Below are 57,671 nucleotides of genomic sequence, written 5' to 3' on the forward strand. Positions count from 1 at the left end.
GGTGTGCGCGCGCGCGAAGCGCAGCGCCTCGGGGCTGCGGTACTCGGCGGTGCACGGCGGCAGTGTGCCATGCGTGAGCGGGGGCTCTTCCGCCAGCCAGCCGATTCCGAAGTCCACCAGCACCGGCACCCCGTCCGAGGTGCGCAGCAGGATGTTCTCCAGCTTGAGGTCGCGGTGCAGCACGCCCCGGGCGTGGAGGTGCGCCAGCGCCCGCGCCAGCTCCAGCAGCACGCGCGCCACGCAGCGCGCGCACGGGTTGTCCTCCAGGGCCCACTGCTCCAGCGTCCGGCCCTCCACGAAGTCCATGACGAAGTAGAGCGGGCCGTGCACCGGGTGGGGCCACCTGCCGCATGCGTGGAAGCCCACCACGTTGGGGTGCTGGATGCGCCGCAGGATGCTGATTTCCCGCTGCCCCCGGGCCTCCAGGCTCCGGCCGCGTAGCAGCTTGAGGGCGAAGGGCAGCCCGGCGCGCCGCACCTTGAAGACGAGGCCGTGGCCCCCGGCGCCCAGCGAGGCCTCCACCTCGTACTCCCCCACCTTGTCTCCACGGGCGAGGGGCTGGAAGGAGACTGTCTTCATGAGTCGGGCTGGCTTCATGACCTCCAAGGTCTAGCACGGCTTTCGTCTCCGCTGGCCCCCAGCGGCCCGCGGCGCGTGTTTCACGACGCGGGCGCCTGAAGGGGGTGGTCCTCGTTGTCCATCTCGAAGTCCGTCCTACCCATGAGGAAAGCCCTGTCTGTTCCTACCTGGTGACTTGACCGCCCCTGTCCTGTTCCCCTGAAGTCCAGGGCATGTCCACTCATCTCGGGGTGCACGGCGACCGGCTCGGCGCGCTCGTTCTGACCATGGCCGTGGCCGTGCTGCTCGGCGGGTGCGCCACGGCCCCTCCGCGCGCGAGTTTGACGAGCGGCTTCGGGCTCCACTCGCGGCCCACCGCGCTGCGTGGCGATTCCGAACCGCGGCAACTCGTTGCCACCGCCGCGCCTGGAGCGCCGGAGGGCTCCGCGGGGGGCTTCCCCGAGCAGACGGAGGAACTCTTCCAGACGGAGGACTTCTTCCAGGGGGTGCAGGAGGCCAGTGGCCTCGGGGAAGAGGGGCGTCACCCGGCGGGCGCGGCGCTCTACGTGGAGCAGGCGCGCCAGCTGCTGGGCCGGTTGGCCAAGACGCCGGTGACACAGCGGAGCTTCGCCCCACGCCGGGCGCTGGGCTGGCTGCTGCGCGAGGTGCTCGAGGGGGGCGAGCGCGTGGAGTACGCCGACTTGAAGTGGCGCGCCGAGCGCTTCGTGTGGCTGGTGATGGTGCGTCCGGACGGCTACCTGGTGGCCGCGCTCGATGGCACGCCTCTTCAGCGCCGGGGCCCTCTGCGACTGGTGGAAGGAGAGTGGACGGTAGGCCGCCTCGTGGTGGGAGGCTTCTATTTTTCACACGGTGGAGTCTTCTACCCGGTGAACGAAGCCCTGCGGCGCGAGGACAGCGAGCCCCTGGCGGAACGGGGCCTGGGGAGGGACCCGCTCAACGCCGCGCTCGACGGAGCCCAGGAGGCCCTGGGGGAGATGACGCTGGCGTTGGCGCACTCGGTCCTCAACCCCATCCGCACGCTGGAGGACCTGGGGCAGTTGCCCACGACGGTGGCGTACCTGATAGCCACCTCGCCCGAGTACTTCGCGCGCTACGGGGCCATGTCGAGGGAGGACCAGATACGGGAGGCGGCGCGCCTGTCCACGCACCTGCTCATGCTGCTGGGAGGCGCACGGGCCACGGTGGGCCGCATGGGCGGACTGGGAGCGGACCTGCCAGGGCTGTCGCTCACGGCCAGGGGCGAGCTGGTGCTGGGCGAAGCCGTGGTGGCGGGCTCGGCGGGCACGGTGGGCGTGGACCTGAGCGCCCTCTCCATCCTCCACATGGCGGGAAAGGGCCGGGGCGGCAACACCGGCGGCGCGAGCGGCAAGGCGGGCAAGGCGTCCCAGAAGGCTCCGGCGCGGAGCCCCGGCAGGTGGACGTACAAGAAGCCCACCAACGAGTCCAAGCGCTCCCAGGACTACCAGGAGCAGGTGACGGGGCGGCCCGCGTGGTGGGTGTACATGATTGGGAAACTGGAGTTCGACGGCATCAAGCTGGGGGAACTGCTGGAGGCCAAGGGCCCCGGCTACTGCTCCTTCTTCGAGGCGGACGGCACGCCCAAGGCCTGGTTCGAGGCGTCTGGCGGGTTCACGCAGCTCATGGACCAAGCGGAGAATCAGTCGAGGATGGCCCAGAGGTTGGGAATGCCGGTGAGCTGGCACGTCGCCGACGCCAAGGTGGCGGAGTTCCTTCGCAAGCTCTTCAAGGACAACAACTGGAAGAACATCACGGTCCACCACACGCGGCCCGTGCAGTAGAAAGGAGCACGCATGCAAGAGGCCGATGAGGACTACTACGTGGGAGCGTACTGGGGCCCGCGCCAGGAGACGGCGCTGGAGTGTGCGCGGCGCGCGGAGCTCTTCTTCCACATGCTGGCGCGGTGTGACCCGACGTTCACCCAATGGTACGGGGCGGGCCGTGGCTTCCCCCGCGAGCTGCCGGGCTGGCCCGTCCGCCCGGAGCTGAAGGAGTGGGAGTCCCTCTTCCTCAAGGGCCGGAATCGCACCGACGTCGGCAGGGAGGTCATCGAGGATCTGGGCTTCCGCCAGTATGTGTGGAATGCCAAGAAGGAGGCCACGAAACTCCACCTCTCCTGTGGCAAATACTCGCCGTGGGGAGGCCCCAATCTGTGTCTGCTCTACCCCCCCAGGCAGGGCGCGGTCCGGGAGCGGCTGCTGCGTGCGCCCGCGCTGGCCGAGGTGCTCACGTGCATGGCCACGGCGTGGGACCCCGACTACGCCATCGTCGGCTCAACCGAGATGGTCCGCCTCGTCGAAAAGAGCCAGTGGGAGCGGCAGGTGGGCTGGCTGACATACCTGTCGCGCCGCCTCGGGAAGCTGCCGCCGCTGCCCGCGCCCGTGCGCATCGAGCCGGTGGGGACGCTGGGCTGGCTCCTGGTGCTCTCGCCCGAGCCCATGACGGCCAGCAACCCCGAGCACGTGGCCTTCACCGCCCGCGTGCGCGAGCTGCTCGACCGGGCCGGTCTCATCCAGCTCCCTCGGCCCGAGCCCGCCAGCGAGTGACTCGCGCCAGAAACCGCTGGCTCCTCCCTGCTCAGGTGTAGAGGTCTACACCTGAAGTCCGTTGAGAGCCCGAGGCCCTCTCAGTCGCGTGAGTTACCCTGGCGGCCCCCGGCGAGCACCGACAGGACGACGGGCTGCTCCGGACGGTTGGCCGTGGCCTGGGTTCCCACCGCCGGCGCGGGAGGGGGAGTGGCGGCGGGGCTCGCACCCCGAGGCGCCGGACCCGGGCTGCCCGGGCCGGGGATGCTCTGGTCGATGTCGTCCAGGTCATCCGTGAGCCGGGCCAGGGTGGCCTCGGCCTCCTGCGCCTGCGCCTCCGCCTGCACCAGCGTCAGCTTCCGCAGGTGCATGTCCTCCTTGATCTTGATGAGCGCCTGCTCGCCGATGTCCAGGAAGGCCCTCACCACGTCGCGATCGAACTGCGTCCCGGCGCAGCGGGTGATCTCCGCGATGGCGTTGGCGAAGGTGGTGCCCTTGCGGTAGGGCCGGTCGCTCGTCATCGCGTCCAGCGTGTCCGCCACGGCGAAGATGCGCGCGCCGATGTGGATCTCCTGGCCCCTCAGGTTGCGCGGGTAGCCCTGCCCATCCCAGCGCTCCTGGTGCGACAGCACGATCTGCGCCGGCGTGGCCAGGAAGGGGATGTTCTGGATCATCTGGAAGCCGATGTCCGGATGCTTGCGCATCTCCTGCCACTCCTCGGGCGTGAGCTTGCCCGGCTTGAGCAGCACGGCGTCCGGAACGCCAATCTTGCCGATGTCGTGCAGCAGCGCGCCCCGGCCGATCTCCTCCAGCTCCTGGCCCTTGATGCCCATGCGCTCGGCGACGGCGCTCGTGTAGCGCACCACGCGCTGCGAGTGGTCCGACGTCTCGTGCTCGCGCGCGTCCAGCGCCGCCACCAGCGCCAGCAGCGTGGACTGGTAGGTGTGGGCGATGTCGCGCAGCGCATTGCGCAGCTCGGTGGTCCGGTCCCGGACCTTGCGCTCCAGCTTCTTCTGGTAGCGCTTGCGCGCCAGCTCGATGCGGCGCTTGGCGAGCGCCCGCTCGATGGCGCGGATGAGATCCGTGAGCTTGGGCGGCTTGAGGAGGTAGTCGACAGCGCCCCGGCGCAGGCAGTCCACGGCGGACTCGGTGTCGCCGTAGCCGGTGAGCATGATGACGGAGGTGTCCGGATAGCGCTCACGCAGCTGCTCGAGCAGCCACAGGCCATCCTTTCCCGGCATCTTCATGTCGCTGATGACCAGCGGCGTCTCTTCCTGACTGGCGATGTCCAGGGCCATTTCGGCGCCACTGGCCACCACGCAGTTGTATCCCTCCTCCCTGAGGAGGACGGAGATGACGTCGCGCACGGAATCGTCGTCGTCGACGATCAGGATCCGGGGAGGTACGGGAGGAATGGCTTCCACGGGGGGGATTCTAGGAGGATCGGGCCGCGGAAGGCCAACCCGACGAGGTTTTTCGACTTTTCCGGCCGCTCGGCCGGGTTGTCGGGGGGGTGGAATGTCTCCCCGGCGGCTCAGCGGCGGGGGAAGCGCTCGAAACGGAACGGTGTGAGGTCCACGGAGGGGGTCTCCCCGAGGACGGCCTGGGCCATGAGCCGGGCGGTGAGGGGGGCCAGGAGGATGCCATTGCGGAAGTGGCCCGTGGCCAGGAAGAGGCCGGGCAGGGGTCCGGCCCCCAGGATGGGGAGGTGGTCGTCGGTGTAGGGCCTCAGTCCCGCCCACGTCTCCTGTACCGGGGCCGAGCCCAGCGCCGGGCACAGCTCCATGGCCAGGGCGAGGATCCGGTGCAGCCCCTCGGCCGTGACGTTCTTCTCGAACCCCGCGAATTCGAGGGTGCTGCCGGCGAGGACCCGGCCATCCGCTCGGGGGATGAGGTAGCCCTTGTCGGAGAAGACCACGTGGGAGAAGAGCGGCAGCCGGGTCTGCAACTGCACCATCGCCACAGCCCATCACCCCTCCACCCACGATGATCACGTCGGCGTCACGCATCGCGCCCGCTTGTGCTCGCTCGGGGAGGGGTTTGCAAGCGGGGTTTTCCAGCTTTGTGAGAAGGCCGGGTTGACGAGACGGGGGTGTCTCGGTTACTGAGTGGTCCCGTGCGTTTCGCGTCCAACCCCCATCATCATGCGCATCATCATCGGCCCCCCGACGGGACCGCTCGCCGTGCGCATGCTTGGGTTGACGCGTAAGACGCCCCCCGATGCACCCGCCGCAGTGAACGGAAGCCCGTCCCACCCCGGACGGGCTTTTTTCGTTTCCGCGCTCGTCCGCCCAACCCCCAGGTACCCACGATGCTGAAGATTGCCCTGCCCAACAAAGGCCGCCTGTCCGAAGAGGTTCGCGAGCTGTTCAACGATGCCGGCCTGGAAGTGAAGGTCCGGGGAGAGAGAGCCCTCACCGCGTCGCTCGGCGGCGAGTTCGAGGCCATCTTCGTCCGCGCCCAGGACATCCCCGAGTTCGTCGCCGATGGTGCCGCCGACGCCGGTGTCACCGGGTGGGACCTGGTGTGTGAGTCCGGCCGCGACCTGGACATGCTGATGGACCTGGAGTTCGGCAAATGCCGGCTGGTGGTGGCCGCCCGCGAGGAGAGCGGCATCCAGAAGCTCGAGGACATCCAGGACGGGGTGCGGGTGGCGTCTTCCTTCACGCGGCTGACGGCCGAGTTCTTCACGAAGCGCGGGCAGAAGGTGACGGTGGTGCCGGTGTCGGGCGCCACGGAGATCGCCCCGCACCTGGGCATCGCGGACATCATCGTGGACCTGACGTCCACGGGCTCGACGCTGAAGATGAACGGCCTGCTCGAGGTGGGGACCGTGGTGCAGTCGAGCGCGCGGCTGATCGCCCGGAAGAACCACGCACCCGAGGCGGCGGCGAAGCTGGAGGAGCTGCGGCAGGCGCTGAGCTCGGTGCTGGCGGCCCGGGGCAAGCGCTACCTGATGGCCAACGTGCCGCGCCGCGTGCTGCCCACCGTGCGCGAGGTGCTCCCGGGCCTCAACGGCCCCACCGTGGTGGACGTGCAGGGCGGTGACTTCGTGGCCGTGCACGCCGTGGTGCCCGCCAAGAGCATCTACCGCACCATCGCCGCCCTGAAGAACCTCGGCTGCGAGGGCATCCTCGTCACCCGCATCGAGAGGCTGATGCCGTGAACCCCTCCCTGCTCAAATACCGGGGACGGCTCTCCACGCTGTCCCCCGAGGCGCGCCGCCGCCTGTTGGACCGCACGGGCACGTCGGATGCCCGCGTCGCCCAGCGCACCGCGGACATCATCGCCCGCGTGCGCCGGGATGGAGACAAGGCGCTCCGCGACATGGCGCGCGAGTTCGACCGCGCGGAGTTGCAGTCCCTGGAGGTGCCCCGCTCGGAGTGCGAGGCGGCGCTGGCCTCGCTGGAGCCGAAGCTGAAGGACGCGCTGGCCCGCGCGGCGCGCAACATCGCCAAGGCGCACGCGGCGCAGAAGCCCCAGGCCACCGAGGTGGAGACGGAGCCGGGCATCATCGTGGGCCGCCGGCCGGATCCGCTCGGGCGCGTGGGCGTGTACGCGCCGGGTGGCCGCGCCGTGTACCCGAGCAGCGTGCTCATGGGCGTGGTGCCCGCGAAGGTGGCCGGGGTGGGCGAGGTCATCGTCTGCTCGCCGCCGGGCCCGGATGGGAAGCCCTCGGCGGGTGTGCTGGCGGCGGCGGCCCTGGCTGGCGCGGATCGTGTCTTCGCCCTCGGTGGGGCGGGTGCGGTGGCGGCCCTGGCCTACGGCACCGAGAGCGTGCCCCGGGTGGACCGCATTGTCGGCCCCGGCAATGCCTACGTGGCCGCGGCCAAGCTGCAGGTGGTGGATGCGGTGGCCATCGACGCGCCGGCCGGCCCGAGTGAGATCCTCGTGGTGGCGGACAGCTCGGCGGACCCCGAGGCGGTGGCGCGCGAGATGCTGGCCCAGGCCGAGCATGATCCGGATGCCTGCTGCGTCACGGTGACGGTGGGCGATGTGCTGGCCAAGGCGGTGGCCACGGCGGTGGAGCGGGCGGCGGCCCGGGCGAAGCGCCAGGAGATCGTCACCAGGGCCCTGAGCGAGCGCGGCGCGGTGCTGAGCGTGGACTCGCTGGAGGAGGCCTGGCCCTTCGTGGCCGAGTTCGCTCCCGAGCACCTGCTCATCGCCACCACGTCGCCCATGGCGGACCTGCCCAAGGCGCGCAACGCGGGCACGGTGTTCGTGGGCCAGTACGCCTCGGTGGCCTACGGCGATTACATGACGGGCGCCAACCACGTGCTGCCCACCGCCGGCCTGGCCCGGGCGTATTCGGGGCTGAGCGTGCTCGACTTCTACCGGTGGACCACGTACCAGCGTGTCACGCGCGACGCGGCGGCCCGGCTCGCCGATGACGTGGGCTTGCTGGCCGACAGCGAGGGCCTCTTCGCCCACGCCGATGCCGCTCGCGGCTGGAGGAAGTCATGAGCCTGCCCTCGCGCGCCTCCTACCGCGACATCCCGCTGTACTCTCCCTCCAAGGTGAAGTGCGGCGTGGACCTGAGCGACAACACCAACCTCTTCGGCATGCCCCCGGCCGCCGAGCGCATCCTGCGGGAGACGGCCACCGCCCAGGTGAGCCGCTACCCCGTGGGCTACGCGCCGGACCTCAAGCAGGCCGTGGCCCGCTACACCGGCGTGGACGCCTCGCGCGTCACCACCGGGTGCGGCTCGGACGACGTCATCGACAGCACCCTGCGCGCCTTCCTGGAGCCCGGTGACGTCATCGCCTTCCCGGACCCCACCTTCGTGATGATGTCCTACTTCGCGAAGGTGAACGGCCTGCGCTACGCGGCCGTGCCGCTGAAGGCGGACTTCGACATCGACGTGGACGGGCTGCTCGCCACGGGGGCGAAGCTCATCTATGTGTGCTCGCCCAACAACCCCACGGGCACGGTGGCCTCGCGCGCCGCGCTGGAGCGGTTGATGGACGCCGCGCCCGGCATCGTCCTGCTCGACGAGGCCTACGCCGAGTTCGCCCGGGAGAGCCACCTGGACCTGGCCTCGCGGCCCAACGTGCTGGTGACGCGCACGCTGTCCAAGGCCTTCGGGCTGGCGGGCCTGCGGGTGGGCTACGCGGTGGGCAACCCCACGCTGATCGCCGAGGTGGAGAAGGCCCGGGGTCCCTACAAGGTGACGGGCCTGTCCGAGCGCATCGCCGCCGCGGCGCTGTCCGAGGACGTGCCGTGGATGAAGGCCCGGGCCGAGGAGGCGCTGGCCATCCGCGCCCGGCTGGTGGACGAGCTCGGGAAGCTGGGACTGAAGACGCTGCCGTCCGAGGCCAACTTCGTGATGGTGCCGCTGCCCGGCGCCCCCGCGGTGGCCGAGCGGATGCGGCAGCGGGACGTGAACGTTCGTGCATTCCAGGGACTGAAGGGCATCGGGGACGCGCTGCGCATCGGCTGCGCCCCGTGGAATCAGATCGAGGCGGCGCTCGGAGCGCTGCGGGAGACGTTGCGGTGAGAGTGACACTATTCGACTACGGAGCGGGCAACCTGCACTCGCTGGCCAAGGCGCTCGCCACGGCGCCGGACGTGGAGGTGCGGGTGCAGGAGGATCCGATCCGGGCGCTCGACACGGACCTGTTGGTGCTGCCGGGCGTGGGTGCCTTCGGTGCGGCGGCGGCGCGGCTGGAGCCGGGGCGCGACCAGATGCGGCAGGCCCTGGAGGACGGCCTGCCGTGCCTGGGCATCTGTCTGGGCATGCAGCTCATGTTCGACACCAGCGACGAGGGCGGGGGCTGGGGCCTGGGCTTCTTCCGCGGCCAGGTGACGAAGCTGCGCTCGCGGCGCGTGCCCCACATCGGGTGGAACTCGGTGGAGGAGGACACCGCCCTGAAGAGCGCGAAGCTGGGCAGTGTCTACTACGCGCACAGCTTCGTCTGCCGCGCCGATGAGCCCCGGGTGGTGGTGGGCTGGACGACGCACGAGGAGGACCGTTTCCCCGCGGCGGTGCGGCGCGGCAACGTGCTCGGCGTGCAGTTCCACCCGGAGAAGAGCTCGGCGGCCGGCGTGCGCTTCGTGCAGGCCTTCCTCGAGGAGGTGCGCAAGTGATCGCCATTCCTGCCATCGACCTGCGCGAGGGCGCCTGCGTGCAACTGGTGGGCGGCTCCTACGCCGACGAGCGGGTGCGGGTGAAGGATCCCCTGGACGCGCTGAAGCGCTGGCGCTCGTTCGGCTTCAAGACCTTCCACGTGGTGGACCTGGACGCCGCGCTCGGCAAGGGCTCCAACGAGGGCCCCATCGGGATGCTGCTGACCCACGAGCCCGGCCTCACCTTCTCGGTGGGCGGCGGGGTGCGGAGCATGGCCAAGGCGGAGGCGGTGCTCGCGCTGGGTGCCTCCTACGTGGTGGTGGGCACCAAGGCCATCGAGGATCCGGCGTGGCTGCGCGAGGTGGCCGAGCGCTTCCCGGGCCGGGTGGTGGTGGCCGCGGACGTGAAGGGCCGCGAGGTGGTGACGCGCGGCTGGACGTCGGGCAGCGCCCTGGACATCTCCGACGTGCTTCAGACGCTGGAGCCCCTGTCGCTCGGGGGCCTGCTGGTGACGGCGGTGCACAAGGAGGGGCAGATGGAGGGCGTGGACCTGCCGCTCATGGAGGAGGTGGCCCGGGCGAGCCGGCATCCGCTGTTCGCCTCGGGAGGCGTGACGACGGTGGCGGATCTGCGGGCGCTGGGGCGCGTGGGGGCCTTCGGGGCCGTCATCGGCATGGCGCTGTACACGGGCAAGCTGGACGCCACCGAGGTGGCACGGGGGTTCGCATGACCACCATCGTTCGCGAGACGAAGGAGACGAAGGTCACCGTGGAGATCGCCCTGGGCAAGGGCGTGGCCAGGGTGGACACCGGGCTGCCCTTCTTCGATCACATGCTGTCCACCTTCGCGCGCTACGCGGGCCTGGACCTGACGCTGCACGCGCGGGGAGACCTGCGGCACCACCTCATGGAGGACGTGGCCATCACCCTGGGCACGGCGGTGAACAAGGTGATTCCCGCCACGGCGGCCCGCTACGGCGAGCGCACCATCCCCATGGACGACGCGCTGGTGCAGGCCTGCATCGACGTGGCCGGGCGCTTCTATTACCGGGGGCCGCTGCGCAACAAGCTGTACGAGCACGTCATGCGCTCGTTCTGCGAGCACGCCAGGGTGACGCTGCACCTGCGGATTCTTCGCGGCAAGGACAGCCACCATGTGACGGAGGCGGCCTTCAAGGCGCTCGGCATGGCGCTGCGGGATGCGATGGTGGACTCGGGAGTGGTGTTCAGCACGAAGGGCGCGGTCGCCCTGGAGGTGAAGTGAGATGCTCACGCGGCGGCTGATCGTCTGTCTGGATGTGAAGGGTGGGCGCGTGGTGAAGGGCGTCCAGTTCGAGGGCCTGCGCGACGTGGGCGACCCCGTGGAGCTGGCCATGCGCTACGAGGAGGCGGGCGCCGACGAGGTGACGTTCCTCGACATCTCCGCGAGCAACGAGGAGCGCGGCACGCTGTGGGACCTGGTGCACCGCACGGCGGAGCGGCTGTTCATCCCGCTCACGGTGGGCGGCGGCGTGCGCACGGTGGATGACGTGGGCCGGGCGCTGCGGGCGGGCGCGGACAAGGTGAGCCTCAACTCGGCGGCGGTGGCCCGTCCCGAGGTGCTCACCGAGTGCGCCGAGCGCTTCGGGGCCCAGTGCGTGGTGGCGAGCATCGACGCCAAGCGGGACGGCGGCCGGTGGCGCGTGTACACCCACGGCGGCAAGAAGGCCACGGAGCTGGACGCGGTGACGTGGGCGCGCGAGTGCGTGAAGCGGGGGGCAGGTGAAATCCTGCTCACGAGCATTGACCGGGACGGGGCCCGTTCGGGGTATGACCTGGAGCTGACGCGGACGATCGCCGAGCAGGTGGACGTTCCGGTCATCGCCTCGGGTGGTGCGGGCAACGCGGAGCATGTCCGGGCCGCGTTGCAGGAGGGGAAGGCGGAGGCGGCGCTGGTGGCGGGAATCCTCCACGACGGCGTCACCACGGTCGGGGCGATCAAGGAGCTGCTCCAGAAGAGCGGCCTCGGGATCAGGAGCCTCTGAATGGATGCGCAGACGTTGATGCAGGCGGCGGAGGAAGTGGCTCGCAAGTCGGGCGACGTGGCCCTGGGCTTCTTCCGCCAGGGCGTCACGGTGGACACCAAGGGCGACGGCACGCCGGTGACGGTGGCGGACCGGACCGCCGAGAAGACGGCCCGCGAGTGGATTGAAGCCCGCTTCCCCGAGGACGGCATCCTCGGGGAGGAGTTCGGCGAGACGCGCGCCGGGGCGAAGCGCCGGTGGATCCTGGATCCCATCGACGGGACGAAGACGTTCATCCGGGGCGTGCCGCTGTGGGGCACGCTGGTGGCGGTGGCGGAGGGCGAGAAGATCCTCGCGGGCGCGGCGTACTTCCCGCCGGTGGGGGAGATGCTGGTGGCGGCGCCGGGGCAGGGGTGCTGGTGGAACGGGAAGCGGACGCGGGTGTCGGAGCAGGCGGACCTGTCCAAGGCGGTGGTGCTGTCCACGGACGAGCGCTTCCTGGTGCACCCGGACAGAGGGGCGAAGTGGCGGGCGCTGACGGCGAAGGCGGCCGTGGCCCGGACGTGGGGTGACTGCTACGGCTACCTGCTGCTGGCCACGGGGCGGGCGGAGGTGATGGTGGACGAGCTGCTGTCGCCCTGGGACGCGGCGGCCTTGCAGCCCATCGTCGAGGAGGCGGGCGGAGTGTTCACGGACTGGACGGGGACGCGGACCTCGTTCGGCGGCAATGGAATCGCGACGAACGCGGCGCTCGCGGAGCAGGTGCGCGAGCTGCTGGGTGCGAAGAGGGCATGATGCTGGACTTGTCGAAGCTGGATTTCACCAAGGGCAACGGGCTGGTGACGGTGGTGACGCAGGACGCGCACTCGGGCGACCTGCTGATGGTGGCGCACGCGGACCGCGAGGCGTTGGAGAAGACGCTGGAGACGGGCGAGATGTACTACCGCTCGCGCACGCGGGGCCTGTGGCACAAGGGCGGCACGAGCGGCAACGTGCAGCGCGTGGTGTCCCTGACGGCGGACTGCGATGGGGACGCGGTGCTGGCGCGCGTGACGAAGGCGGGCCCGGCGTGCCACACCGGGGCGGAGACCTGCTTCGACATCGGTCCGGTGGACGCGCTCGTCGAGCTGGATCGCACCATCGCCCAGCGGGCGGCGAAAGCGCCGGAGCCGGGGGAGAAGCCGAGCTACACGCGGCGGCTCCTGGACGACCGCAACCTGCGCATGAAGAAGATCGGCGAGGAGGGCGCGGAGCTGGTGACGGCGTGCGCGGACGGGGACAAGGAGCGCGCGATGGAGGAGGCGGCGGACGTGCTCTACCACGTGCTGGTGGCGGTGCGGCCGCTGGGCATCACGCTGGATGACGTGAAGGCGGTGCTCGCGCGCCGGGCGGGAAGAACTCCCTCTCCCGCCGGGAGAGGGACGGGGTGAGGGTGCCCGTCACCGTACCGAACCCCACTTGGGAACAAGAGTTTGATGAGACGCCGGTGGATACTCGGAGCCTCGCTCTCCGTGCTGCTGTTGGGCCTCGTGTTGGTGCTGTGGCTCGTCCTCCGGGGTGAACCCGGGTCCCCCGCGCGAGGAGCCGAGGCCCCCGCGCGTGCGTCCGGTCCGAGCTCCGCATCGCTGCTCCAGGCTCTGTTCCAGGACACTCCCCCAACCCCGGAGGACCCACGCCTGCACATCCGTGGCCGCGTGCTGGGGGCCCGAGGTCCCGTGGCGGGGGCGGTGGTGCTCGCGTCGGCGCCGGTGCACGGGGAGTCCCTCTCGACACTGCCGTGCAAGGGGAGGGGCTTTCGTTCCGGAGCGACGGTGCTCGACTGCGCTTTTGTTTCCTCGAGCGCGGAGCTGGCGGAGTGGGTGGCACAGCGCCAGGGCGAGGTGCCCGTGCTCGGCCGGGCCACGACGGGGGCGGATGGCTCCTTCACGCTGGAGAAGCTGGAAGCGGGCCGGTACACGCTCTGGGTGGAGAGCGCCGAGGGCACGGGCCTGCGGCACGGCGTGGCCGCGGGGGAGGAGGGGGTGGAGCTGCGGCTCGGCGCGGGCGTGCGGCTGTCGGGCGAGGTCGTCGATGACGGCTCCGATCCCGTTCCGGGCGCGCTCGTCACCGCCATCTTCAACGCGGAGAGCCGCTTCTTCGAGACGCTCACGGATGCGAGCGGCCGGTACCAGCTCGGACCGTTCCCTCCTGGCGAGTACGCATTCGTCGTCTCCAAGGAGGGCCTGAGGAGCAAGACCGACAGGCTGTCGCTCCACTCGACGAAGACGGACAAGACCTTCTTCCTGGAGCGCCCGAGGCGGATCTCCGGCCTCGTCCTGCGCGCGGGGGCTCCGGTGGCGGGGGCGAAGGTGCTGGCCACGGCTCACTCGCTCGCCTTCGGGGACGAGACCGTCACCTTCACGGACGCGCGGGGACGCTTCTTCCTCGAGGGACTGAGGCCCGGGCTCCAGAAGCTCTTCGCCACGCACGCCGGGGAGGGTGCCAGCGCGGAGGTGCCCATCTTCGAGGAGACGCTCGAGCGCACGGACATCACGCTCGAGCTGGCGCCAGCCGCCGAGGTGCACGGGGTGGTACGCGACGACTCGGGGCAACCCATCGAGGGGGCACATGTCTCCACGAATCTGAGGCTGGAGCGCAGCTCGGTGCTGTTGCTGGTGGAGACGGACGCGGAGGGGCGCTACCGGCTGGCTCCGGTGTGGCCCGGCCCGGTGCGCTTCGAGGTCTCCAAGCGGGAGGACTTCCAGCTCCACCACTCCGAGCGGACCCTCCCGGCGGGGGAGAGCACCGTGGACTTCACCCTGACGCGCTGGCTGCGCGTCGACGGCGTCCTGGTGGACACGGAGGAGCGGCCCATCGAGGGCGAGTACGCGGTGCTGGCGCCGCTCGAGGGCTGGGAGAAGGGAGTCTGGGACAAGGTCCAGACGGGACCGGAGGGACGCTTCTCCCTCATCGCGCCCCAGCCCGGGCGCCACATGCTCCACATCGGAGGCCGGCGGGTGCGCTACCGCGCGGTGGAGGTGCTCGCCCCATCGAGCCAGCACGTCGTCGCCGAGCGCTTTCCCTCCGTGGTGGGAGAGGTGGTGGACGAGGCGGGCATGCCCATGCCTGGTGTCGCGGTGGGGCTCTGGCCCGAGGGCTCCGGGAAGCTCCGCGAGCAGCTCGACGGGGACAAGACGGATGCCTGGGGACGCTTCGCGCTCTCGGTCCCCGAGGCGGGGCGCTACCGGCTCGCCGCGGAGCTGGATGAGAACACGCTCGTCCGTGCGGCCTCTCAGCTCATCTCGCTCGGAGGGGGCGAGACCCGGCTGAAGCTGCTCGTCCCAACGGGAAGGCCCGTGTCGGGAGTGGTGGTGGATCCGCGCGGCAATCCCATTCCGCGAATCCGTCTGCGCGTGAGAGCGCCCCAGGAGTTCGAGGACGTGGGAGGCGGCTGGTCGTTCCGGGGCGTGAGCACGGATGAGGACGGCCGTTTCTCCTTCCACGAGCTCGCGGGCGAGGAGCTCCTCCTGCACGTCTGGGAGCCAGGTTATGACTTCGACGCCTCGCACGGCATCGGGCCTCGGGGTCCCCTGCGCCTCAGGCCTGGAGACTCGTGGTTGCGCCTCGTGCTCGTCCGGGTAGGACCTGTCCGGGACCCGTACGAGAAGTTCAGGGAGGACGAGGAGTTGGGCGATTGAAACCCTCTGGGCCATGTCTTCCATTCCAGACAATCCCTCTCTTGCTGGGGCTTCGCCGGGCCCACTGAAAGTCATACAAAAGCCATGTCATTCCTCTTCACTCTCGGCGAAAGTCTCCAGGCCGTTCAAACGCCAGGGAGGCTGAATGACGAAGGTGAGTCTTCGGAAGAGGATCCTGCCGTGGGTCTGTGCGTGGGCCGTGGGCTGCGGACCCGCCGGAGGGGGAGATGAACCCCAGACGTTGTCTGTGAGGCAGGACGCGGCCGAGGGCGGTGTGGTGCTGCAACCCAACGTCATCCAGGGCCGGGTGCGGTTCACCAACCAGAACCCGGAGATCCTGCAGATGCTGGAGACGGACCCCCGGCGTCTGGCGCTGGTGACGGCCACCAGCACGAGCCCCACGGGCTACCAGGCGCGCTCGGAGTTGCGCAACCTGACGAGCATGAGGAACGGGTTCGACTTCGAGCTGTCCGTGGAGTCGAGCGTGGGGGGCGACACCGGGATCCTCTACACGGTGGCTCCGCGTTGGACGTCGAGGCTCATCCCCGACGACGCCGTCTACTCCTTCCAGCCCGCCACGGGCGTGAGGGTCCGTCCCCTCCATCAGCAGCCCGAGCCGGCCGAGCTGGAATTCCAGGAGTGTACCGGGGTGGTGCAGCTCCAGTGGGGCACCGACGAGACGTGCGCCCAACCCGTGGGGGTGTTCGACGTCTACTGGGGCGGCCACTACCAGGGCCGTTACACTTCGGGACGTCTCAACTCCTTCGTTCGTGGGGGGACGAGCGGGAAGACGAGGGTGGTGTATCGGGTGGGGACGAGTCTCGCCACCGATTCGCGTACCCTGTCGAGGGATGTGGAGTGGAGCGCGGCCTGTGACGAGGTCGTCAAGGTGTGCATCGCCGTTCCGGGACCCGGAGAACTGGGGGCTCTCACCGGACCCTGGGACATCGTGGGCGAGCAGACGCTGTGGGAGCGGTCCGTTTCGATCCACGGTGGACCCGATAGCAATGTCCGCCGGGTGAGCGCCTCGGGCCTTGATGTGGTGAGGGCACCGGTCTCGGAGCCGAGCCGTTGGTGGACGGCCCCGAACCTCGTGCCGGGTCAATATTCGAGTTGGGGCCGCGGGCATCTGCGCGCGGGACGCGAGTTCACCTGGTTCAATACCCCCACCATTGGCCCCATCACAGCGGTCGCGGGGCGGACCCTGCCGGTGTCTCGGGAAGAGGCAGGGGGCCCGCGCTACCCCTTCGTCATGCGGCCCGCGTACATCCATGGGGCCATCCGCCTGGCGGATCCCTACGTCGCCGCGAACCCGGGGGCCTCCAGCTCCCTGGAGGGACTCTTCTTCGAGGCGGATCATGACAGCAACAAGGACGGGCGGCCCAACTACACCTCCTTCTTCCAGACCGGCCGGTACAGCACGTCCCTGCGGGCGAGGGTGGGTGACGGCTGGTCCTCCACGTCGTTCCGCAACGCGTTCGACACGGCGCGGGGAGAGCTGAGCTCCAGCTACGAGCAGGCGCTCATGAGCGCTTATGATGAGCCCAGGACTTCCACCCAGGAGATGCTCCGGCTCGGCTTCTGGACGCAGGGGTACACCCGCGTCACCCGGCCCGGGGCGTATGATCCGGCGAGCTATCGCCATGGCTGGCTCGACCTCTCCCAGAAGAAGAGCCCCTCCGCGCTGCTCGGCCCCGGGCAGCAGCACCGGGTGGACCACGAATACTGCTTCAATGAGGTGCAGCTCGAGTATTCGACGGCGGGCCAGCGCTTCTTCAATCCGTCCGTGGTGGTGAGTGGACGGCTCAAGGGCACGGACTGGCGGGGCGTGGCCGCGGACTACACCGTCTCGGGAACGATGTGGGGCATCCCCGCGGCGGTGGGCATTCCGGAGGCCGAGGCCATCACCTACGCCGCGTCGAGCGGCTCGGTGCGCCTGGCTCTGCCACAGGGGGACTACACGCTGACGCCGGGGGCCAGCTTCGTCAACGACAGCGGCCAGGTGAACACGGCCACCTTCCGGCCCCAGCAGTTCACCCTGGGGTGCGGCCAGCGGCTCAAGCTGGTGCCGCCGCTGGCGGTGAACCTGCACCCGCGGCCGTCCTGTGCGGCGAGCGGCTCGGTGACGGTGTCGGGCGTGGTGAAGAGCAGCCCCGCCGAGGTGGATCGCATCTGGTACCAGGTGGGCGATGGCCCCGAGGTGACGTACTGCACGAACTGCGGGATCGATCCGGGCTTCTCCTTCCCGGTGTCGCTCCAGACGTGCGGCAACACGGTGAAGGTGTCCGCCTTCAGCGCGGGGCTGCCCGCGCCGGCCACCGGCTTCCAGGAGCTCGTCTGGGATGACCCGGCCGATGGCCCGAGCTGCGCGGACTCCACGTGTGTCAACCGCCCGCCGGTGGCGCGTTGCCGCAACGTGCGGCTGCCCGCGGATGGGACGTGCCAGGGCAGTGCCTCGGTGGAGGATGGCTCGGAGGACCCGGAGGACGGAGCGGTGACGTGCACGCAGTCACCTGCGGGCCCCTACGCGAAGGGCACGCACCCGGTGACGCTCACCTGCACCGACTCGCAGGGCGCCAGCGCCTCGTGTGAGGCGACGGTGACGGTGCTCGACGAGACGGCGCCCTCGCTGGTGTGCCCGGCGGTGCCGGCGCTCGAGTGCGGCGAGGGGGGGGCGGTGGCCAGTTTCGCGCCCTCGGCCCGGGACGCCTGCGGCGCGGTGAGCCCCGTGTGCTCGCCAGCCTCGGGCAGCCATTTCGCCCTGGGCTCCACCCCCGTGAGCTGCTCGGCCATGGATGGAGCGGGCAACGCGGCGAGCTGCGTCTTCCCGGTGACGGTGGTGGACACGCGGGCTGCCGAGCTGGTGCTCAACGGGCCGGCGGTCCTCACGCTGCGCCGCGGGCTGGACGCGTATACCGAGCAGGGCGCGACGGCCTCGGATGCGTGCCAGGGAGATCTGTCCTCGCAGGTGGCCATCTCCGGCGCCGTGGATACGACGGAGGCCGGGCGCTACACCGTCTCCTACTCGGTGACGGATGCGTCCGGGAACACGGCCAGTGCCACGCGCGTGGTGGACGTGGTGGGCGAGCCGGTGTGCTCCGCGACGCCCGCCACGACGGGGTGGGGCACCACCGGCCGCTTGTCGGCGCAGCGCCTGCTGCACACCGCCACCCGGCTGGCCGGAGGCAAGGTGCTGGTGGTGGGGGGCTACACGTGGGCCTCGGAGCTGTACGAACCGGCCACCAGGAGCTGGACGGCCACGGGCAGTGCCCTGGCCACCCACCGCGAGCACACGGCGACGCCGCTGATGGATGGCCGGGTGCTGGTGGCGGGCGGGGATGGCAGTGAGAGCGGCGACTTCGTGGAGGTATATGACCCGGCCACGGGCCTGTGGTCGCTCACCGGCCGGATGGGGATGGCGCGCCGCCAGCACACGGCGGTGGGGCTGACGGATGGGCGGGTGCTCGTCACGGGCGGGCTGGATGATGGCGGGCTGCTGCTGGCCTCGGCGGAGGTGTATGACCCGGCCACCGGGCTGTGGACGGCCACCGGACGCATGGGGACGGCGCGCCGCAACCACACGGCGACGGTGCTGCCCTCGGGCCAGGTGCTGGTGACGGGAGGCACGGATTCGGGGGGAGCGCTGCTGGCCTCGGTGGAGGTGTATGACCCGGCCACTGGCGCCTGGGCTTCCGTTCGCGGCATGGGAACGGCCCGGCGCTACCACACGGCGACGGTGCTGCCCTCGGGCCGTGTGCTCGTGGCGGGTGGAGCGGGGCAGGAGGCGCCCGCGAGCGCCACGGCGGAGGTGTATGACCCGGTCAGCGGGGAGTGGAGCTCCGCGGGGAGCATGGGCCAGCCGCGGCGCTACCACACGGCGACGGTGCTGGCTTCGGGCAAGGTGCTGGTGGTGGGCGGCTACCACGAGGCCACGGGCATCCACACGTCGGCGGAGGTGTACGAGCCGGCCACGGGCCTGTGGTGCGCGGTGGCGAGCCTGGGCGTAGCGCGCTACCAGCACACCGCCACGTTGCTGGACTCCGACAGGGTGCTGGTGGCCGGAGGCACGAGCAACGGCGACCAGGCGTCCGCGGAGCTGTATGACCCGGGCGTGAAGTAGCTCCCGGACGCAGCCTGTTCTGGCGCCGCCCCTCACCCTCCGAAGTCCGCCCTCGGCTTCGCACCGGGAGACCCCCACGGGCCCCCGTGCATCCGTCTCCAGCACCCACTCCGTGCCCTGGGCCCTGTTCCAGGCCGCTCCCGCCGCTTCCCGAGCCACGCGCCTCCCCATCCGAGGGCTGGTGCGTGGCTCGAAGGGCCCCGTGGCGGGGGCGGTGGTGCTCGCCGCGGCACTGGGTCATGACTTCGACGCCTCGCACGGCATCGGGCCTCGGGGTCCCCTGCGCCTCAGGCCTGGGGATTCTTGGTTGCGCCTCGTGCTCGTCCGGGTAGGACCTGTCCGGGACCCGTACGAGAAGTTCAGGGAGGACGAGGAGCCGGGCGATTGAAACCCATGCGCGTGATGTGCATGGAGGGGCCGGACACCGTGCCCTCCGTCTCAATCGTCGTATAGGCCCGCCAGGAATTGCTGAAAGCTGTCGGCGACGGGGTAGACCTGAGCCTCTGTTGAGACGAGCACGATCCGGGGCTCCTCGAGTGACTCCCTGTAGTCGAAGCAGATCGGCTCGCCGCCTGGGGTATCGCCGAACGGGTAGATCCGCGGTGGAATGTAGGGCCGGAAGACGTCGTACTTGTGCTGGATGAAGTAGGTTTCGTGTTCTGGATGCTCTGTCACCGTCAGCAGCACGCTGAGCGCATTGGAGCTCCTGCCGACATTGAAGGAGTTGGGGACCGGGGTCATGCCCTGGTAGAGCGAGACCAGCCGCTTGTATTCACCGGGTAGCCGGACACCCCAGGTGGTCTCAATCCGCTCGATTTCACCTGGAAGGGCAGGGTGGGGCTCCTTCCACAAGTAGCTCCGCCAGCGGAGGCTCATTCTCCAGCGCTCCTTTCTCTTCTCATGGTGCCTTGTAACCACCGCCCCAGATGGACATCCCTCCCGTGTGGGGCATGGCCAGGTCATGGGCGCTTCTCGTGATGAGCTGCATCCTCCCGACATCCTGATGGTGGTGCCAGGTATGGCCTACCGGAGGCTCCTTGCTCATGGGGAGATGCATGATGTCATCCGGTGAAGTCGTCAGGGGACTCATCAGGGGAGTCATCTCCGCGTGATATCCCCTCTCCCCCCGGGAGAGGGACGGGGTGAGGGTACCCGTCCCCGTGTTCAACCCCACTCGGCCATCCTCTCGAGCCGGGTGGGGCCTCACCCCGCGAGCGCGAGCTCGACGCGGCCGTGCTGTTCATCGGTGGAGGCCACGCGCACCTGCAGGGGCATGCCGATGGTGAAGGTGCGCGAGGCGCTCACGAGCGACGTCTCCCGGGGATCGGGCTGGTAGGGCCCGTCGGGCAGCGACTCCGCGGGGAGGTTGGCTTCCACCAGCATGCCATCGAGCTGGACGAGCAGCCCGGAGGGCCGCACGCGGGTGATCCGTCCGGTGAACTCGCGGCCCACGTGCGAGGCCATCACCCGCGCCTCCAGCACGCGGTGGCGATCCTTCTCGGCGCGGCTGGCGGTGCGGGAGCGCTCGTTGAGGTGCACCCCGAGCTGCTCGATGGCGGGGTCCTCGTGCACGAAGTCGCGGCGGCCGCGCAGGTACTGCTTGAGGGCGCGGTGGACGGAGAGGTCCGCGTAGCGCCGGATGGGCGAGGTGAAGTGGAGGTAGGCGCGGGCGGCGAGGCCGAAGTGCATGGCCGGAACCACGGTGTAGCGAGAGGGCCCCAGCGAGCGCCGCAGCACCGAGCGCAGGGCCGGTTCCGCGGTGCACCCCGCGATCTGCCGATCGAACGCGGCGAGCGCCAGCGGGGTGAGCCTGCGGCCGAAGCCCGCGCCGAAGCCCGAGTGCTGCGCGAAGGCGGCCAGGTCCGCCACGCGCTGCGGCTCCGGCTCGTCCTGGACGCGGAAGAGGGCGGGGACGCCGCGATCGATGAGCCAGCCCGCGATGGCCTCGTTGGCGGCGACCATGAAGCGCTCCACCATCGTGTGCGCCGTCGTGGGCCGCACGGCCTCGATGCCGGAGACCTCGCCCGTCTCCTCGTCGAAGGTGAAGCGGGCCTCGTCGCGTGACATCTCGATGCCACCGCGCCCGGCCCGCGCCACCGCCAGCCGCGCCGCCGCCGCGCGGAACCAGGGCATGGCCTCGCGCACCGCCGCCATGGGCCCGGACACCTCGCCCTTGTCGAGGTAGTCCGCCACCTCCGTGTAGCTCAGCTTCGCCCACGAGCGGATGAGGCTCTCGTAGACGTCCGCCGCGGTGACGCGGCCCTCGGGGTCGATGCGCAGCTCCACCGTGAGGCACAGCCGATCCTCTCCGGGCACGAGGCTGAGCCAGTTCGTCGAGAGCTCCTCGGGGAGCATGGGCAGCATGGCACCGGCGAGGTACACGCTGGTGGCCCGCTCGCGCGCCACCCGGTCCAACGCGGAGCCCTCGGTGACGAACTCGGCGGGGTCGGCGATGGAGACGAACAGGCGCAGGGCCCCGTCGCCGCCCGCGGGCAGCACGGAGATGGCGTCGTCGATGACGCGCGTGGACGGGGCGTCCACGGTGACGGTGGGCACCTGGCGCAGGTCGCGCCGTCCCCTGAGCGCATGCGGCACGGTGAGGACCCGTTGCACCTCGGCGTGGACCTCGGGGTCGAAGTCGCGGCGCAGCCCATGGCGCACGATGATGCGCTCCAGCGAGCGATCCGCTCCGGGCTCCAGCTTGCGCAGCAACCACGCCTTGCCGTCGGCGACGCGGGCCACCACCGCGTCCTGGGGCTGCACCTCGACGCCGGCCGTCTCCAGCGGCCAGTCACCGTTGCCCACGTCGCGGTCGATGCGCAGGTGGACGGCGCCCTTGCGCAGCACCACCTCGCCGAAGATCTCCTGGCGTGGGCGCTTCAGCAGGGACAGTCCGCTCGCGCTCCACCGGCCATCCTCCGAGGCCGTCACCGTCGCGGAGACGACGTCATCGGCGAGGTACGGGTTGAGCTCGGGCGGCGGGATGAACGCGGAGAGCACCTCGTCGGAGCCGGACGGCTGCACGACGAGGAAGCCGAAGCCGCGAGGGTGGACGTCGATGCGGCCGGTGACGGTGCGCGAAGGGGAGGGCGTTTCCATGGGGCGCCGGCATGCTACCCGCCGCGTGGCGGTGGCTGTACGCCACAAATGGTGGCGAGGGTGCGCACCAACTTGTCGAAGCTATCCGAGCGCGCCCTGACATGTGGAATGTCGAGCTGCTGTGTCTCCGTGAGTTGATGCGCCGTGGGCCGATAATTCTGGACGAAGCGAGCCATGGCTCCCTTGGCATCGCGGATCTGCTCGGGAGACGAGGCCAGTCCTGCCTTGGTGCGCTCTCCATCCGGCCGGCTCCAGAGCAGCCAGGATTCGTACTCTCGGCACGCCATCACTGCACCACCCGTCACGATGGAGGTGACGATGGCGCTGGCATCAGGTCCCCAGACCGCAGGGCAGTCGTCGTCCGCATCGCAGAGCACGATGACTGCCTGGGCTTTTTCCTGTCGTTGTGCAAGCCGGACGAAACGTTCGACTTCTTTTCTGACACAGGGGCGGCGGGGACTGGGGTGCTTCCCATCCACGAGTTGACCACGTGGCATCTTCAGGGCCGCTTCGGTGACCCTCCAGTCCGAGACCTGGAGGTAATTGAAGAGGATGCGGTTGCAGAGCCTGGGGAAGGACTGCTTCTCGCCCTCTCCCTCGACGATGCATGCGAGGCGCTTCATGGCGTGGTAGGGGGCTCGAGGGTCGCGGGTGCATCTCCCTGGATCCGCAAGGGCGTTGTCCTCATCAACTCGGCGGCACTGAAGAGTCCCTCCCGCACGATCTGACGTTGTTCGGTGTCCAGAGGACCAACGCGGGTGACGCCCGAACGATAGTCACAGACCAGGAGCTCCTCGTCCTTGGCCGCGTCGAGAAGTTCCGGGCTGTGCGTGGTGATGAGCACGGCACCGCGCTGGGATGCCTGCTTCAACGCTTCGAAGAGCACGGCGGTTGCCCCTGGGTGGAGGTGAACTTCTGGCTCCTCGACGATCAGGACCGCTTGCGGCTCCAGTTGCCGGGCGGCAACGAGGATGCCCAACGCGCGGAGCGCACCATCCGACATCTCCATGGCCGTGAATGGAGCAACACCCCCCGTGGCCTGGCGCTGATTGAACTCCAGCGTCCAGTAGTGACCGGCCTTGGGCGTATCAATCTCCACCAACCCCGGGACCATTCGTTTCATTGATTCGAGAACGTCCTCGTACGAGCCGTCCTTGCGCTTGCGGAGGTGATCGATCGCCTCCGCGATGTTGCTGCCTGATTCGTTGAGGAAGACCTCATCGGAACCGAGGTAGGGTTTTCTCATCTCGTCGGGATTCAACCGGTATCGGCGCATCCCATGAGCGGGAATGCCCATGGGCTTGTTGGAATTCAAGATGGAAATCTGCTTCAAGAACAGCGCGAGGCTTGCCTGGGGAGCCAAGGGAGGAAGTTGTACCGGCTGGGGCGGGGATAGCTGGACGATGCCATCCTCACCTCGGGAGACCGTACCAACGGTCGCGCCATCCTTGACTTCGTCCACGCTTTCGCTGGCGAACTTCCAGGACTTGCCCTGGTCGAACTCGATGACGCAATCATACTGCGTGTAGTTGTTGTCGAGCGCCGCCCGGGATGCCGCAACACGGAGAGAGAGGAGGACTTCGCCTCGTGGCGCCCGCTGCCAGCGCCGCAACCCCGTGATTCCTCCGCGGCGCGTAATCGCGGCGGATGCATCCGTCAGTTCGCTGATGAAAACGAGTGCATCGGCGAAGTTCGACTTTCCACTGCCGTTGGGACCGACCAGCACGGTGAAGGGCGCGAGATCGACTCGAGCGCTCTCGATGCTCCGGTAGTTCTTCAGCTCGATGCGACGCCACATGCAGGGCACTCTCCTTGCCTGGCTGTAAGGTCTACCAGAAGGAACTGGGGTCAGGGCGATATCCCACCCCGCTTCAGTGCGCGGGGACGAGCTTGTTGCCCTCGCGCCGCCAGGAGAGCGGCAGCCGGGCGCGCACCTGGGGAGTGCCTCCGGGCTCCTGCCGCTCCACGCGCACGGCCTGGTCGTCCAGCGACAGCTTCCAGGTCTCACCGGAGGGGCCCCGTGCCTCGGACTCCGGCTGCGCGGAGGGCATCCGGGGCGGCTCCTTCGGGGTGCTCCAGGTCCTGCCTCCGTCACGTGTGGTGATGGCTCGGACCGGGGCGTTCTCCTCGTTCGCGTCCGACAGCCACACCGTGCCCCGTTGGCCATCCGTCCACTCCATCTGCTCCGGCCACTCGGACCAGACGGCCTTGGGCAGCCTGCTCCGGCGCTTCCACGTCGCCCCGCAGTCCGAGCTCGCGAACAGGGTCAGCTCCCCCGGGCCCTCCGTGGTCCAGCCCACGAGGACCCGGCCCTGGCAGCCCTCGAACTCCACGAAGAGCACCTCGCTGTGCTCCACCGCGGGGAGGACCTCGGTCCAATGCGCTCCACCGTCCGTGCTGCGCAGCAGCAGGGCGCGCAGGGGATGCGAGGGCACGGAGAGCTTGCCGGAGAGGTAGAGGCCCGCCTCCGCTCGTGCCGGAGCCGTGAGCCCCGTGAGGGTCATCGTGACCTCGTCGCCGGACTCGGCCGCGCCCGCTCTCAGTGTCACGGGCGGCGGGGGTGGGGCGGCGAGCAGCGCGCAGAGACACAGGAGGATCATCCGGCAACTCCTCGGTTCGGGAAGGCGAGGAGACCCGCACCGTGGGAGTGTGTCCATGAAATTCCGGACAAGCGTGGGTCCTCGGCGGGCCACAGCGGGACCATTCCCCTGCCCGCCTGGTTTCGAAAAGCCCGGATTGGCCCCAGAATGCTGCCATGGCGCTTCCCATTTCCGTCGAGACGAGCCAGGACCTCCCCCCGCCACACGAGCCCCACGCCGAGGCCTCTTCGGGTCCCGAGAAGGTCTCGGGGCTCCTGCGCTTGCTGGACTTCTTCCTCTCGGACGCCATGCGCCACGCGCCTCCCGGAGATCTCGTCCGCCACCGGGTGCTCGTGGGCTCCGCGTGTTTCATGGTGGTGTTCACCCTGGTGTACACGGTGGGCACGGTGTTCGCGCCGTACTCCGCCCTCCCGAGCGCCATGGGCGTGTTCTACCTGGTGGCGCTGCTGGCGGCGCGCAAGGCCACCACGATCGAGGGTCCCGCGTTCTTCATGTTGGCGGGCATCACGGGCAGTTTCGTGGGCGGCCTCTTCATGAACGAGCCCCACCGCGAAGGCGGCGTGCACGCCATCTACCTGCTGCTGCCCGCCCTCGCCGTGTACCTGCTGGGGACGCGCCAGGCGCTGCTCTACACCCTCGTCGTCGCCGTGATGATGGACGGAGTCCATCCGCTCTCCGTCGTGGACCGCCTCGGCCTGTCCTCCCAGGACGCGGTGTCCCGGTTCTGGATCCGGCACGCCATGTCGGGCTTCACCTTCGTGGGCATCTGGGGACTGAGCGCGTTGCACAGCATCGCGCGGGCCGCGGCCTACCATTCGCTCGAGTGGGCCTTGAAGAAGCTTCGGGGCAGTGAGCGCAAGTTGAGCAGCATCATCGAGAGCACCGATGACATCGTGGCCTCGGTGGACACCGAGGGGCGCCTGCTCGTCGCCAACTCGGCCATGAGACAATTCCACCGGAAGCTCTTCGGCGCGGAGCTGGAGCTGGGGCAGCCGCTCTTGCGCAACTCGACGCCGGAGCGGACCCAGCTCTGGTCGGAGCGCTTTGCCCAGGTGCAGCGAGGCCAGCGCCTGCGCATGGAGGACACCTTCATCCTGGAGGGCTCGCGGGTCGTGCTGGACATCTGCCTGCACCCCATCCTGGCGGAGGACGGCCAGACGGTGGGGGTGACGCTCTTCGGCCATGACATCACCAGCCGCAAGGAGGCGGAGGTCCGGCTGGGAGAGATGCACCGCACCCTGGTGGATGTCTCCCGCCAGATGGGCATGGCCGAGGTCGCCACCGGTGTGCTCCACAACGTGGGCAACACCCTCAACAGCGTCAACATCTCCACCACGCTCGTCACCGAGCAGCTCCGCCGCTCCCGCGTCACCGGACTGGCCAAGGCCACCAGCCTGTTGCGCGAGCACTCCGCGGACATGGCCTCCTTCCTCACCCAGGACACGCAGGGCAAGCAGCTGCCGCCCTATCTGGTCGCGGTGTCGGATCAGCTGGTGGAGGAGCGGGAGAACATGCTCAAGGAGATGGAGTCGCTCGGCCACAGTGTCGAGCACATCAAGTCCATCGTCAGCATGCAGCAGCGGCACGCGCGCTCGGCGGGAGCGGTGGAGCAGGTGGCCGTGCCCCAGCTCATCGACGAGGCCCTGCGCCTGCACGCCATCTCCTTCGAGCGGCTGGCCATCCGCATCGAGCGCGAGTACGCCGAGGTGCCGGAGATCTTCGTGGATCGGCACAAGCTGCTGCAGATCCTCATCAACCTGCTGAGCAACGCGCGCCACGCGTTGGTGGACAGCCGGCAAGCGGACAAGTGTCTGCGCATCCACGTTCAGCGCACGTCCGAGGCGGAGCGGCTGCGCATCGAGGTGAAGGACAATGGGGTGGGCATCGCCGCGGAGAACCTGGCGCGCATGTTCACCCAGGGCTTCACCACCAAGAAGGACGGGCACGGCTTCGGGCTGCACATCAGCGCCCTGGCCGCCGAGGAGATGAAGGGGAAGCTGTCCTGCACCAGCCCCGGCCCCGGCCATGGCGCCACCTTCACGCTCGATCTGCCCGTGAAGGTCGAGGCCGCCTGAGCGTGTCCCCTCCCCGGGGAAGGGGAGGGGGAGACCCGGTCAAGTGGGGGGGAGTGCTCGTTCCACCAGCGACACCAGGTCCGCCTGGACGCCCAGCACCGCGAAGCCGAAGTTGCCCCAGTTGTAGATGTCCCGCTGCTTCACGTCCGCACCGCCCCCGAGCAGCCGCAGCCGCGCGTAGGCGTGCACGTCACCCTTCGTGTTCAACGGAAGGCCCAGCGTCAGCGCCACGTCGTAGATGCCGCCCGTCGTGTTGCCGAGCAGTCCGAGGGTGGACAGCGCATCCGCCTCGAGTCCCGCCCACACGCGCGAGGGCAGCTCGTAGCGCAGCCGCGTCTTCAACGCGCCCACCACGCCGATGTCGCTCTCCTTCGCGTAGCGCGTTCCGTCCACCGAGCCGAAGGCCACCACCGCGTTGCGGATCTGCACGCTCGCGCCGATGTCCCAGGTGAAGCGCTCTCCGTTGACGAGCCGGTACAGGTAGCTGGCCCGGTACCCCTCGAAGAGGTAGCGGCTGTCCACCACGGTGCCCGTGGGGAACAGCGTGCCCCGGAAGTCGATGTCCTTCGCCAGCGTCGCGCGCGTGGTGATGTCGAAGGGCGCGTACAGCAGGATGATGCCGTGCCGCTGCCCCAGCCGCGCCTCCAGCGCGATGCGTTGGCTGCGGTACAGGTTGTCTTTCTGGTTGATGTCGCCGGCCTCGTACGAGGTGCCCGTCGGGCCGTAGCGTCCATCATTCTGGAAGATGGCGGCCGGCCCCGTCTCGTACTCGGCGACGAGCGCCGACAGCGGACTTTGGGCCAGGGCGGGAGTGGACATCAGCATCAGGGCGAGCAGGTGGATTCGCATAGAGGCCCCTTGGATGCTGAACCGCTCACCGCGTTCCGCGCGCCTCCACCTCGTTCAGCGTGAGCGTGTCCTTGTCCGGAAACACACTGAGCGCCTCCACGTCCAGCAGTGGTACCGGCAGCGCGCAGGTCTCCCACTGGCCGGTACCCTTGAAGCGGCAGGCCACCGGATCCACGAAGCTCGTGTTGCTGTCCGGGTCGTGCTTCCCCAGGCCCTCCGCGGTGCGGACGGCGGCGCGCAACGTGCCCGGGCCCCTGGCGCGCACCCGCAGCGCGGACAGCTGGCGCACGGGCGGCTCGAACACCGCGCTCAGCGCGCCGTCCTTCTGCCAGCGGTCTCCCTGGGGCTTCGCCGCGAGCGCCACGCCCGTGGCCTCCTGTCCGTCGAAGGACTGCTCTCCACCCGGAATCCCCACGGTGCGGTCCGGTTTCAGCACGGCGCTCTCGCCGGCCGGCCTCTCCTGGACGAGCTGCGTCAACGCGGGGACGGCGCCGCGCACCACGGCCGCGTGCAGCACGTTCGCGGGGAGCTGGCCCGCCTTCGCGCACACCGGGGCCAGCTGGCCAAGCGTCTCCTTCTGCGCATCCGTGAGGCTGTCCTGGGGCAGGGCGGCGGGAGCCAGCAGGGCGCGCGACACCTCGGTACAGGCTTCCGGTGTCCCCGGCCCGGCATGTTCCAGGTACCAGCGCAGGTTGGAGGAGTCGGCCGGGCGTCCCGCCATCAGCCCCAGCACCGCGCGTGTGACATGACTCGCACAGGGGTTGGCTCCGGCCTGGCACCGCTGGCACAGGGTCTCCAGCAGCTCCCGCAGGGGCGGCGCGCCCGCCTCGAGCTGCGAGCGGGCATCCAGGGCCGGGCCGAGCTCACAGGCGCGCACCGGGGGCTTCGGGCAGGCGTCGAGCTGTTGCCGGGCCCTCGCGAAGGCGGCGGGGTTTCCGGGGGCTCGCACCGCGCCTTCCAGGGCGCGCTCCAGGGTGCGGCAGGCCTGGTCGCTCGCCGAGGCGGTTGGGGAGGGCGGGGGCTCGGCCCGGCGTTCGCCGCGGTGGGTCACGAAATAGAGGCGGATGAAGGCCACCAGGGCGAGGGTCATCAGCAGCAGGGTTCGGAGTGGGAAGCGTCGCACGGGTTGCAAACTCCTTGATTCCGGCCGGGATGGGTGGTTATCAGCGCCGCTCGGGTACATCCACTCCGGAGGCGTTCGTGGCTGAGACTTTCGACGTGGTGATCATCGGTTCGGGCCCCGGCGGGTATGTCGGTGCGATCCGGGCCGCGCAGCTGGGGCTGAAGACGGCCATTATCGAGAAGGACAAGCGCTTGGGTGGCACCTGCCTCCACCGCGGTTGCATCCCCACCAAGTCGCTCCTGTGGTCCGCGGCCCTGCTGCACCACATCCGCGAGGCCGCTGACTTCGGTATCGAGGTGCCGGCCCCGGTGGTCAACTGGGCCAAGGTGCAGGAGCACAAGCAGAAGGTGGTCACCAAGGGTGCCAACGGCATCGACTACCTGATGAAGAAGAACAAGATCACCGTCATCAAGGGCCACGGCCGCATCGCCGGCAAGGGCAAGGTCGAGGTGGCTCTCGAGGGCGGTGGCAAGCAGTCGCTGGACACCAAGAACATCATCATCGCCACCGGCTCGGTGCCCAAGTCCCTGCCCAACGTGGCGGTGGACCACAAGCGCGTCCTCAACAGCGACTCCATCCTGGAGCTGGACCGCATCCCCAAGAGCCTGATCGTCATCGGCGCCGGCGCCGTGGGCTGCGAGTTCGCCTCCGTCTTCAACCACATGGGCACCCAGGTCTCCATCGTGGAGTACATGCCCAACCTGCTCCCCATCGAGGACATCGACTGCTCGAAGGAGCTGGAGAAGCACTTCAAGCGCCGGAAGATCGATCTGCACACCGGCGCCAAGGTGGAGAAGGTCGAGACCACCGCCACCGGTGCGAAGCTCACCATGACGGTGGGCACCGAGACGCGCACCATCGAGGCCGAGTACGTCCTGTCCGCCGTGGGCCGCGCGCCCGTCAGCGAGGACATCGGGCTGCAGCTCACGTCCATCAAGGCCGAGCGCGGCTTCATCAAGACGGACGCGATGATGCGCACCACCGAGCCCAACGTGTACGCCATCGGTGACGTCATCCCCACGCCGATGCTCGCCCACGTCGCCAGCGCCGAGTGCGTCCTCGCCGTCGAGCACATCGCCGGCAAGAACCCCGCCCCCATCAACTACGACCTCACCCCCTCCGCCACCTACTGCTACCCCGAGGTGGCTTCCGTGGGTCTCACGGAGAAGAAGGCCAAGGAGCGCGGCTACGACGTCAAGGCCGCCATCTTCCCGTTCTCCGCCGTCACCAAGGCCTCCATCTCCAACGAGGCCTTCGGCATGATCAAGGTCGTCTCCGACAAGAAGTATGACGAGGTGCTCGGTGTGCACCTCGTGGGCCCCCACGCCACCGAGCTCCTCGCCGAGGCCTGCGTCGCCATGCGCCTGGAGATCACCACCGAGGAGCTCGCCCACACCATGCACGCCCACCCGACCCTCTCCGAGATCATCAAGGAGGGCGCCGAGGCCACCCTGGGTCATCCGATCCACATCTGAGGCACGGGGGGTTCTGGGTTGTGATCAGGCCGTTCGGGACTCTTCTGTCTCGGACGGCCTTCGCATGTCTGGCGGTGGGTACACCTTCACTCGCCCCAGCAGCTCCGCCAGATCGAACAAGCCTCCCGTGAGGCGCGGTGGGGGCACCGGGACGAGGTCGTGCTCGCACACCGCCGCGCCCCGGCGATCCAGCACCTCCAGCACCTCGGCGTGGTACCAGGCCGCGTCGCGGAACTCGACGACGTACTGGACGCCTCGCGGCAGCGCGGCCAGGAAGCGATCCAGCCGCTCCGGATCCGGCTTCTTCATCTGCGGCGGCAACTGCCACAGCACCGGACCCAGCTTGGAGCCCAGGCGCAGGATGACGCTGAAGTAGCGCTCCAGGCCCTCGCCCACGTCCGTCAGCCGCTTCATGTGCGTGAGGTAGCGGCTGCCCTTGCACGCGAACTTGAAGCCCCCCGGTGTCTGCTCCCTCCAGCGGGCGAAGTAGGGAAGCCAGCGGCTGGCTGGCAGCCCGGTTGGATAGAAGAGTCCCTTCCAGTGCTTGTAGACGTAGCCGCTCGTCCCCAGGTGGATGGCCCTCATGCCGCTGGCATGGGCACTCCCGCCCTCCCGGGCTCCTGGCGCCCGCAACGTGCTCCCCTCATCCTTCGCGCAAGCTGTGCTTACGGCTCCGGGGAGCAGGCACGGACCCCCGAAACGGCCCCTCACTGCCCGCTCATGATGGCGCCGTTACAACAGGCGGGAACTCGGGGAAGCTGACGCCTCGCGTCAAGGCTTCCCGCTTGACCCTGCTTTCGCCCAACCCGTAGAAGGCCCGCGACCCATGGCAACTCCCGATCGTTTCCCCCTGCCGCAGGTATCCGAGTCCACCCGGAAGCCCGAGTGGTTGAAGGTACGTCTCCCCAGTGGAGATGGATACGAGCGGGTGAAATCCATCGTGCGCCGCACGAAGCTCGCCACGGTGTGCGAGGAGGCTCGCTGCCCCAACATCGCCGAGTGCTGGGGCGGTGGCACCGCCACGGTCATGCTCATGGGCGAGGTCTGCACCCGCGCCTGCCGCTTCTGCCACGTGAAGGTCGGTGCGCCGCCTCCGTTGGATCCCATGGAGCCCATCCACCTGGCCCAGGCCGTCAAGGAGATGGACCTCGAGTACATCGTCGTCACCTCCGTGAACCGCGATGACCGGCCGGATGGGGGCGCCAGCCACTTCGCCTCGGCCATCCGCGAGCTGCGCCAGCACTCGCCCAAGACGGTCGTCGAGGTGCTGATCCCCGACTTCAAGGGCGTGGAGCGCGACCTCACCACCGTGGCCGAGGCCCGCCCCCACGTGGTGGCCCACAACGTCGAGACGGTGGAGCGCCTCACCCCCACCGTGCGGGATCGCCGCGCCACCTACCGCCAGTCGCTCAAGGTGCTCGAGTACCTCAAGCAGCGGCCCGAGAAGCTCTACACGAAGACTTCCGTCATGGTCGGTCTGGGCGAGACCGACGCCGAGCTGGATCAGACCTTCAAGGATCTGCGCGCCGTGGGCGTGGACGTGCTCACGCTCGGCCAGTACCTGCAGCCGTCGCAGTACCACCTGCGCGTGGAGCGCTTCGTCACCCCGCAGCAGTTCGCGGACTACAAGCAGCTCGCCGAGTCCTACGGCTTCCTGTACGTCGCCTCCGGGCCCCTCGTGCGCTCCAGCTACCGCGCCGCCGAGTTCTTCATGAAGGGCCTCATGGAGCGTGAGCGCCTGGGGCTCGCCGGCAACACCTGATTTCCTTCCCCACACCCTCACTCCCGAAACGGACCCCCGCGAATGGCGATCTTCGAGTTCAAGCTGCCCGATCTTGGCGAAGGCGTGCAGGAGGGCGAGCTCGTCAAGTGGCACGTCAAGCCCGGCGACACCGTCAAGCAGGACCAGACGCTCGCCGAGGTCATGACCGACAAGGCCACCGTGACCGTGCCCAGCCCCAAGGCCGGCCGTGTCGTGCAGACGCACGGCAACGAAGGCGACATGGCCAAGGTCCATCAGGTCCTCGTCACCATGGAGATCGAGGGCGCCGCTCCCGTCCAGGCCTCGGGTCATGGGGCTCCCGCCGCTCACGGGGCTCCCGCCGCCGCCGCTGCTGCTCCGGCCGCCGCCGCTGCCCAGGCCAATGGTCCGCAGGCCGCCTCCAAGGTGCTGGCCACGCCGCTCACCCGCCGCATGGCCGCCGAGCACGGGCTGAACCTCGCGGAGATCTCCGGCTCCGGTCCCCAGGGCCGCGTGATGAAGGCGGATGTCGTGGCCGCCCTCGAGGGTGGCCGCTCCGAGCGCAATGAGGTGGCTCCCGCCGCCGCCCCCGCGCAGCAGGCCCGTCCCGCCGCGCCCTCCGTGGCCCCGGGCCGTGGCGACGAGCGGATTGCCCTGCGCGGCCTGCGCAAGAAGATCGCCGAGAAGATGGTGCGCTCGAAGTTCACCGCGCCCCACTTCGGCTTCGTCGAGGAGGTGGACTGCACCGAGCTCGTCGCCCTGCGCAAGCGCCTCAACGAGACCCTGGTGAACGCCGGTGAGAAGACGAAGCTGTCCTTCCTGCCCTTCATCATCAAGGCCACGATCGCGGCGATGAAGAAGTACCCGCACCTCAACGCCAACATGGACGAGGCTGCCCAGGAGCTCGTCGTGCGCGGTGAGTTCAACATCGGCATCGCCGTGGCCACCCACGAGGGCCTCACCGTCCCCGTCATCAAGAACGCGGACCGTCTGTCCCTGCGCGAGCTGGCCGAGGAGGTCGTCCGCCTCAGCACCGCCGCGAGGGATCGCAAGCTGAAGATGGAGGAGCTCACCGGAGGCTCCTTCACCATCACCTCGCTGGGACAGACCGGCGGCATCTTCGCCACGCCCATCATCAACCACCCCGAGGTGGCCATCATGGGCATCCACCGCATGCGCAAGCGTCCCGCGGTGGACGACAATGGCCAGGTCGTCGTGCGCGAGATGATGAACGTCTCCATCTCCGCCGATCACCGCGTCATCGATGGCCAGGTCGCCGCTGACTTCGTGTACGAGGTCATCAAGTTCCTGGAGCATCCGGACATGCTGTTCCTGGCCATGGCCTGACGGCCGGGTCGCCCGCCGGGGGCGCGTGCCTCGCTGGGAGCGCTCGCGCACCGCGCTCCCGGCCTTCGAGGAGGTTACGTAGCCCCATGGCCGAGAACGTTCGCGACGTCATCCGCGCTGCCCAGGCCGCGGAGCTCGGTGGTGACAAGCCCCGCGCCATCGAGCTGCTCCGGCTCGCCGCTGATCTCTGTCGGCGATCGGGCAACAAGCCCCGCGCCGAGCAGCTCCTGCGCTACGCCCTCCGGTTGGATCCTTCTCGCAAGGAGTTGGAGGAGGAGCTCCGTGTGCTGGAGCGCGAGGAGCCGCCTCCGCCTCCTCCGGCTCCCGAGGACGACGACAGTGGGCCCGCGCCCGGCGTGTTCGTCCTCGAGGAGGACACCTCTTCGTCCCTCCAGGAGGCGCTGCGCGAGGCCGAGCTGTCCATGGATCGGCGCACCCGTCCCGTGGCCCTCGCCGTCGAGGTGATGCGCTCCGCCGTGAGCAGCGTCCCCGTTCCCGGCAAGGAGGAGACGGTTCCGGCTCCGGCTCCCGTCCCCAACCCTCTCCCAGAGGGAGAGGGGGCTTTCATCGAGCGGGGGCCTACTCGCGCCGATCCGACCCTCGACGCCTGGTGCTCCTTCTGCTGCCGCCCCCGCTCCGAGGTGGGCGCGCTCGTCGCCGGTCCCGCGGGCGCGTTCATCTGCTCAGGCTGTATCGGCGAGTCGGGTGCACTGCTCGGCGGTGTAGCTCCGGCCGCACGTGTGAAGGCTCCGGCTCCCCAGCGGCCCGTCTCCGTCGAGCTGGTGGGGCAGGCGCAGGCCCGTGAAGCACTCGAGCACGGCCTGGAGGCCGGTGTTCGCCATGTGCTGCTGCTCGGGCCCCAGGGCTCCGGAAAGAGCACGTGGATGCGGGCGCTCGTGGAGCAGGGCAGGGGAGTGCTCGTGACTCCCGACTCGTTCGACCGCGCTCCCGTCGACTCCGTGCTCCTCGTGGAGGACGTGGACCGGATCCCTCCCGCCGAGCAGGCCTCCCTGAGCGCCTTCCTCGCGCGCCACCCCGCGAGCACCGTGGTGATGACGGCCCGGGGCGGCCCGGTGGGCTCGGGGCTCGCGCTCGTTTCGGACTCAGGCCGTGTCTCCGTCCCCACCACCCCCGCGCTCTTCGAGGCCGTGGCGGGCTCGTTGCCCCTGGACCTCTTGGAGCAGGTGCAACTGCTCGTCACACTCACGGCTCCAACCGTCGAGGACCTGATCGAGATCGCCCGGCGCCAGCTTGCTTCGCGGGGAGACCTTCAGCTCTCCAACGAGGTGCTCACCGCCCTCGCCACCGAGGCGGCCCGCTCGTCGCGCTCGGGGCATGAGTTGCGCGCCCTCCTGGCCCGCGTGCCTCCCGGCTCCTGGCGCCTGGAGGTGAAGAAGAAGGGGAAGGCGAAGCCGGCCCGCCGTGGCCGGCGGAAGGGAACGTCGTGAACACGCTGACGGTGTACCGGCTCGGCCGGGTCGAATACGAGGACGGTCTCCAGCTCATGAAGGTCTTCGGCGAGGCCCGCCGCCAGGGCCTCTGCGGAGACGTCCTGCTCCTGCTCGAGCACCCGCCCGTGCTCACCCTCGGCCGCGCCGCCAAGCGCTTCAACATCGTCGCCAGTGACGAGCGCCTCGCCGCCGAGGGCGTGGAGACCTTCGAGACCGACCGCGGGGGAGATGTCACCTACCACGGGCCCGGACAGCTCGTGGGCTACCCCATCTTCCTCCTCCCCGAGGGCCGTCAGGACGTGCGCCGCTACGTGCGCGACGTCGAGCAGTGCGTCATCCGCACCCTCGCCGAGTACGGCATCACCTCCGGCACCATCCCCAAGTGGCCCGGCGTGTGGATCGGCCAGGAGGACTCGCCCGACGCCCGGAAGATCGCCGCCATCGGCGTCCACCTCGCCCGCTGGCTCACCAGCCACGGCTTCGCGCTCAACGTCAACACGCACCTGCCCCACTTCAACCTCATCGTCCCCTGCGGCATCAGCGAGGCCGGGGTCACCTCGCTGCAGAAGGAGCTCGGCCACGCCGTCCCCATGGCCGAGGTCGAGGAGAAGATCTCCCGGCACTTCGCCGAGGTCTTCGGCCTTCAGCGCGTCGAGCCCAAGCCCCTCACGAGCACGGTGTGCGTCACGCTGCTGCGGGGGACGGGCCCGGAGACCCGCGTGCTGCTGCTGCGCCGGAGGCCCGAGCGCGGGGGCTTCTGGCAGATCGTCACCGGCCGCCTGGAGGCGGGTGAGAAGCCCCGTGAGGCCGCCGCCCGCGAGCTGTTCGAGGAGACCGGACTGCGCACCGACATCGTGGACCTGGAGTACCGCCACGCCTTCGCCGTCGGCAGCGTGGTGCCTCCCCGGCTCGTCGAGGAGAACGGCTTCGCCGCCAGGTGCTCGGGAGATTTCGAGGTCCGGCTCGGTGACGAGCACGATGCCTATGAGTGGGTGGATGTCCCCACCGCGCTGGCTCGGCTTCCGTTCCGCGGGCTTCGCGAGGGCGTCCAGCGTTCCATCCGGGCACTCGGGGGGTGACACGGGTTCAACCCGGGGTCCCCGATACCCTCACCCCGTCCCTCTCCCGGAGGGAGAGGGGTGAGTGGGGCGAGGGGACTACAGCCTGGGCTTCAGCTGCCTGGGCTTCAGCAGCCTCGGCTTCAGGCTTCGCTAGAGCTTCAGGATCTCCAGCTCCACGGCGGCGATCGTCTCCGGACGGTGCTTGCGCACCTCCTCGACGAACCGGTCCATCTCCGCGTCGTCGCGCCACTCGTGGTGGAACAGCACCAGCTGCTTCACGTTCGCCGCGTTGGCCGTCTCCACCGCCGACTCCCACGTCGAGTGGCCCCAGCCTATCTTCGCCGCACCCTTGAGGCCCCGGTACTCCGCCTCGGTGTACATCGCGTCGATGATGAGCATGTCCGCGTCCCTCGCGAACTCCACGAGGTCCTTGTCCTTCTCGCAGCCGTGCTCCACGTCCGTCGCGTACACCACCGAGCGGCCATCGCACTCCACCCGGTAGCCCAGATTGCCTCCCGGATGGTTCAGGTCCAACGTCCGCACCCGCGCCGGCCCTATCTCCAACTGCTGGCCCGCTTCCAGGTTCTTGTACGTCAGCTGCGCCTTGAAGGTGTCCTCGGCCGTCACCGGGAAATAGGGCTGCACCATCTGTCCCGACAGCACCTCCTTCACCGAATGGTTGCCTCGCGGCGCCCCATACACCGTGAAGGCGAACTTCGGGATGAAGATGGGCGTGAAGAACGGCAGCCCCTGCAGGTGATCGTAGTGGTAGTGCGAGAGGAAGATCGAGGCTCGCGTGGGTCCACCCGCCGCCAGCAACTCCTGCCCCAGCACGCGCACGCCCGTTCCCAGGTCGAAGATGAGCAGCTCGTCTCCGCAGCGCATCTCCACGCAGGGCGTATTGCCCCCGTAGCGCTGCGTCTTCGGCCCCGGTGCAGGGATCGAGCCGCGCACTCCCCAGAAACGTACATGGAACGGGACGCGCGCCTCGGCGGGCGTTCCCTCTCGTTCGTTCTCAGCCAACCTTCGCTTCCGTGTCGTCGTCGTCCTCGGCGAAGAGCTCAATCAGGTGCCCCGTCCGCTCGCGCTTCGTCCTCAGGTAGCCGACGTTATGCGGATTATGCTCCGTACGCGAGGGAATGCGTCGTCGTACGGGAATTCCCTCTTCCACCAGGCCTGCAATTTTCAGGGGATTGTTGGTGATCAGGTCCACCGACCTCACCCCGAGCAGCCTCAACATCTCCGCCGCGATGTCGTAGCTGCGCAGATCGTCCGGGAAACCCAGTTGACGGTTGGCCTCGTAGGTGTCCAGGCCCTCGGCCTGCAGGGCGTAGGCCTTGATCTTGTTCCCCAGGCCAATCCCCCGGCCCTCCTGCCGCAGGTAGAGCACCACCCCACACCCGTTCTGCGTGACGAAGTCCAGCGCCCGATCCAACTGCTCCCGGCAGTCGCACTTCAGGCTGCCGAACACCTCGCTCGTCAGGCACTCGGAGTGCACCCGGACGGGCACGCCCTCCAGGCCCTGCACCTCGCCCACCACCAGCGCCACGTGCTCCCGCCCATTGCGCTTCTCGCGGAAGACGACCGTGCGCAGCACGCCTCGGCCGGTGGGCACATCCGCTTCGGAGAACTTCTCCAGCAGGGAAGTGCTCTTGCGGGTCGGAAGAACCTGAGGTGGACGCGACTCGGACATGATGACCCTTTCTCCCGCACAACATCTGGTGGCACAAGTTGGATGCGAACCGTTGAAGTTCGTTCCTCATGCCCCCCAGGACAGAGGAAGCAATTCCACCCTGTCACCAGTAGCCAGCCTACTGGACCCCCTCGTGAAGTGGAGCAGGTGGGTGGCCGAGGCCGCGGACCGCAGTGCCCCCGACGTCTGGGTGGACAGGGGCTTCACCCATAGCTCGCCGTCCCGCCAGGTAGACGTCACCCGGACGTAGTGGGCCAGCCCCTCGGGCTTGCGCAGCTCACCGTCCAGGCGGCCGGACACCCGTGGCGGCTCCACGTCCGCGTGCCCCAGCATCCGGCGCAGCGCGGGGCGGACGAAGAGCTCAAAGGTGACGAGCGAGGAGGTGGGATTGCCCGGCAGGCCGATGTAGACGGTGCCTCCCTTGCGGCCCACCGCCAGCGGCTTGCCCGGCTTGATGGCCACGCGCCAGAAGTCCCGCTCCACCCCCAGCTTCTCCAGGGCCTCGCGCACGAAGTCGTGCTCGCCCACGGACATGCCCGCGCTCGTCAGCACCAGGTCGTACCCCTGGGCCGCCGCCAGGTGCTGAGACGTGTCCTCCAGCGTGTCCCGGGCGATGCCCAGCACCGAGGGCACGCCGCCCGCGCGCAGCACCGCCAGCGAGAGCGCCGGGGCGTTGGCGTCCACGATGCGGCCCTCGGCGGGTGCGTCCGCCCGGCACAGCTCGTCCCCGGTGGAGAGGATGGCCACCCGCGGCCGGCGTGGCACCGGCGCCGTCAACATCCCCTGGCCCACCAGCAGCCCCAGCTCCGGAATCCCCAGCGGCGTGCCCCGGGGCAGCAGCACCTCGCCCTCCCGCGCGTCCTCGCCCCTCGGACGCACGAAGTGGCCCGGCCCCACCGCCTCGAGGATGTCCACGGCTTCACCCCCGGGGGCCAGCTGCGTCCGCTCGCGCATCACCACCGCGTCCGCGCCTGGCGGCAGCGGGGCCCCCGTCATGATCCGCGCGCAGGTGCCCGGCTGCACCTCCCGCCGCGGCGTCTGGCCGGCGTAGATCGTCTCCTTCACCTGGAGGCGGACGGGCAGGGGGGCCGAGAGATCGGCGCTGCGCACCGCGAACCCATCCATGGCCGAGTTGTCCCAGGGCGGCAGGGTCCGTTGGGCGCGCACGTCCTCGGCCAGGGCGCGCCCCAGCGCCTCCTCCATTCGCACCCACTCGGGGGGCAGCGGGGAGAGCAGGGCGAGCGTGCGGGCTCGGGCCTCCTCCACGGGCAGCAGCGCGGCATCTTCCTTCATGGGTCGGGCCTCCTCGGGGTGATCTCCCAGGGCTGATCCACTTTGCCCCGGGTGGGCGAAACAGACGTGTAGCGATTGGCTGTTTTTGGAATCAAAGTCCCTAGGAAATTCAAGACTTTGTTTGACAGGCCCCCTGATCATCGTTACAAGCGCTGGTGATCGCATGGCCCGCGTCCGGGCGGGGGCCGATGTGCCAACCCGTTGAAAAGACACGGGAATTCAAGGAGACAGCGTCGATGGCCAAGCCCAGGTCCGGGGCCAAGAAGGCGACTCCCGCTGCGAAGAAGGTCAAGTCGACGAAACCGGGTGTGCTGAAGACCGCCTCCAAGAGCGTGGCCAAGGCCGCCGCGAAGTTGGTGACGAAGGCCGCCGGTAACGCGAAGCAGCAGGAGAAGAAGGCTCCAGCGGAAAAGAAGGCCGCACCCGCCGCCGCCGCGAAGAAGACCGCCGCGAAGGCAGCCACCAAGGTGAAGGAAGCCGCCGTGAAGGCGGCCGCCAAGGTGAAGGAAGTCGTCGCGCCCAAGGCGAAGGCGAAGGAGAAGGAGCCCGCGCCCAAGGCGAAGGAGAAGGAAGCCGCCGCGCCCACCAAGGGCAAGGAGAAGGAGCCCAAGGGCAAGGGCCGCGAAGCCGTGGCGGCGCCGCCGGCCGTCGAGAAGCCGCGTCCGCGCGCCACCAGGCTGCCGCCCCTGGCCGAGCCGCTCAACAAGCGAGACCTGGAGCAGCTGCTCACCGCCGGCGCCGGCCGTGGCGTGGTGGGCGAGGGCAGCCTCAAGGGCCGCCTGACGGTGATCGACGGGCTGCCCAACCTGGTGGTGGTGGGCCGCGACAAGCGCGAGCTGACCTTCATCCTCCAGGGGCCGGATCAGGAGGTGCTGCCGGCCTACCTGGACCACAAGGTGTCCGTCAGCGGACTCATCAAGAAGACCACCAACTACGGCGGCACGGTGGACGTGCGGAAGTTCTCCGCCAAGAAGCCCGAGGTGGAGGAGCCCACCCCGGAGCCCGTGGAGACCGAGGTCCGGCTGCGCTACCTGTCCCCGGGCGAGGTCTCCCAGGTGATCTCCGCCGGCATGGGCGCGGGCATGAAGGGTTTCGCCGCGCTGCGCGGCAACCTGGAGATGACCGGCGACGAGTTCGTGCTGGTGGTGTCCAACGGCGGCACCCGCCAGCAGGTGTCGTACATCCTCGAGGGCAAGGGCGCCAAGGGGCTGCGCAAGTACCTGGGCCATACCCTGTCCGTCACCGGCGTGGTGGACAAGTCCTCCGGCTGGGGTGGCCGCATCGACGTGGAGAACGTGGAGCCGCGTCCCTCGGACATCCGGCCCATCTCCCGCGAGGGGTTGGACTCCGTCCACGTGGAGGGCGAGCAGTCGACCTCCGTCGACGTGAGGCTCAACCACGCCTTCACCGTGCGCCTCCAGGAGCAGCCGGGCTTCACCTGGGCCATCGAGCCCACGGCGGCCAAGCGCGTGGGCCTGCGTGAGGCCAACTTCGAGCCCGGTTCCGATGGGCCCGCCACCCGCGAGTTCTTCTTCACCCCTCGCAACCCGGGCACCTCGGACGTCGAGTTCTTCCTCGCCAAGGCCTTCAATCCCGGTCAGGTGGAGCGCTCGTTCAAGCTCACCGTGAACGTCAAGCCCTGAGGGCCCGTCTGGCACTGCCCCTCCACGCGTCATCGTCCTTTCGCCCGGGGGTCCCCAGTGGGACCCGCCGGGCTTACTTTTTTCAGGGCCGCCCGCTGGGCTTCCTGATTCGGGACCTCTCGTGACCGATCTTCCTCGTGACGTGAAGCGACACCTGGCCGAGTCCAAGCAACCGCTCGGCATCAAGGAGCTGTTGAAGCTCACCCATCTCCACCCCGGGCAGCAGACCCAGCTCAAGCGCACCCTGCGGGACCTGGTGCGCAGCGGCGAGCTGCTCAAGGAGGGCAAGCGCTTCCGCCTGCGCGGCGAGCGGCCAGCCCCCAGTGGCCCCCGGGAGGACGTCCGCTCCGAGCCCGATCCGCGCTTCGCCCCGAAGGGACGTTTCTCGCGGGAGGGTTCGCCCGAGCCTCGGGGCCGCTTCGTGCGCGAGGGCCGCATGGAGCCCCGCAACCGCTTCGCCCGGGACGAGCGCGGCGGGCCTCCGTCGCGCGGTCCCTCGGAGCAGCGGGGACCCGAGCCCCGGGGCCGCTTCGCCCGGGACGAGCGGGGTGGTCCTCCGTCGCGCGGCCGTGTCGAGCCTCGGGGGGGCCCCGGTCCCCAGCGCGGCGGCTACGGCCAGCAGCAGCGGCCCGGTCCCGGCGGTGGACGCTCCGAGAAGCCGGGCCGTTTCGAGCCCCGGGGCCGGTTCGCCCGGGACGAGCGCGGCGGGCCCGGCAAGCGCGGCGGCCGTTTCGAGCAGGAGCGCCGGCCGGGCAGGGGAGGGCGTGACCGGAGCGAGGGGCAGGAGACCGCCACCCTCGAGGGCATCCTCCACGTGCACCGCGATGGCTACGGCTTCGTCCACCCCAGCTCGGGCGAGGGCGACAACATCTTCCTGCCGCCGCAGGAGGCCGCGCGGGCACTCGACAATGACCGGGTGATCGTCGAGGCCTGGGGCCGTCCCGGACGCATGGAGGGCCGTCTGCTGCAGGTGGTGGGCCGCACCCGGCAGCTCGCCGTGGGCACCTACGTGGAGCAGGGCAAGCGCCAGGCCTTCGTCATCCCCTACGACAAGAACCTCCAGACGCAGGGCAACATCCGCGTCCCGCCCACCCAGATGGCGCGGGACGGGGACGTCGTGAAGGTCCGGCTCGGCATCGGCGCGGAGCTGCTGGAGCCGGGCGAGGGGCTCTTCGGCGAGGTCGCCGGTTCCATCGGCAAGCCGGGAGATCCGAGCAACGAGGTGCTCTCCATCGCCTACTCGCAGGGCTTCTCCGACGAGTTCCCTCCCGAGGTCATGGACGAGGCGGACCGCATCCACCCGGCGGTGAGCGAGGAGGAGGCCCGGGGGGAGAACCGCCGCGACCTGCGGCAGATGGCGCTCGTCACCATCGACGGCGAGGACGCCCGCGACTTCGACGACGCCGTCTACACCGAGCCCCATCCCCAGGGCTTCCGGCTCGTGGTGGCCATCGCCGACGTGACGCACTACGTGCGCGAGGGCACCGCGCTCGACGCCGAGGCCCTGCGCCGCGCCACCTCCGTCTACCTGCCGGACCGCGTGCTGCCCATGCTCCCCGAGCGCCTCAGCAACGGCATCTGCTCGCTGCGTCCCGACGAGGACCGGCTGTGCATGGTGGCCGACATGGTGCTGGATGCGCGCGGGCACCTCGTCTCCAGTGAGATCTACCCGGGCGTCATGCGCAGCCACGCCCGCTGCACCTACAACGAGGTGCAGGACGTGCTGGACGGCAAGGACGTCCCCCACCGCAACGCCTTCAAGCCCCAGTTCGAGCGGCTCATGGAGCTGGCCCGGGTGTTGATGCGCATGCGCAAGGAGCGCGGCGCCATCGACTTCAACCTCCCCGAGCACAAGGTGATGATGGGCGAGGACGGCATGCCCGCCCGCATGGAGAAGCGCGAGCGCAAGGACAGCCACCGGCTCATCGAGGAGTGCATGCTCGCCGCCAACGAGGCGGTGGCGAAGTTCTTCGCCGACCTGGGCCTGCCCAGCGTCTACCGCTACCACGGTGAGCCCGACGAGGAGAAGCTGGCCACCTTCGCCCAGCTCGCCCAGGCCTACGGCTTCCGCCTCCAGGCCGAGGAGATCACCCCCCAGCAGCTCAATGCCTTCATGGCCCAGCTGCAGGGCCACCCCGAGGAGCGCGCTCTCAACCAGCTCCTGCTGCGCTCGATGATGCAGGCCGTCTACACGGCCTCCGACGTCGGCCACTACGGCCTGGCCGCCGAGTACTACCTGCACTTCACCTCGCCCATCCGCCGCTACCCGGACCTGCTCGTCCACCGGCTGCTCAAGGCGCACTGGGCCCGCAATGGACAGGAGCGCTCGCCCGCACAGCTCGAGCGCGAGGAGCAGCGGCTGGAGGACATGTCCTCGCAGAGCTCCGAGCGCGAGCGCGCCGCCATGCAGGTGGAGCGCGAGGTCGTCTCCTACTACGCGGCCCTGATGATGAAGGACCGCCTGGGCGAGGAGTTCGACGCCACCGTGGCCGGGCTCGTCGAGTTCGGCTTCTTCGTGGAGCTCGACGAGGTGCACGTGGAGGGGCTCGTCCGCGCCGACTCGCTCGGCTTGGGCACCCGCTTCGACAAGAACCTGCACTCCTTCACGCTGCCGGGCGGCTTCCGCGTCCGCGTGGGACAGAAGGCCCGGGTGCGGCTCGTCAACGTGAACCTGGCCCTGCGGCGCATCGAGTTCGACGCCCTCGAGGTCGCCGGCCGCGCCATCTCGGCCGTCCAGGAGACCGGCAGGGAGGAGCGCGAGGCGCAGAAGCAGCAGGCCTGGCAGGATCGCAAGAAGGCCAACCGTGCCGGGCGCGAGCGGGCCCGGGAAGAGCGGAGGGGCCGTCCCCCCGGGCGGGCCGAGCTCTCCATGGCCGATGCCGAGGCCCTGCGGAAGCGTGAGGCCGAGGCGGCTCAGCGGGCCGCCGAAGCGGTGGAGACTCCAGCCGTGGCGCCTCGTCCCGAGGAGCGGCGTCCCGAGGCACAGGAGCAGGCCGCCGCCCCGGTGCCGACGGTCGCGGATCGCATCCGTGCCCTCGCCGCACAGGGAGCGCCGGTCCGCGCCGAGCCCGTCCAGGCCGTGCCTCCCACGCGGCGCAAGAAGGCCGCCGCGGCCGCCGAGGAGACGCCCGCGCGTGCGAAGCGGGCCGCCGCTGGAGCCACGAAGAAGACCGCTGCGCGTCCCGCGGTGAAGAAGGCCGCGGCCGCGAAGAAGGCTCCCGCGGTGAAGAAGGCCGCTGCCGCGAAGAAGGCTCCCGCCGCGAAGAAGACGGCGCGTCCGGCCGCAGCGAAGAAGGCTCCCGCCGTGAAGAAGGCCGCCGCGAAGAAGACGGCGCGCCCGGCCGCCGCGAAGAAGGCTCCCGCCGCGAAGAAGACGGCTCGGGCCCCCGCCGCGAAGGCCCGCTCCACGGGGGCGGCGAAGGCGAAGGGCGGCGCGAAGAAGCCCGCTCCTTCTCGCCAGGCGAAGAAGCGGTAACCGCGGCCGATGCTCCGGTGCGTCGCACTGCCACGCACCGGACAGGGCGCGCCGCTTCCAGGTTCAGCCGAGGACACGCCCCACCGCCGGGCGATGGCCGGCGCTCGGGGTTTGCCCGAAGGTGGAGCCTCGCTCGCCATGAAACGCTCGGGTCTCGTGACAGCCTGTCTCCTGCTGGCGGTCCTCCTGGTGGGCCCCGCCTCGGGAGCGGTGCCCCAGGCGAGTCCGGCCGAGCCCGCGGATGCCCTGGCCCGAATCCAGGCCTCGGGGGTGCTGCGGGTGGCCATCGACGCCACCTACCCCCCCATGGAGTACCTGGAGAACGGAAAGCCCGTGGGCTTCGACGTCGACCTCGCCCGGGAGCTCGCGCGCCGGCTCGGCGTCACCGCGCAGTTCATCGTCATGGATTGGGACGGCATCCTCGCCGGGCTCACCTCGGGCCGTTACGACATCATCGTCTCGTCGATGAACATCACCCCCGCGCGCCAGCAGCAGGTCGACTTCGTCGAGTACGCGCGCATGTCCCAGGTCTTCGTCACCACGCGGGGCCGGCTCATCCGCACCGAGGAGCAGCTCGCGGGCCAGCGCGTGGCCGTGCAGACCAACACCACCTCGCAGCGGTGGGTGCAGCAGCTCGTGCAACGCGGCATCGCCGTCCAGGAGATCCGTGCCTTTCCCGGCGCCACCGAGTGCTTCGCCGCCGTGAAGTCGGGCCAGGCCGATGTCATCGTCATCGACGAGCCCGTGGGCCGGTTCTTCTCCCAACGGGATGACCACTTCGTCATCACCGGCCAGGCGCTCGAGCCGGAGCCCATCGGCATCGCCATCAACAAGCACGAGCCGCGGCTCACCGCCGCCCTCCGCCGCGCCTTCGAGGAGTTCCAGCGCAGTGGGGAGCTGAAGCAGCTGTCGGAGCAATGGTTCGGTGGCGAGCTGGGGCAGGCCGTGAAGCCGGCGGGCTTCTGGACGTTCTCCCGCGAGGTGGTGCTGCCCCGGGTGCTCCGGGGACTCGGGGTGACGCTCCAGCTCACGTTCGGCTCGGGAGTGCTCGGCCTCGCCCTGGGGCTGGTCGTGGCGCTGGCTCGCATCTCCCGCCGGACGGAGATTCGCGGCGTGGCCACGGTCTACATCACCCTGTTCCGCGGCACACCGCTGCTGCTGCAACTGCTCTTCATCTTCTTCGCGCTGCCGTTGATGCTGGGCGTCCGGCTGGGACCCATGGCCGCCGGGCTCACCGCGCTGTCCCTCAACGCCGCGGCCTACATCGCGGAGATCTTCCGGGCCGCCATCGAGTCCATCGACAAGGGACAGATGGAGGCGGCGCGGGCCCTGGGAATGAGCCACGAGCTGGCCATGCGCCGGGTCATCCTCCCGCAGACGTTCCGCCGCCTCATCCCGCCCCTCGTCAACGAGCTGGCGGCGCTCTCCAAGGACACATCCCTGGTCATGGTCATCGCCCTGCCGGAGCTGCTCTACGAGACGAAGCAGCTCGCGGGCACCTGGCTGCGCCCGGAGGTGTATGGCTGGGCGGCGCTCGGCTATCTGATCATCGTCGTGGCGTTGTCGGAGCTGGCCCGGCGGTTGGAACACCGGCTGGAGGCGCGAGGCACATGAGTGGGCCCATCCTCCGCGTGGAAGGCTTGCGCAAGTCCTTCGGCGAGCGCGAGGTGCTCCGGGGCATCGACCTGGAGGTGGCCGCCGGTGAGGCCGTCGTCGTCATCGGGCCGAGCGGCTGTGGCAAGTCCACGCTGCTGCGGTGTCTGAACCACCTGGAGACGCCCACACAGGGCCGCATCTGGCTGCGCGGCGAGCTGCTGGGAATGCGGGAGAAGGACGGACGGCTGTTGCCCCGGCCCGAGCCCGAGGTGGATCGCCAGCGGGCCCATATCGGGATGGTCTTCCAGCGCTTCAACCTGTTCCCCCACATGACGGCCCTGGGCAACATCATCGAGGCCCCCATGCGGGTGAAGGGCCTGTCGCGCGCCCAGGCGGAGGAGCGGGGCCTGCGGCTGCTCGAGCGCGTGGGGCTGCTCGACCGGAAGGACGAGTATCCCGCCCGGCTCTCGGGAGGCCAGCAGCAGCGGGTGGCCATCGCCCGGGCGCTCGCCATGGATCCGGAGGTGATGCTCTTCGACGAGCCCACCTCCGCGTTGGATCCGGAACTGGCCGACGAGGTGCTCCAGGTGATGCAGGACCTGGCCCGCGAGGGCATGACCATGGTGGTGGTCACCCACGAGATGGAGTTCGCGCGAGCCGTGGCCCACCGGGTGCTCGTCATGGAGGCGGGCGCCATCCTGGAGCAGGGGCCCCCCTCGGTCATCTTCACCCAACCCTCCCAGCCCCGGACCCGGGAGTTCCTCCGCAAGGTCCTGCACCTGCGAGCGGACGAGCACGCCTGACCCGGCGGGCGGCCGGGCGGAGGACGCTCCGAATGCCCTGGGAGCGGGTTGGGGCTTCCGTGCTTCCACTCGGGGAGCGGGTCCCCACCTTCCGAGACAGGAGGCATCCATGGAATTGAAGAGCCTCGCCTGGATCGCGTTCGCGTTGTTCGTCGTCTGGTTTGTGGCCGGAGTGATCTTCAAGGTCGCGGGAGCGGCCATCCACCTGGTGCTCATCGCGGCGGTGGTGCTGGGCCTCATCAGCCTCGTGTCGCGCGCTCGCCGGCCCGGCCATCCCACCTAGCGGTTCCTCCGGAGCGCTGGGATGCAGAGGCTGAAACGGCTCCTCCTCGGAGTGCTCCCGCTCGTCCTGCTGGGGGCCGCGGGCTACGTCCTGCACCGCGAGCTGTCGCACTTCCATCGCGGCGACGTGGCGGTGGGGCTCGCGTCCATTTCCACCGGCCACATCCTGCTGGCCCTGGCCCTCACGGCGGTCAACTACTTCGCCCTCACGCTGTATGACGTGCTGGCGATGGGCCACGTGAAGCGGAAGATCCCGTATGCGCGCGTGGGCTTCACCTCCTTCGTCGGCTACGCGTTCGGGCACAACCTCGGCATGTCCTTCCTCAGCGGCGGCTCGGTGCGCTTCCGGCTGTACTCCGCCTGGGGGCTCACCGCGCTGGACGTGGCCCAGGTGGCCGCGTTCAACGCGCTCACCTTCTGGGTGGGGCTGGCGGCGGTGACGGGGACCTCGCTGCTGGTGGAGGGAGGCGGTGGCGTGCTGCCGCTGTCGCCGGGACTGGCGCATGCGCTGGGGGCGGGGTTGTGGGCGCTGCTCGTGGGCTATTTCGTGGCGTGCGCGCTCGTCCGCAAGCCGCTGCGCATCCGAGGGCTGGAGCTGTCGTTTCCCACGGTCCAGCGTGCACTGGGGCAGCTCGCCGTGTCGTGCGCGGACTGGATGCTGGCGGCGTCGGTGCTGTGGGTGTTGCTGCCGCCCGGCTCCGGCGTGTCCCTGCCGTCCATCACCGCGCTCTTCGCGCTCGCCCAGTTGGCGGGCATCGCCAGTCAGGTGCCCGCGGGCCTCGGGGTCTTCGAGACGGTGATGCTGGCCACCCTGTCTCCCCACGTGTCCTCGGCGCACCTCGTGGGCGTGCTGCTGGTCTACCGCGTCGTCTATTACCTGGTGCCCTTCTCCGTGGCGGCGCTGATGCTCGCGGGCAACGAGCTGCTCCAGCGCCGCCAGCACCTGACGCGGTTGGCGAAGGTGGTGCACACCTCGTTCTCCCCGGTGGTGCCGTGGGTGGCGTCCGCGGGAGCCTTCGTCGCGGGCGCGGTGCTGCTCTTCTCCGGCGCCACGCCCACCGTGTCCGAGCGGTTGACCGTGCTGCGCCACCTGGTGCCGCTGCCGCTGCTGGAGGTGTCGCACTTCCTGGGCAGCCTGGCCGGCATCTCGCTGCTGCTGCTGGCGCGTGGACTCCAGCGGCGGCTGGACGGGGCGTATGTGCTGACGCAGGTGCTGCTGGTGGCCGGCGCGGTGTTCTCCGTGGTGAAGGGCGTGGACTACGAGGAGGCGGCGCTGTTGCTGGTGCTGGCGACGGCGCTGGCGCCCTTCCACCGGCAGTTCTACCGGCACACCTCGCTCCTCGCCGAGGCCTTCAGCCCGGCATGGCTCCTGGCCACGGTGGCGGTGGTGGGCGTCTCCATCTGGTTGGGCTTCTTCTCGTACCGGCACGTCGCCTACAGCCAGGAGCTGTGGTGGCAGTTCACCTTCGGCGGGGATGCGCCGCGCTTCCTGCGCGCCACGGTGGGCGTGCTGGGGCTGGTGCTGGTGTCCGGCATGGGCATGCTGCTGAAGCCGGCCGGAGCCCGCACGCATCCGCCCACCCCCGAGGAGCTGACGCGGGTGCGCCCCCTGGTGACGCACTCGCCCGAGTCCATGGCGTACCTGGCCCTGGTGGGCGACAAGCCGCTGTTGTTCAACGAGTCGGGCACGGCCTTCCTCATGTACGGCGTGTCCGGCCGCAGCTGGGTGTGCATGGGAGATCCCGTGGGCCCTCCCGAGGAGGCCACGGAGCTGGCGTGGCGTTTCCTCGAGCTGGCGGATCGGCACCACGGCTGGGCGTGTTTCTACCAGGTGGGTCCCGGCGCCCTGCCGCGCTACCTGGACCTGGGGCTGACGCTGCTGAAGCTGGGCGAGGAGGCCACGGTGCCGCTCGCGGACTTCAGCCTGGAGGGACCGGAGCGCCGGGGCCTGCGCCACAGCGTGCGCAAGCTGGAGCGCGAGGGCTACGCCTTCGAGGTGCTGCCTCCCCAGGCGGTGCCGGAGTTGATGCCCCAGCTGAGGGCCATCTCGGATGCATGGCTGGAGGAGAAGCACACGCGCGAGAAGGGCTTCAGCCTGGGCTCCTTCGCGCCGCGCTACCTGGCGGAAGGGCCGCTGGCGGTCGTCCGCCATGACGGGACGCTGGTGGGCTTCGCCAACATGTGGGCTCCCGAGGTGAAGGAGGAGCTGAGCGTGGACCTCATGCGCTACCAGCCGGGCAGCCCGCATGGGGTGATGGACTTCCTCTTCGCCTCGCTCATGCGGTGGGGGCGCGAGCAGGGCTTCCGCCGCTTCAACCTGGGCATGGCGCCCTTCAGCGGCTTCGAGCAGCGCAGCCTCGCGCCCGTGTGGAACCGGTTGGGCGCGCTCCTCTTCCGGCACGGCGAGCACTTCTACAACTTCCAGGGGCTGCGCCAGTACAAGGACAAGTTCCATCCCGTCTGGACGCCGCGCTACCTGGCGTCTCCCGGTGGGCTGGCGCTGCCGGGCGTGCTCACGGGAGTCGCCTCGCTGGTGTCGCGAGGACTCGGTGGCGTGGTGGTGCGATGAGCAAGCGTCTCGCGGGAGGGGCGGTGGGGCTGGTGCTCGTGGCGGTGGTGGGTGCGGTGCTCCTGACGCAACCCCGGGAGGCCTCGGGGCCGGCACCCTCCAGCTGGACTTCGCCCACATCCCCGTCGTCTCCGCCGCTCCATGCGCGCACCGAGGTGCTGCGGGTGGGCGGGCGGTTCGGGCACCTCACGGTGGTTCATCCGCCGTCCGGCGCGCCCACCACCGTGGCGCTGCTGCTGGCGGACGGGCCCGCGGACCGGGGACGGGGGGCGGAGCTGGCCTCGGTGCTGGCGGAGCACGGCGCCCTGGTGCTGGGGGTGGACGCGAACACGTACCTGCGCTCGGTGGAGAAGGGGAGACGTTGCGCGTACCCCGCGGGAGACCTGGAGGTGCTCAGCCAGGGCTACCAGCGGCATGCGAAGCTGCCCGAGTACCTCCATCCCGTCCTGGTCGGGGACGGACCGGGAGCGGCCCTCGCGTTCGTGGCACTCGAGCAGTCGCCGCCGGGCACGTTCCGGGGCGCGGTGAGCGTGGGCCTCGGCCCGGAGCGGTTGGCCTCCGCGGCCTTCTGTCCGGGCACGCGCTCGGTGCACCCGGTGGAGAACCTGTCCGAGCCCTGGGTGGTGCTGGTGGCCGGGGATGCTCCCGCCCACACCTGGCGAACCGCGCGGGAGCTCACCCGGAAGCTGAAGACCGCGCGGGTGGAGGGGGTGCCCGGTTCCGATCCTCGCCACGCGGCCGTGGCGTCATGGAAGGGCCCGCTGCTGTCCGCCTACGACTCGGCGGCCGTCCCGCTCGCGTCCGAGCAGCGGCTCGTCTCTCCGGAGGAGGTGGGGGACCTGCCCCTGGTGGAGATGCCCGCCGCGAAGCCGGAGGGCGACACGCTGGCGCTCTTCGTCTCGGGCGATGGCGGCTGGGCGAGCATGGACCAGCAGGTGTCCGCGTCCCTGGTGGCGCAAGGCATCCCCCTGGTGGGGCTGAACTCGCTGCGCTACTTCTGGAAGCGCCGCACCCCCGAGGAGACCTCGGCGGACGTGGCTCGCGCGCTGCGTCATTACCTGGCCGAGTGGGGCCTGCGGCGCGTGGTGTTGGTGGGCTATTCGCGCGGAGCGGACGTGGTGCCGGCCATCGCCGTGGGGTTGCCCCCGGACCTGCGCGAGCGGGTGAGGGCGCTGGCCCTCATCGCTCCCGGGAAGGAGGCCGGGTTCGAGGTGCACGTGACGGACATCTTCGGCGGAGCGCGCGGCGCTACCCATCCCGTCCTGCCGGACATCCAGTCCCTGGGCGGCATGCCGGTGCTCTGCCTCTACGGAGCGGAGGAGGGGGACAGCCTGTGTCCGGACCTGTCCCAAGTGCCCGGCGCGCACCCGGTGATGCTCGCGGGCGGACACCACCTCAACGGGGACTACACCGGCATCGCGCGGCTCATCCTCCAGGCGCTCGACGTCCCGGCGCACGGTGGCAGCGGTCCCCCGTGACGGGGCGCGAGGGGGGCGGGGTGTTCCTTCGCCCCATCGCTCTTCGGTATCCTCGCGGGAGGCCCCGGGAGCAGACTCTCGGGGCCGGGCCGGGGGGCTCTTCCACGCATGTTGCACATTCGCGGCTACACGCTCCGTGGGGCCATCAAGGCCACCGGGTCGAATCTGCTGTTCCATGCGGTGCGCGACGCGGATGGGCTGCCGCTCATCCTCAAGACGCCCAGGGTCTCCTGCCCGGGCGCCCGCGAGAGCGAGCGCTACCAGCGGGAGTTCTCCATCCTCCAGCGTCTGCGGGACGTGGGAGGCGTCACCCGTCCCCACGCGTGTGAACGCATCCACGAGCGTCCGGTGCTCCTCCTGGAGCCCCTGGAAGGCACCGCCCTGTCCGAGCTCACCGGCACGCCGCTCGAGCCCGCCCGCGTCCTGAAGCTGGCCCTCTCCCTGGCCTCGACCCTGGCGGAGATGCACCGCCGCGGCGTCATCCACAAGGACATCAAGCCCTCCAACATCATCCTCACGCCCACCGGGACGGCGTGCCTGCTCGACTTCGGCACCGCCACCCTCCACCTCGTCGAGCACGTGGAGGCCTCTCCCGCCCCCCTGCTCGAGGGCACGCTGGCCTACATGTCCCCGGAGCAGACGGGGCGCATGAACCGCTCGGTGGACTACCGCACCGACTTCTATTCCCTGGGCGTCACGCTCTACGAGCTGCTCACGGGCAGCCGTCCCTTCCACGGGCGGGATGCGCTCGAGTGGTTCCACGCTCATCTCGCCCTGGTGCCCCCGTCTCCGCTGGAGCGTATCCCGGGCCTGCCTCCGGCGCTGTCCGCCATCGTGATGAAGCTGCTGGCCAAGGTCGCCGAGGAGCGCTACCAGAGCGCCGACGGACTGAAGGCCGACCTCGAGCGGTGCCAGGAGGGCCTGCTCCGGGGCGAGCACGGGGACTTCCCGCTCGGGGTGCACGACTTCCCCAGCCGCTTCCAGCTTCCGCAGCGGCTCTACGGGCGGGCCTCGCACGCCGCGGCCCTGCTCCAGGGCTTCGAGCGGGTGGCCCGGGGCGGCCGGTCCGAGCTCATGCTGGTGCGTGGCTACTCCGGTATCGGCAAGTCCTCGGTGGTGCACGAGCTGCACAAGCCGGTGGTGCAACGGCGCGGCTTCTTCCTGAGCGGGAAGTTCGATCAATTCCAGCAGGACATCCCCTACGCCACCCTGGCGCAGGCCATCCGCGGTCTGACGCAGCAACTGCTGTCGGGCACCGACGCGGAGCTGGAGGCGTGGCGCGAGCGCCTCCAGGAGGCCTGGGGGAGGGAAGGCCAGCTCCTGGTGGACGTGGTGCCCCAGCTCGAGCTCATCGCGGGCAGACAGCCGGCGGTGCTGGAGGTCCCCGCCTCCGAGGCGCAGCACCGCTTCCACCGGGTGTTCCGCGCGTTCCTCGGCGTGTTCGCCACCCTGGAGCACCCGCTGGTCCTCTTCCTGGATGATCTCCAGTGGGCGGATGGGGCCAGCCTGCGGCTCATCAAACACCTGCTCACGCACCCGGAGACGCCGCCGCTGCTGCTCATCGGGGCCTACCGCGACAACGAGGTCAGCCCCTCGCACCCGCTGGTGTGCCTGTTGGAGGAGCTTCGCAAGGCCGGCGCGCAGCTCGCGGAGCTCCAGCTCGAGCCGCTGCGCATGGAGGAGCTCCAGCAGCTCGTCGCCGATACGCTGCCCGGGGCGGACGGCGGGCTCGTCCAACCGCTCTCGGCGCTCGTGCACGAGAAGACCGGGGGCAACCCCTTCTTCATCCTGCAGTTCATGCGGACGCTCCACCAGGATGGCCTGCTGGCGCGCACGCCCCAGGGCTCGTGGCGCTGGGACGCGGAGGGCGTCCGGGCCAGGGGCTACTCGGACAACGTCGTCGGCTTCATGGTGGGCAAGCTGCGCCAGCTCCCCCTGGTGACCCAGCACCTGCTGCGGCTGGCGGCGTGCGTGGGGAACACCTTCTCCGCCGGAATGCTCGCCATCCTCTCCGACCAGTCCGTGCCGGGCTCGGTGGAGCGGAGCCTGGAGGCCGCCTTCCAGGAGGGCCTGCTGGTGCGCGGCGGCCCGGAGCAGTACCGGTTCCTCCATGATCGCATCCAGCAGGCGGCCCATGCGCTCATCCCCGAAGAGGAGCGCAAGTCCGTCCACCTGCGCATCGGCCGGCTGATGCTGGCGAGCCTGTCCCCGGAGCAGGTGCACGAGAAGCTCTTCGACGTGGTGGGCCAGCTCAACGCCGGGGCGGAGCTGATCCACGAGCCCGAGGAGCGCCGCCGCGCCGCGCGACTGAATGCCGAGGCGGGCCGGAAGGCGCGGAGCTCCACCGCGTTCCGCTCGGCCGCGGCCTACTTCGCCGCGGCCTTCCAGCACCTGTCCGAGGACCCCTGGGCGCTGGAGCCCGCGCTGGCCTTCGAGGTCCGGCTGGGACAGGCGGGTTGCGAGTTCATGAGCGGCAACGCCGCCGAGGCCCGCCGGCTGGTGGACGAGCTCCTCCCCCGGGCACGCACCTTCCCGGAGCTGGCGGGCGTCTGCCGGCTGAAGAGTGAGTTGCACCTCATCGCCAATGAGCACCTGACGGCCGTCACCTGCCTGCTGGAGTGCCTGGAGCGGATGGGCATGCCGATGCAGCCCTTCCCCGCCTGGGAGGAGGTGGAGATGGCCAACGCGGAAGTGTGGGCCCTGCTGGGGGATCGGCCCATCGCGAGTCTCATCGAGCGGCCCCTGGTGGATGATCCGGACATGGAGGCGATGATGAACGTCCTCGGCGCCCTGTTCGCGCCGGCGTTCTTCCTGAGCCCCTCGCTGCTCCTCCTCCATCTCTGCCGGATGGTCTCGCTGAGTCTGCGCCACGGCCACACCCCCGCCTCCGTCCATGGATACTCCTGGTTCGGGGTGATGGTGGGCCACACCTTCAAGAAGTACCGGGAGGGCCAGGCCTTCTGCCAGCTCGCCCATGCGCTCGTGGAGCGGTACGACCTGGCCGCCCTTCGCGGCAAGGCGCTCCACACCCTGAAGCTGGCCAACTGCTGGACCGAGCCCCTCGCCCTCTCGCTCGAGCTGGCCCAGAAGGCCTTCCAGCACGCGCTCCAGGCCAGTGACATCCAGATCGCCTGCTTCTCCTCCTGTCACCTCGTCACCAACCGCCTCACGTTGGGGTTCCCCCTGGAGGAGGTCTACCAGGAGTCGATCGCCCGTCTGGACTTCGTGAGCAAGGCGGGCTTCGTGGGTGTGAGGGATACCATCCACTTCACGCAGCGCTACGTGCAGCAGCTGCGCGGGCTCACGCCCTCGTCCGACTCGCTGAGCGGGGAGGGGTTCGACGAGGCGGCCTTCGAGGCCGGGCTGCCCTCCAACCAGAGCACCACGCAGTGCTGGTACTGGCTCACCCAGGCGCAGTCCCGCTTCCTGCGCGGGGCGTTCCCGGAGGCGCTCGAGGCCGTGGACAGGTCCTTCGAGCTGCGCTGGGCCTGCCTGGGTCTGCTCCCGAGCCTGGAGCTGCACTTCTTCCGCGCGCTGAGCCTCGCCGCCTGCTACGGGTCCATGGCTCCCGGACGGCGGCCACAGGCCCTCGAGGCCATCCGCGCTCACCAGCGGCAGCTCGCGGAGTGGGCGGAGCATTGCCCCTCGACGTTCCGCTGCCTCGAGCGTCTGGTCTCGGCGGAACTGGCGCGGCTCTCGGGGCAGGAGGGGGAGGCCCTCCGTGCCTACGAGCAGGCCCACCAGTCCGCCCGCGAGCACGGCTTCGTCCAGAACGCGGCCCTGGCGTGTGAGCTGGCCGCCCGCTTCTGGCGGGAGCGCGAGCTTCCCACCCTCGCCGAGTCCTACGCCCGCAAGGCCCGGGAGGCCTACGTGCGCTGGGGCGCCCACGGGAAGGTCAGACACCTGGACGCCGAGTGGCCCCTGCTGGCCTCCACCGGGAGCGAAGAGGACACCGGCACGGATACGACGTCGACGCAGCTCGATGTCCTCGCCCTGGTGAAGGCCCAGCAGGCCATCTCCGGGGAGATCGTCCTCGAGCGGATGGCCACCACGCTGCTGCGCGTCGCCATCGAGAACGCCGGTGCCCAGCGCGGCGCCCTGTTGCTGCCGCGCGGTGATGCGCTCCAGATCGTGGCGCTCTCGGGGACCACCTCCGAGGACTCCGCCGCGGAGGGGGACGAGCCGCGCCTGCCCTGGTCCCTCATCTCCTACGTCAAGCGGACGCGGGAGCACGTGCTCATCGGCGATGCCTCCCAACCGCACCCGTTCGCGGCCGATCCCTGGCTCGCGCGCGGCAGGGCCCGCTCGGTGCTCTGCCTGCCGCTGCTGCGCCACGAGGAGTTCCGTGGCGTGCTGTACCTGGAGAACGAGCTCGCCCCGGATGCCTTCACGCCGGCCCGCCTCTCCCTGCTCGACCACCTGGCCTCACAGGCCGCCATCTCCGTGGAGAACGCGCGGCTGTACGCCGACGTCCAGCGCGCCGAGACCGCCCTGCGCCGCGCCAACGACGAGCTGGAGCAGCGCGTGGAGGAGCGCACCCGGGAGCTCAAGCAGGCCCAGTCGCGGTTGATGGAGACGGCCCGCACCGCCGGCATGGCCGAGGTGGCCGCCAACGTGCTCCACAACGTGGGCAACGTCCTCACCAGCGCCGTCATCAACCACCAGGTGCTGCGCCAGACGGTGGACGCCTCCCGCATGGGGCGGTTGAAGCAGGCCACCACCCTGCTCGCCAAGCACCGTCACGCGCTGGCGGACTTCCTCTCCCGGCATCCCCAGGGCATGCAGCTGCTGGACTACCTCTCCGTGCTCGCCGACGAGCTGCTGCGCGAGCAGTCCACGCTGCGCGAGGGCATGGAGGCGATGGGCATGCACATCGATCACATCCGCGCCATCGTGCAGATCCAACAGAACTACGCCAGCAACACCCTCCTCACCGAGGAGTGTGAGCTCTCGGAGCTCGTCCAGGATGCCCTGCGCATCTTCATGCCCGCGCTCCGGCGCCATGGCGTCACCGTCACCCAGGAGCTCGCCGCGTTGCCTCCGGTGCGTCTGGACAAGCACAAGGTGCTGCAGATCCTCATCAACCTCATCAGCAACGCCAAGAAGGCCATGCAGACGCTCCCCGAGGGGCAGCGCCACGTGCACGTGCGGCTCGAGGCCGTGGACCGCATGGCGCGCGTCTCGGTGGTGGACAATGGCGTGGGCATCGCCCCGGAGAACCGCGAGCGGCTGTTCTCCCAGGGCTTCACCACGCGCGAGGGCGGCCGTGGATTGGGCCTGCACTCCAGCGCCCTGAGCGCGAGGGCCATGGGCGGGAGCCTTGCTTTGCAGAGCGAGGGGCTGGGCAAGGGCGCCACCGCCATCCTCGAGCTGCCGCTCGACGGGGGAGGGGAGGCACTCGACTGAGTTGCCTCAGGCCCTCAGGGCGACGACCGTGACGCCGTCTCCGCCCTCGTGGTTCTCTCCCGGACGGAACATGCGGATGTACGGCGAGGCCGCCAGGTAGTCGCGGATCGCCTGCCGCAGCGCTCCGGTGCCGTGCCCGTGGATGATCAGCGCCGACTCCTCGCCGCTCCTCATCCCCCGGTCCAGGAACGACTCCACCTCCGAGAGCGCGTCCTCGGCCCTCATGCCGCGCACGTCGCACCGGTAGTTCGTCGCCTCCACCGCCTCCGGCGCCGCCGCCTTCGCCCGTTGCAGGTGCTGCACCTGCTTGTTGCGCTCGGGGAACTTCGACTCCTTCGGCTTCGGCGCCCTCGAGCCCGACAGCTCCGACACCGGCACGCGCATCTTCATGATGCCCGCCGCCACCAGCACCTGCTCCCCGTGCAGCTCCAGGATTTCCACGTCCTTGTTCAACCCCGCGTGCCGCACCCGCGCGCCCACCCGCAGCTCCGCGGGAGGCGGGGCCTCCACCTGGAACAGCTCCGCCCTCGCCGCCCTGGCCCGCTGGTTCGCCTCCTCCGCCCGCTGCAGCAACTGCGCCCGCGCGTCCGCCGCCGCCTTCTCGTTGGACTGCGCCCGCAGCACCTTCAGCAGCTCCTGCACCTCCGTCGCCGCCTGGTCGCTCGCCGCCGCCACTTCCTCGTTGAAGCGCATCAGCCGCGCCTTGCGCTCGCGCTCGAACTGCTGCTTCTGCTCCTCCAACTGCGCCCGCAGCCGCTCGGCCTCCTCCGCCGCCACCTTCGCCCGGTCCAGCTCGTCCTGCAGCTTGCGCCGGTCCTCCTCCGCCGCCGCCAGCGCCTTGGCCAGCGCTCCTCCCGCGTTCATCGCCAGGTCGCGCGCTCGCGCACAGATGTGCTCCGGCAGCCCCATCCGCGACGCCACCTCGATGGCCGACGACGCACCCGCCGCGCCCAGCTGCAGCTTGTACGTGGGCGCCATCTTCTTCGCGTCGAAGCCCACTCGCGCGTTGAGGAAGCGCGGATCCAGGTGCGCCAGCGCCTTGAGCTCCTCCAGGTGCGTGGTCACCAGCACCACCGCCCCCTTCGTCAGCAGCTCCTCCAGCACCGCGATGGCGATGGCCGCGCCCTCGCGCGGATCCGTGTCCGCGGCGATCTCGTCGATCAGCACCAGCGAGTTCCTGCCCACCGACAGCGCGATGTTGCGCAGCATCACCACGTGCGCGCTGAACGTGGACAGGCCCTGAGACAGATCCTGCGCGTCACCCACCGTCGAGTGCACCGAGCGGTAGAGCGGCATCCTCGAGCCCTCGCCCGCCGGAATGGGCAGGCCCGCCCGCAGCATCAGCGCGCACAGGCCCACCGCCGTCAGCGTCACCGTCTTGCCGCCCGCGTTGGGACCGGACACCACCAGCGCCCGCGCCTCGCCCTTCATCTCCACGTCGTTGGGCACCACCTCGGTGTCCCGCAGCACCAGGCGGGGGTGACGCAGCCGCAGCAGCGTCAGCTCCTCCACACCCGAGAACTCGGGCGCGTGGGCCCGCAGGTCTCCGGCCAGCACCGCCGCCGCCTCCACCTCGTCCAGCTCCGCCACCGCCGCGATGCCCTCGAGCACCTTCGCCGACTC

The 57,671-nt window shown here is 70.0% G+C and carries 44 protein-coding genes (1 of these 44 running past the window's edge); 28 read left to right on the plus strand and 16 right to left on the minus strand.

The features are described 5' to 3' along the window. The coding region (locus tag AC16DP_RS07920; protein WP_483956666.1) for a serine/threonine-protein kinase at positions 1-597 on the minus strand (597 nt) is incomplete at its 3' end. Positions 598-791: 194 nt separating this feature from the next. On the opposite strand from AC16DP_RS07920, the gene AC16DP_RS07925 reads away from it, so the two are divergent. After that, positions 792-2,378, plus strand: coding sequence for a Tox-REase-5 domain-containing protein (locus AC16DP_RS07925; protein ID WP_329730928.1), 1,587 nt, complete (start codon positions 792-794; stop codon positions 2,376-2,378). Between the two features lie 12 nt (positions 2,379-2,390). Next, the gene (locus AC16DP_RS07930) at positions 2,391-3,143 is read left to right on the plus strand and encodes an Imm52 family immunity protein (RefSeq protein WP_329730929.1); all 753 of its coding nucleotides are present in this window, start codon (positions 2,391-2,393) and stop codon (positions 3,141-3,143) included. 80 nt (positions 3,144-3,223) lie between these two features. Here AC16DP_RS07930 and AC16DP_RS07935 read toward each other — a convergent pair whose 3' ends face one another. Together AC16DP_RS07935 and AC16DP_RS07940 are read right to left on the minus strand one after the other, a co-directional pair. Continuing rightward, positions 3,224-4,546, minus strand: coding sequence for an HD domain-containing phosphohydrolase (locus AC16DP_RS07935; protein WP_329730930.1), 1,323 nt, complete (start codon positions 4,544-4,546; stop codon positions 3,224-3,226). Positions 4,547-4,656: 110 nt separating this feature from the next. Beyond that, positions 4,657-5,079, minus strand: a complete 423-nt coding sequence (locus AC16DP_RS07940; protein WP_329730931.1) for an NAD(P)/FAD-dependent oxidoreductase — start codon at positions 5,077-5,079, stop codon at positions 4,657-4,659. Positions 5,080-5,433: 354 nt separating this feature from the next. Here AC16DP_RS07940 and hisG point away from each other — a divergent pair, with 354 nt between their 5' ends. From hisG to AC16DP_RS08000, 12 genes are all read left to right on the plus strand, one after another. After that, a complete protein-coding gene (gene hisG, locus AC16DP_RS07945) occupies positions 5,434-6,288 on the plus strand; it encodes an ATP phosphoribosyltransferase (RefSeq protein ID WP_329730932.1) in 855 nt (284 codons plus the stop codon). Beyond that, positions 6,285-7,586, plus strand: coding sequence for a histidinol dehydrogenase (gene hisD, locus AC16DP_RS07950; RefSeq protein WP_329730933.1), 1,302 nt, complete (start codon positions 6,285-6,287; stop codon positions 7,584-7,586). Before hisG ends, hisD begins: the two co-directional genes overlap by 4 nt. Continuing rightward, complete coding sequence (locus AC16DP_RS07955) at positions 7,583-8,620, plus strand: pyridoxal phosphate-dependent aminotransferase (protein WP_329730934.1); 1,038 nt, start codon at positions 7,583-7,585, stop codon at positions 8,618-8,620. The genes hisD and AC16DP_RS07955 overlap by 4 nt, the downstream gene beginning before the upstream one ends. Further along, entirely contained in the window at positions 8,617-9,210 is a 594-nt protein-coding gene (gene hisH / locus AC16DP_RS07960) for an imidazole glycerol phosphate synthase subunit HisH (protein WP_329730935.1), read from the plus strand. Before AC16DP_RS07955 ends, hisH begins: the two co-directional genes overlap by 4 nt. Next, complete coding sequence (locus AC16DP_RS07965) at positions 9,207-9,920, plus strand: 1-(5-phosphoribosyl)-5-[(5-phosphoribosylamino)methylideneamino]imidazole-4-carboxamide isomerase (protein WP_329730936.1); 714 nt, start codon at positions 9,207-9,209, stop codon at positions 9,918-9,920. Before hisH ends, AC16DP_RS07965 begins: the two co-directional genes overlap by 4 nt. After that, positions 9,917-10,453 (plus strand): imidazoleglycerol-phosphate dehydratase, encoded by a 537-nt coding sequence (locus tag AC16DP_RS07970; protein WP_329730937.1) that lies wholly within the window; start codon positions 9,917-9,919, stop codon positions 10,451-10,453. Before AC16DP_RS07965 ends, AC16DP_RS07970 begins: the two co-directional genes overlap by 4 nt. A 1-nt stretch (position 10,454) precedes the next feature. Continuing rightward, entirely contained in the window at positions 10,455-11,213 is a 759-nt protein-coding gene (gene hisF / locus AC16DP_RS07975) for an imidazole glycerol phosphate synthase subunit HisF (RefSeq protein WP_329730938.1), read from the plus strand. After that, positions 11,214-11,987: a histidinol-phosphatase gene (gene hisN / locus AC16DP_RS07980; protein WP_329730939.1), complete on the plus strand. Its 774-nt coding sequence runs from the start codon at positions 11,214-11,216 to the stop codon at positions 11,985-11,987. After that, positions 11,987-12,622 carry a bifunctional phosphoribosyl-AMP cyclohydrolase/phosphoribosyl-ATP diphosphatase HisIE gene (hisIE, locus tag AC16DP_RS07985; RefSeq protein ID WP_329730974.1) on the plus strand — a complete coding sequence of 212 codons (636 nt, stop codon included), beginning with the start codon at positions 11,987-11,989 and terminating at the stop codon, positions 12,620-12,622. Before hisN ends, hisIE begins: the two co-directional genes overlap by 1 nt. Before the next feature lie 45 nt (positions 12,623-12,667). Further along, positions 12,668-14,869: a carboxypeptidase-like regulatory domain-containing protein gene (locus tag AC16DP_RS07990; RefSeq protein ID WP_329730940.1), complete on the plus strand. Its 2,202-nt coding sequence runs from the start codon at positions 12,668-12,670 to the stop codon at positions 14,867-14,869. A 247-nt stretch (positions 14,870-15,116) separates the two neighbouring features. Beyond that, positions 15,117-18,989: a Kelch repeat-containing protein gene (locus AC16DP_RS07995; RefSeq protein ID WP_329730975.1), complete on the plus strand. Its 3,873-nt coding sequence runs from the start codon at positions 15,117-15,119 to the stop codon at positions 18,987-18,989. 112 nt (positions 18,990-19,101) lie between these two features. Beyond that, positions 19,102-19,377 carry a hypothetical protein gene (locus AC16DP_RS08000; RefSeq protein WP_329730941.1) on the plus strand — a complete coding sequence of 92 codons (276 nt, stop codon included), beginning with the start codon at positions 19,102-19,104 and terminating at the stop codon, positions 19,375-19,377. Between the two features lie 50 nt (positions 19,378-19,427). Here the strand turns inward: AC16DP_RS08000 and AC16DP_RS08005 are convergent, their stop codons facing one another. The 6 genes from AC16DP_RS08005 to AC16DP_RS08030 all read right to left on the minus strand — a co-directional run bounded on the left by AC16DP_RS08005 (position 19,428) and on the right by AC16DP_RS08030 (position 24,688). Beyond that, complete coding sequence (locus tag AC16DP_RS08005) at positions 19,428-19,865, minus strand: SMI1/KNR4 family protein (protein ID WP_329730942.1); 438 nt, start codon at positions 19,863-19,865, stop codon at positions 19,428-19,430. 22 nt (positions 19,866-19,887) lie between these two features. Then, positions 19,888-20,091, minus strand: a complete 204-nt coding sequence (locus tag AC16DP_RS08010) for an HNH endonuclease signature motif containing protein (RefSeq protein WP_329730943.1) — start codon at positions 20,089-20,091, stop codon at positions 19,888-19,890. A gap of 101 nt (positions 20,092-20,192) precedes the next feature. Further along, positions 20,193-22,088, minus strand: a complete 1,896-nt coding sequence (locus AC16DP_RS08015) for a ribonuclease R family protein (protein WP_329730944.1) — start codon at positions 22,086-22,088, stop codon at positions 20,193-20,195. 14 nt (positions 22,089-22,102) lie between these two features. Next, positions 22,103-22,711, minus strand: coding sequence for a DUF4276 family protein (locus tag AC16DP_RS08020; protein ID WP_329730945.1), 609 nt, complete (start codon positions 22,709-22,711; stop codon positions 22,103-22,105). Then, a complete protein-coding gene (locus AC16DP_RS08025; protein WP_329730946.1) occupies positions 22,708-23,886 on the minus strand; it encodes an AAA family ATPase in 1,179 nt (392 codons plus the stop codon). The genes AC16DP_RS08020 and AC16DP_RS08025 overlap by 4 nt, the downstream gene beginning before the upstream one ends. Positions 23,887-23,959: 73 nt before the next feature. Then, entirely contained in the window at positions 23,960-24,688 is a 729-nt protein-coding gene (locus tag AC16DP_RS08030; RefSeq protein WP_329730947.1) for a WD40/YVTN/BNR-like repeat-containing protein, read from the minus strand. A 155-nt stretch (positions 24,689-24,843) separates the two neighbouring features. Here AC16DP_RS08030 and AC16DP_RS08035 point away from each other — a divergent pair, with 155 nt between their 5' ends. After that, entirely contained in the window at positions 24,844-26,763 is a 1,920-nt protein-coding gene (locus tag AC16DP_RS08035; RefSeq protein ID WP_329730948.1) for an ATP-binding protein, read from the plus strand. Between the two features lie 39 nt (positions 26,764-26,802). Here AC16DP_RS08035 and AC16DP_RS08040 read toward each other — a convergent pair whose 3' ends face one another. Both AC16DP_RS08040 and AC16DP_RS08045 read right to left on the minus strand, forming a co-directional pair. Beyond that, positions 26,803-27,612, minus strand: coding sequence for a hypothetical protein (locus AC16DP_RS08040; RefSeq protein WP_329730949.1), 810 nt, complete (start codon positions 27,610-27,612; stop codon positions 26,803-26,805). 25 nt (positions 27,613-27,637) lie between these two features. Further along, positions 27,638-28,735 (minus strand): hypothetical protein, encoded by a 1,098-nt coding sequence (locus AC16DP_RS08045; protein WP_329730950.1) that lies wholly within the window; start codon positions 28,733-28,735, stop codon positions 27,638-27,640. A 77-nt stretch (positions 28,736-28,812) separates the two neighbouring features. Between AC16DP_RS08045 and lpdA the strand changes: the two genes are divergently transcribed. Next, the gene (lpdA, locus tag AC16DP_RS08050; protein WP_329730951.1) at positions 28,813-30,210 is read left to right on the plus strand and encodes a dihydrolipoyl dehydrogenase; all 1,398 of its coding nucleotides are present in this window, start codon (positions 28,813-28,815) and stop codon (positions 30,208-30,210) included. 24 nt (positions 30,211-30,234) lie between these two features. On the opposite strand, the gene AC16DP_RS08055 is transcribed toward lpdA, so the two are convergent. Continuing rightward, complete coding sequence (locus AC16DP_RS08055; protein WP_329730952.1) at positions 30,235-30,843, minus strand: DUF72 domain-containing protein; 609 nt, start codon at positions 30,841-30,843, stop codon at positions 30,235-30,237. 193 nt (positions 30,844-31,036) lie between these two features. Here AC16DP_RS08055 and lipA point away from each other — a divergent pair, with 193 nt between their 5' ends. From lipA to lipB, 4 genes are all read left to right on the plus strand, one after another. Next, positions 31,037-31,972, plus strand: a complete 936-nt coding sequence (lipA, locus tag AC16DP_RS08060) for a lipoyl synthase (RefSeq protein ID WP_043394636.1) — start codon at positions 31,037-31,039, stop codon at positions 31,970-31,972. Between the two features lie 42 nt (positions 31,973-32,014). Next, positions 32,015-33,298, plus strand: coding sequence for a dihydrolipoamide acetyltransferase family protein (locus tag AC16DP_RS08065; protein ID WP_329730953.1), 1,284 nt, complete (start codon positions 32,015-32,017; stop codon positions 33,296-33,298). Between the two features lie 86 nt (positions 33,299-33,384). Continuing rightward, the gene (locus tag AC16DP_RS08070) at positions 33,385-34,746 is read left to right on the plus strand and encodes a ClpX C4-type zinc finger protein (protein WP_329730954.1); all 1,362 of its coding nucleotides are present in this window, start codon (positions 33,385-33,387) and stop codon (positions 34,744-34,746) included. Then, a complete protein-coding gene (gene lipB, locus AC16DP_RS08075; protein WP_329730955.1) occupies positions 34,743-35,828 on the plus strand; it encodes a lipoyl(octanoyl) transferase LipB in 1,086 nt (361 codons plus the stop codon). The genes AC16DP_RS08070 and lipB overlap by 4 nt, the downstream gene beginning before the upstream one ends. Positions 35,829-35,960: 132 nt before the next feature. Here the strand turns inward: lipB and AC16DP_RS08080 are convergent, their stop codons facing one another. The 3 genes from AC16DP_RS08080 to AC16DP_RS08090 form a co-directional block, all read right to left on the minus strand. Then, positions 35,961-36,764, minus strand: coding sequence for an MBL fold metallo-hydrolase (locus AC16DP_RS08080; RefSeq protein WP_329730956.1), 804 nt, complete (start codon positions 36,762-36,764; stop codon positions 35,961-35,963). Positions 36,765-36,825: 61 nt separating this feature from the next. Continuing rightward, positions 36,826-37,503 (minus strand): GTP cyclohydrolase II, encoded by a 678-nt coding sequence (gene ribA / locus AC16DP_RS08085; protein WP_329730957.1) that lies wholly within the window; start codon positions 37,501-37,503, stop codon positions 36,826-36,828. A gap of 66 nt (positions 37,504-37,569) precedes the next feature. Beyond that, a complete protein-coding gene (locus AC16DP_RS08090; protein ID WP_329730958.1) occupies positions 37,570-38,796 on the minus strand; it encodes a molybdopterin molybdotransferase MoeA in 1,227 nt (408 codons plus the stop codon). 236 nt (positions 38,797-39,032) lie between these two features. On the opposite strand from AC16DP_RS08090, the gene AC16DP_RS08095 reads away from it, so the two are divergent. The 8 genes from AC16DP_RS08095 (at position 39,033) to AC16DP_RS08130 (ending at position 56,048) form a co-directional block, all read left to right on the plus strand. Beyond that, positions 39,033-40,439 carry a protease inhibitor I42 family protein gene (locus AC16DP_RS08095; RefSeq protein ID WP_329730959.1) on the plus strand — a complete coding sequence of 469 codons (1,407 nt, stop codon included), beginning with the start codon at positions 39,033-39,035 and terminating at the stop codon, positions 40,437-40,439. A 121-nt stretch (positions 40,440-40,560) separates the two neighbouring features. After that, positions 40,561-43,914: a ribonuclease R gene (gene rnr, locus AC16DP_RS08100; protein WP_329730960.1), complete on the plus strand. Its 3,354-nt coding sequence runs from the start codon at positions 40,561-40,563 to the stop codon at positions 43,912-43,914. A gap of 138 nt (positions 43,915-44,052) precedes the next feature. Then, entirely contained in the window at positions 44,053-45,528 is a 1,476-nt protein-coding gene (locus AC16DP_RS08105) for an ABC transporter substrate-binding protein/permease (protein WP_329730961.1), read from the plus strand. Next, positions 45,525-46,313 carry an amino acid ABC transporter ATP-binding protein gene (locus tag AC16DP_RS08110; protein ID WP_329730962.1) on the plus strand — a complete coding sequence of 263 codons (789 nt, stop codon included), beginning with the start codon at positions 45,525-45,527 and terminating at the stop codon, positions 46,311-46,313. Before AC16DP_RS08105 ends, AC16DP_RS08110 begins: the two co-directional genes overlap by 4 nt. A gap of 109 nt (positions 46,314-46,422) precedes the next feature. Continuing rightward, on the plus strand, positions 46,423-46,596 hold the full coding sequence (locus AC16DP_RS08115) for a DUF5670 family protein (RefSeq protein ID WP_329730963.1): 174 nt from the start codon (positions 46,423-46,425) through the stop codon (positions 46,594-46,596). Positions 46,597-46,617: 21 nt separating this feature from the next. Then, a complete protein-coding gene (mprF, locus tag AC16DP_RS08120) occupies positions 46,618-49,164 on the plus strand; it encodes a bifunctional lysylphosphatidylglycerol flippase/synthetase MprF (RefSeq protein ID WP_329730964.1) in 2,547 nt (848 codons plus the stop codon). Then, positions 49,161-50,642, plus strand: coding sequence for a virulence factor family protein (locus AC16DP_RS08125; protein WP_329730965.1), 1,482 nt, complete (start codon positions 49,161-49,163; stop codon positions 50,640-50,642). Before mprF ends, AC16DP_RS08125 begins: the two co-directional genes overlap by 4 nt. Positions 50,643-50,750: 108 nt before the next feature. Continuing rightward, positions 50,751-56,048, plus strand: coding sequence for a trifunctional serine/threonine-protein kinase/ATP-binding protein/sensor histidine kinase (locus AC16DP_RS08130; protein WP_329730966.1), 5,298 nt, complete (start codon positions 50,751-50,753; stop codon positions 56,046-56,048). 6 nt (positions 56,049-56,054) lie between these two features. On the opposite strand, the gene AC16DP_RS08135 is transcribed toward AC16DP_RS08130, so the two are convergent. Beyond that, on the minus strand, positions 56,055-57,671 hold the 3' portion of the coding sequence (locus AC16DP_RS08135) for an endonuclease MutS2 (RefSeq protein ID WP_329730976.1). It continues 786 nt past the right edge of the window; only the last 1,617 of its 2,403 coding nucleotides appear in the window; its start codon lies beyond the right edge, outside the window — the gene reads right to left on this strand; the stop codon is at positions 56,055-56,057.

The organism is Archangium sp. (assembly GCF_057119385.1).

What these genes read in the sequence shown, in the direction of transcription:
- AC16DP_RS07925 (WP_329730928.1), top strand. Translation starts at nt 792, where the DNA reads ATGTCCACTCATCTCGGGGTGCACGGCGACCGGCTCGGCGCGCTCGTT.
- AC16DP_RS07930 (WP_329730929.1), top strand. Translation starts at nt 2,391, where the DNA reads ATGCAAGAGGCCGATGAGGACTACTACGTGGGAGCGTACTGGGGCCCG.
- AC16DP_RS07940 (WP_329730931.1), bottom strand. Translation starts at nt 5,079, where the DNA reads ATGGTGCAGTTGCAGACCCGGCTGCCGCTCTTCTCCCACGTGGTCTTC.
- hisG (WP_329730932.1), top strand. Translation starts at nt 5,434, where the DNA reads ATGCTGAAGATTGCCCTGCCCAACAAAGGCCGCCTGTCCGAAGAGGTT.
- AC16DP_RS07955 (WP_329730934.1), top strand. Translation starts at nt 7,583, where the DNA reads ATGAGCCTGCCCTCGCGCGCCTCCTACCGCGACATCCCGCTGTACTCT.
- AC16DP_RS07970 (WP_329730937.1), top strand. Translation starts at nt 9,917, where the DNA reads ATGACCACCATCGTTCGCGAGACGAAGGAGACGAAGGTCACCGTGGAG.
- hisF (WP_329730938.1), top strand. Translation starts at nt 10,455, where the DNA reads ATGCTCACGCGGCGGCTGATCGTCTGTCTGGATGTGAAGGGTGGGCGC.
- hisN (WP_329730939.1), top strand. Translation starts at nt 11,214, where the DNA reads ATGGATGCGCAGACGTTGATGCAGGCGGCGGAGGAAGTGGCTCGCAAG.
- hisIE (WP_329730974.1), top strand. Translation starts at nt 11,987, where the DNA reads ATGCTGGACTTGTCGAAGCTGGATTTCACCAAGGGCAACGGGCTGGTG.
- AC16DP_RS07990 (WP_329730940.1), top strand. Translation starts at nt 12,668, where the DNA reads ATGAGACGCCGGTGGATACTCGGAGCCTCGCTCTCCGTGCTGCTGTTG.
- AC16DP_RS08005 (WP_329730942.1), bottom strand. Translation starts at nt 19,865, where the DNA reads ATGAGCCTCCGCTGGCGGAGCTACTTGTGGAAGGAGCCCCACCCTGCC.
- AC16DP_RS08010 (WP_329730943.1), bottom strand. Translation starts at nt 20,091, where the DNA reads ATGACTCCCCTGATGAGTCCCCTGACGACTTCACCGGATGACATCATG.
- AC16DP_RS08015 (WP_329730944.1), bottom strand. Translation starts at nt 22,088, where the DNA reads ATGGAAACGCCCTCCCCTTCGCGCACCGTCACCGGCCGCATCGACGTC.
- AC16DP_RS08020 (WP_329730945.1), bottom strand. Translation starts at nt 22,711, where the DNA reads ATGAAGCGCCTCGCATGCATCGTCGAGGGAGAGGGCGAGAAGCAGTCC.
- AC16DP_RS08025 (WP_329730946.1), bottom strand. Translation starts at nt 23,886, where the DNA reads ATGTGGCGTCGCATCGAGCTGAAGAACTACCGGAGCATCGAGAGCGCT.
- AC16DP_RS08030 (WP_329730947.1), bottom strand. Translation starts at nt 24,688, where the DNA reads ATGATCCTCCTGTGTCTCTGCGCGCTGCTCGCCGCCCCACCCCCGCCG.
- AC16DP_RS08035 (WP_329730948.1), top strand. Translation starts at nt 24,844, where the DNA reads ATGGCGCTTCCCATTTCCGTCGAGACGAGCCAGGACCTCCCCCCGCCA.
- AC16DP_RS08040 (WP_329730949.1), bottom strand. Translation starts at nt 27,612, where the DNA reads ATGCGAATCCACCTGCTCGCCCTGATGCTGATGTCCACTCCCGCCCTG.
- lipA (WP_043394636.1), top strand. Translation starts at nt 31,037, where the DNA reads ATGGCAACTCCCGATCGTTTCCCCCTGCCGCAGGTATCCGAGTCCACC.
- AC16DP_RS08065 (WP_329730953.1), top strand. Translation starts at nt 32,015, where the DNA reads ATGGCGATCTTCGAGTTCAAGCTGCCCGATCTTGGCGAAGGCGTGCAG.
- AC16DP_RS08070 (WP_329730954.1), top strand. Translation starts at nt 33,385, where the DNA reads ATGGCCGAGAACGTTCGCGACGTCATCCGCGCTGCCCAGGCCGCGGAG.
- ribA (WP_329730957.1), bottom strand. Translation starts at nt 37,503, where the DNA reads ATGTCCGAGTCGCGTCCACCTCAGGTTCTTCCGACCCGCAAGAGCACT.
- AC16DP_RS08090 (WP_329730958.1), bottom strand. Translation starts at nt 38,796, where the DNA reads ATGAAGGAAGATGCCGCGCTGCTGCCCGTGGAGGAGGCCCGAGCCCGC.
- AC16DP_RS08095 (WP_329730959.1), top strand. Translation starts at nt 39,033, where the DNA reads ATGGCCAAGCCCAGGTCCGGGGCCAAGAAGGCGACTCCCGCTGCGAAG.
- AC16DP_RS08105 (WP_329730961.1), top strand. Translation starts at nt 44,053, where the DNA reads ATGAAACGCTCGGGTCTCGTGACAGCCTGTCTCCTGCTGGCGGTCCTC.
- AC16DP_RS08110 (WP_329730962.1), top strand. Translation starts at nt 45,525, where the DNA reads ATGAGTGGGCCCATCCTCCGCGTGGAAGGCTTGCGCAAGTCCTTCGGC.
- AC16DP_RS08115 (WP_329730963.1), top strand. Translation starts at nt 46,423, where the DNA reads ATGGAATTGAAGAGCCTCGCCTGGATCGCGTTCGCGTTGTTCGTCGTC.
- mprF (WP_329730964.1), top strand. Translation starts at nt 46,618, where the DNA reads ATGCAGAGGCTGAAACGGCTCCTCCTCGGAGTGCTCCCGCTCGTCCTG.
- AC16DP_RS08125 (WP_329730965.1), top strand. Translation starts at nt 49,161, where the DNA reads ATGAGCAAGCGTCTCGCGGGAGGGGCGGTGGGGCTGGTGCTCGTGGCG.
- AC16DP_RS08130 (WP_329730966.1), top strand. Translation starts at nt 50,751, where the DNA reads ATGTTGCACATTCGCGGCTACACGCTCCGTGGGGCCATCAAGGCCACC.